Here is a 57,671-nt window from a genome sequence, read left to right on the forward strand (position 1 = left end):
CACGCTCGCCATCCGCATGTTGACCATCGGCACCACCTTCAGCACCTACCGGCGCCTGGTGCGCGACCTCTCCACGGAGATGGGCAAGGAGATCGACCTCGTCACCAACGGCGAGGAGACCGAGCTGGACAAGACCGTCCTGGATCATCTGGGGGACGCCTTGATCCACTTGCTGCGAAACAGCATCGACCACGGAGTGGAATCCCCGGCCGAGCGCGAGGCGGCGGGCAAGTCCAGGCGCGGGACCATCCGCCTGAGCGCGGAGCATTCCGGCGGCGACGTGGTCATCCGCGTGGAGGACGACGGCAAGGGCATCGACCCTGACAAAGTGCGCAAGCGGGCCGTGGAAAGAGGCCTCATCAACCCGGCCGACGAATTGGGCCTGAGCGAAACCCTCGAACTCATATTCCTGCCCGGTTTTTCCACGGCCCAGACCGTTTCCAGCGTTTCCGGGCGGGGCGTGGGCATGGACGTGGTCAAGCGCGTGGTGAACACCATGCGCGGGAGCATCGAGGTCGACTCCGATCTCGGCCGGGGCTCCACCATCACCATCCGGCTGCCCCTGACGCTTGCGATCATCGACGGCCTGCAGGTCAAGGTCGGCGGGCAGAGCTTCGTCATGCCGCTGGACGCCGTGGAGGAATGCGTCGAGCTCGACCGCGCCCTCATGGGGGCCGACTCCAAGGGGCGCATCATCAACCTGCGCGGCGATGTGGTCCCCTTCATCTCCATGCGCGAGTGGTTCAGCCTGCCCGGGAAGGGGCCGGAGATCGAACAGGTGGTGGTGCTGCGCATCGAGGGAGCGCGCGTGGGCATGGTCGTGGATCACGTGGTGGGCGAGCACCAGACCGTGATCAAGAGCCTCGGCCCGGCGTTTCGAAAGCTGGAGGGATTTTCCGGGGCAACCATCCAGGGGGATGGGACCATGTCGCTTATCCTGGACGTCAAACGCATCGTCCGGATGGTGCTGGATAAGCACAGATAAACTGTGTTAGCTTGTTCTTCATGGCCATGAACAACGTGTCCTCAAGCCGTGCCCAGTCGCTGCCGGACCGCGACTTCAGGCGCCTGTCCGAGTTCATCTACGCCGAGTGCGGCATCAAGCTTCCCCCAGCCAAGAAGACCATGCTCGAAGCCAGGCTCCACAAGAGGCTGCGCCAGCTGGACATGGACTCGTACTCCACCTACTGCGAATACCTTTTCAGCCCAAGCGGCCTGGAAGCGGAGCTCGTAAGCCTCATAGACACCGTGACCACCAACACCACGGAGTTCTTCCGCGAACCCAAGCACTTCGAAATCCTCACCCAGAAGGTGCTGCCGGATTTCATCGACCGCAAGGGGTTCTCCACGCCCTTGCGCTTGTGGAGCGCCGGCTGCTCCTCGGGCGAGGAGCCCTATACGCTGGCCATGGTGCTCTCCGAGTTCACGCGCGTGAATTCCGGTTTCCGCTTCGGCATCCTGGCCACGGACATATCCACCCAGGTGCTCAAAAGGGCCATGAACGCCACCTATCCCGAGGAAAAGCTCCAGCACGTGTCCATGGACTACAAGAAACGCTACATGCTGAAGGGCAAGAACCGCTGCCAGGGACTGATCCGGTTCAACCAGGAGGTGCGGGGGCGCATAGATTTTCAACGGCTCAACTTCATGGAGGAATTCTCCTTCGACAAACCCAAGCACATCATCTTCTGCCGCAACGTCATCATCTATTTCGACCGCAAGACCCAGGAGAACCTCCTGGGGCGGTTCTGCAACTGCCTGGAGCCGGGCGGGCACCTCTTCATAGGCCATTCCGAGAGCATCACCGGCATGGACCTGCCGCTTGCACCCATTGCTCCCACCGTCTACCGCAGAACCTGAGGAGCGACTTCCGGTGAATAAAGGCAAGATACGAGTCCTGGTGGTCGACGATTCGGCCCTGGTCCGCCAGGCTCTCATCGACGTACTCTCCTCGGATCCGGATATCGAAGTCATGGCCACGGCGTCCGACCCGTACCAGGCCGCCGAACGTATCGCCGACGAAGTCCCCGATGTCATCACCCTGGACATCGAGATGCCCCGCATGGACGGGCTCACCTTCCTCAGGAAGATCATGAGCCAGCATCCCATCCCGGTCATCATTTGCTCGACGCTGACCGAGTCCGGCTCGGAAACGACGCTCAAGGCCCTGGAATACGGCGCCGTCGAGATCATCACCAAACCCAAGATCGGGACCAAGCAGTTCCTGGACGAGTCGCGCATCCGCATCTGCGACGCCGTCAAGGCCGCCGCGCGCGCCAAGCTGCGGGGGGGCCTGCGCCTTCCGGCCATGACGGTGGCGCCCAAGCTCTCGGCGGACGCCGTCCTGCCCGGCCCAACGGGGAAAGCCATGTTCGGCACCACGGAAAAAGTCGTGCTGGTGGGAGCGTCAACCGGTGGAACCGAAGCCCTGCGGGTGTTCCTGGAGGCGCTGCCAAGCGACTGCCCCGGTATCGCCATCGTCCAGCACATGCCCGAGAAGTTCACCGCCGCCTTCGCCAAACGCCTGGACTCCATCTGCCGGGTCACGGTCAAGGAAGCCCAGGACAACGACACCATGCTGCGCGGCCAGGCTCTCATCGCGCCCGGCAACAAGCACATGCTCCTCAAACGCTCGGGGGCGCGTTACTACGTGGAGGTCAAGGACGGGCCCTTGGTCAGGCGGCACCGCCCGAGCGTGGATGTCCTGTTCCGGTCCGGGGCGCGCTACGCCGGCAAGAACGCCGTGGGGGTCATCATGACCGGCATGGGTGACGACGGAGCGGAGGGAATGAAGGAAATGAAGGAGTCCGGGGCCTACACCATCGCCCAGGACGAGGCCAGCTGCGTGGTGTTCGGCATGCCGCAGGAGGCAATCAAGCTGGGCGGCGTGGACAAGGTGATGGACCTGGACGCCATCGCCAGGGAGGTCCTGCGCTTCTGCGCGGGATAACGCCATGCCCAGAGAACTTGAAGCCAAATTCGCGGTGGAGTCACTGTCCGCCGTTCGGACCGCCCTGCAAGGCCAGGGCGCGGTCTTGCGCAAGGAATGCCGGTTCGAACGCAACGCGGTGTTCGACACGCCGGGTCGCGACCTCAAGGCGCGCGGCGACCTCTTGCGCCTGCGCCAGACGGACAAGACCGTGCTCACCTGGAAGCGGCCGTCCGACAAGCCCGTTCCGGCCGGGGTCAAGGCCATGGACGAGGTGGAGACCGTCGTGGGAGATTTCGAGGCCATGCGCGAGGTGCTGCACGGCCTGGGCTACGAGGAGGCCCTCTGGTACGAGAAGTGCCGTGAGCAGTGGGTTCTCGGTCAGGCCCTGGTGTGCCTGGACCTTTTGCCCTTCGGCGAATTCGTGGAGATCGAGGGCGACCCGGCCATGATCGCCAGGGCGGCGGACTGTCTGGGGCTGGATATGGCCAAGGCCTGCGCCCTGACCTACCACGACCTCTTCCGGGCGCACCTGGCGGAGCTGGGGCTGCCGCCCCAGGACAGCTTCATCTTCACGGAGAAGCAGAAGGCGGCGCTTCAGAACGCCTGCCCGATCCCGGACTAGCGCCGCCTACTCATCCCGCTCGGCGCCGCAGGCCTGCCTGAAGGCGCACCACGCGCAGGTCCGCGAGGGCTCCGGCGCGAACGTTTCCGTCTCGAGCATCATCTTCAGGATGAATCCGGCCAGCCGGGGGGTCTTCTCCCCGATGCGCTCCTCGCGCTCGTCCGCATCCGCCTCCGCTCCGAACAGGGGCGACTCCTCGCCGTCCTTGCCCAGGCAGACGAACACCGCGTCCGATGCCTCGCGCCCCTCGCTCTGAGCGAAGGCGTGCAGGTACAGGGGCATCTGGATCGAACCCAGCTTTTCCGACAGGTACGGCAGCATGGAAAGCCCGGCCGCGGTGTCGGATGCGTCCACCACGTCCCAGATGTCGGGATCGTCCCAGAACTTCTTGGCCGGTTTCTTGGGCTGGCCGGTCTTGTAGTCCAGGATGACCAGCTCGCCCCCGCGCTGGTCCAGGCGGTCGATGATGCCCCCCAGGTCGTAGCGTTCGCCGTCCACCGTAAGCTTGGCCCGCAGGCGCTTCTCCAGTTCCAGGGGGGTGCACTGCGGGGTGTTGCGGACCAGTCCCGCCAGGCGGCGCTGGGCGGTGCGCTCGAGCATCCGCCTGGCGTGGGCGGGCATCTGCCTGAAGAACTGGGCCTCGGCGAGCCTGCGCGTGAACATCTGCGTGAGCTTCGCGCCGTCCAGTCCGCCGGCCTCCACGGGCTTGCCCAGAAGCGGCCTGAAGAAGTCCTGCAGCGTCTCGTGGACCAGCTCTCCGAGCGCCGGCGGATCGCCTTCCTCGGCCACCTCCTCCAGCGGCTCGAGAGGAGTGAGGTACTTGTAGAAGAAGGCCAGGGGGCAGCGCAGGAAGCTGTCCAGCAGTGTGGGGGAGACGCCCTTGTAGCGCAGGTGCGTGGCCAGCTTCATGCGGCAGGCGCGGGTGTTCTCGACGGCGGGCGAGGCCGGGTGCACGCCGCGCATGGGCATGGTGATGAGGCGGCGGGGCTCCTCGCCGGGCTTGATGAGCCGCCCCCGGCGCTTCTCCTCCTCCCAGATGAGCTGCTCCACGTAGCGGCTGGGAAGGCTCTTGCCGTCCAGAACCCCGGGCTGGATGCCCGAGGAATAGAGGATGCCCACCTCGCGGGCGCCCTGGATGAGCCGGTAGAACGTGTGGGCGGCGGTGAGGTCGCGCTCGCGCTGGCCGGGCAGGCCCAGGGCTTGGCGCAGAGGGTCGGGCAGGAGCGGATCCGGGCGCGGGGTGCCGGGCAGGGCCTCCTCGGTGGCTCCCAGGATGAACACGCGTTCGAAGGTGAGGAGCCTGGTTTCGAGCATGCCGAGCACCTGGAGGCCGGACAGCGGGTCGGCCTCGAATGGCACTCGCTGGCGTTTCAGCATCTCCCGGGCCATGGAGCGCACGGCCTCGGGGGGGAACTCCTCCTGGCTGACGGCGCTGTCGTAGAGTTCCGGGATCACCTGGTCGATGAGCCCGGAGAGGCAGGCCGCGTCTATGACGAAGCGCTCCCAGCGTCCTCCCGAGTGCTCGGGGTCCAGGAGCAGCTCGGCCAGCCCCATGAGGGCCCTGGCCATGGCCCGGGGCGTGGTGGCGTTCTCGAAGCGGGTGAAGCAGGCGCGCACCACCTTGAGACGCAGTTCCTCGGCCGCCGGGTCGGCCTCGTTGGGCGACCAGGCCGCGGGGTCCACGTACTTCTCGCCCCGGCGGATGGCCGCCTCCCAGTCGTGGAAGAGCGTGCGCAGCGGTGTTTCCTCGCCGATGCGCAGGAGCTTCACCAGCGGATGGCGCAAGAGAGCGATGACCTCGCGCCAGTGGTAACCTCCGGGCATGCGCCCGTCCTGCAGGCGCAGGATGGTGTCGATGAGCTTGAAAAGCGGCGAGCGCCACATGGGAAAGCCCATGGACACGTTGACGTCGCGCCGGGGCAAATGGTGCAGCACGGGCATGAGCATGCTGGTGTCCGGCAGCACCACTGCGTACCCGGCCGTGTCCGCGCTTGCGTCCAGCTCACGGCGCAGGGCCATGAGCTGGGAGTGCAGGTCGAAGCCCTGGTGGAAGGTGATCTTGGCGCGCCGGGGCGGCTCGGGGGCCTGGGCCGCAGTGAACAGGCTGAACTGGTCCGTGCGGGTGCGCCAGGAGGGCAGGGGCGAGCGTTTTTCGTCCGAGGCCAGCTGGGCCTTGGCCTTCCAGCTTTTCAGCCAGCGCAGGTGCTCCTCGCAGGACCAGTGGGGCGTCTCGCCCGGAGTGGCCACGGCCGGGTCGGTGTGCCAGAGGATTTCCACCAGGTTCTTGCGCCACAGGGGCTTGAAAAGCGCCTCCTCGCCGCCTGTGAGGGCGTGGAAGCCGCAGGCAAGCACCTGCCGGTCCCCGAGAAGCTCCACCGCGCGGGCGGCGTCGGCGGCCACCAGGGAACGCGTAAGCCCGGGCGTGCTCGCTCCCGTGGCCAGAAGCTCCTCGCGGTAGGCCTTCTGGATGGCCTTGAGGCTGCCCAGGAGCGCGGCGGCCGTGGGCATGACCATGTCCTGCACGTGGTCCAGGTTGGAGGCGGTGACGTCCTGCTGGAAGAGTTCCTCGAGAAGCGCCGAGAGCTTGAGCCCCCAGGGGAAGAAGTCCTTCACCTCGGCGGGGAAGGGGTTGCCCGGCCCGCGCAGCCCCGCGCCGATGCGTTTCACCACCGCGTGCAGCATCCCCACGCGGTCCAGTTCCGACAGGGGACGCAAGGGCGAATCCGTGAGGCGTCCGGCCAGCTCCGCGAAAAGCTCGTCGATGGAGAGGATGCGCGGCAGGATGCAGGGCTTGGCCAAGCGCTCGTCCGAGGCCAGCTTGTCCAGGAGGTAGCGCCGGGGCCTTCTGTGCGGGAACAGGACGATGAGGCGCTCGAAACGGCCCTGGAAGCGTTCCAGGAGCTGCGTGGCCAGGCCCGTGAGGAAGTCTCGGTCCCAGGGGATGACGGTGATGGGGTTCACAGGGCGGCTCCATAAGAAACTTCGCGTACCGTCTGGAGGTCCACGTAGGCGATGAGGCCGCGCAGGGGCTGTCCGGCCGCCTGGGGCAGCTGGCTGGCCAGGTCCAGGTAGCGGCGCAGCTGGTCGTGGTGGGCCGGGTCCTCGCGGCCCGTCTTGTAGTCCAGCACCAAGGTCTGGGTGGGGGTGAAGGCCAGCAGGTCGGGGCGGTGCACCCGGCCGTCGGCGTCCAGCAGCTCCACCTCGCGGAGTCCCAGGTGCTGGCACTGGGGGAAGAACTCCTGGGCGGCCAGCCATTCCAGGCCAGAGGCAAGTTCCAGGGCCACGGCGTCCGCGTCGGTTCCGCAGCCGGCTGCGCAGGCGGCCATGGCCCGGCGCACCGCGTCCGGGACGGACCCGCCCGGCTCGAGTATCTCCAGGGCCTTGTGCAGCACGATGCCCCGTTTGCGTTCGTTCATGCGCAGGCGCTCAGACGGATCGTTAAGCTCCCGGCGGGCGATCTTGAGCCCAGGCAGCCATTCCAAGGGGGCGCTGGCGCTCAAGGGGGCGGCCTGCTCCGGGGCCTCGGCGCCCTCGGGCCGGGCCGGGGGAGGGGACACCAACTCCGCCTGGCTGGGCGGGCGGCGGCCGAAGGTCGCGCCGGACTCGTCCAGGGTGATGCCCGCGCCCTGGAACATGAGTTCGGCGGCCCGGGCCAGGGGGAAGCGGTTCGCCAGCTTGGAGTGCGCGGGCAAGAAGAGGTGCAGTTCCTCCTCGGGGCGCGTCCAGGCCACATAGAGCAGGTTGACCTGCTCGAAGAAGTCCTTGGCCATCTGCCGGTGGTAGACCTCGCCCAGTTCCTTGCACATGGGCGCGGTGAGGCCCGTGCCGTCCGGCGAGTCCATCCGGGCCAGCCCCGAGGGCCTGCGCGGCGGGAAAAGATGGAAGGGGGCAACGGCCACCGGGAACTCGAGCCCCTTGGCCTTGTGGATGGTGAGCACCCGCACGGCCCTGGAGTCTTCCGGCTGGGGAATCTTTTCCTCCCGGCCCTTGTCGCGCCAGAATTCCAGGAACGACGACAGCGAGCCGAAGCCCTGGGTTTCGGCGTTGTGGATGAGCTCCAGGAAACGGCGCAGGAAAACCTCGTCGTCGGGATACGCCTCGAACACCCGGCAGGAGCCGAAGAGCTCCTGTACCAGGTCGTAAGGTCCGGCTGGTCCGGCTCCCTTGAGGAATGGCTCGATCAGGCGCTGCCACGCGTCGGGAAAGTCCCGCTGAAACTTGCGGTAGAGCGGTCCCTTGGACTGCGCCGCCAGCCAGTCCGACAGGGCCTGCATGGACACGCCCTGGGAGCGGCAGAACAGTTCCCGGCAGGACAGAAAGCCCCACAGGGCCATGTTGTCCGGGGGATAGTCCAGGAAAGCCAGGAACGAGACCGCCCCCCGGACGACCGGATGGTCGGCCAGGCGCAGGCTGTTTTCCGTGACCACGGGGATGTCCAGGTCCACCAGCCATTCGGCGGCCATGGCCGCCTCCCGGTTGGTGCGGGTGAGAACGGCGATCTCGGAAGGGTCGCGGCGCTTGAGCAGGTCCTTCTGGAAGAGTTCGGCCAGGGCGGCGCGGGCGTTGTCGAAGTAGTCAGCCGGGTTGTCCCCGGCGAGGCGGCTTACGCTCACGAAACCGCCGGAGCTTTCGCGTCCGGGGGGAAGTTCCTGGGCCGCCCCGGCAAAGGACCGTCGTAGGTTTTCGCCCAGGGCCTCGCGCACGGCCTCCGGGGCGTCGGGCATGAGGGTTTCCGAGACGAGGCGGCTTGTCCCGGGCGATTCCAGGGTGGAGAAGAAGCGGTTGTTGAAATCCACGATCTCGGGGGCGCTTCGCCAGTTCCGGCTCAAGGTGTCCACCTGGGGATCGGGACAGATGGCGGCAAGCTCCGGTTCGCGGGCCGCGGCCCGGAACAGTTCGGCCTCGCCGCCGCGCCAGCCGTATATGGCCTGCTTCACGTCGCCCACGTAGAAGAGCGAACCCGCCTTGGAGAGGCATTCCTGGGCTAGTTGGGAGAGCACCGCCCACTGGCTCAGGCTGGTGTCCTGGAATTCGTCGATGAGCAGGTGGTTGAGGCGCGAGCCCAGGCGGCAGAACGCCTCGGACACGCCGCCCGTCTCGGCCAGCAGCCGGGCCACATCGCCCGGCAACTGAGAGAGCAGGGCCACGGCCTTGTCCCCGCGGTAGGCATCGAAGGCCTTCATGAGAAGCGACCCGAACTCCAGGAACGGAAGCCAGGAGAGGGCTCGGGCGATGAGCGGCCCGCGCGACCTGGCCCGGGCGTAATCCTCGCGCAGCGCCTGGTAGAGGGCTTCCAGGCCGGGGCTTGAATGGTGGCGGGAATCCTTGGTCAGACATTCGTCGATGCCGGCTTTGCGGGCGTAGACCGACTCCGGGATCGCTTTGAGGCTCAGCGGCTGGCAGAGCGTCTCCAGCAGGGAAGCGAAATTGGCCACCGGACGCGCGCCGCAGGCCGCGACGCCGTCTCGCACGGCCCGGGCCGAGGCCGTCAGGGCGGAGCCAAGCACCTGAGCCTCGGCGTGCAGCGCGGCCTCGTCGCAGGGGGCGGCCGGGCCGCTCTCCAGCAGGTGGGCGAAGACTTCCCTGAGCCGCGATTCCACGCGTACGGCCAGCCAGAACCCGTCGGCCCCATCGATGAGCGTGAGCGCGTCGGTCATGCGGTCAACCAGCGGGGAAAGCCCCTGCTCCTGGCCGGGAACCTCGGCGGTCACGGCGTCGAACAGGGCCTCGAAGACCATGTCTTCGTCCAGGCTGGTCTCGAAATCCGGGGGCAGGCCCAGTTCCAGCGCGAACAGACGGGCCAGCTGGTTGAGCAGGCTGTCGATGGTGCGGATGTTCAGCGTCTGGAAATGCTTGAGCGTGCGCTCCAGCCAGGCCCGGGCGGTGTCGCGGTCGGCGCGGCCGGAGAAGTCCGGGTCGGGCAGGCCCAGGGCCAGGGATTTGAGCGACGTGAGCACGCGCTCCTTCATCTCGGCGGCGGCCTTGTTGGTGAAAGTGATGGCCAGGATGCTCTCCGGGCCGTACCCCTGGCCGGGAACCGGCCCGCAGGCGGGAGCGGGGCTGCCGCTTAGCATGAGCAGATTCAGGAAGCGCCGGGTGAGGCGGTAGGTTTTGCCCGATCCGGCGGAGGCGTGGAGTTGTTCGATCATCGTGGCTTTGTTTGGAAGGATGTGGTAAAGGGGTTGTAAACCCTTCCCGGCGCTTGGGCAATCATCGGCGGGGAGTACGAAATGGTAACTGTTCGTGACATAATTGTAGCATTGGAGGGGGGAAACCCAGATAGAATGAGCACGGCATGGGATTTGCTGATCGAACTCAGAATCGTTCGCAAGGAGGCGGATCATGCACGGCAGGCAGCACGCACAGCCCCAGTCCCTTGCCCGTCCCGAGCTGGCCCGGCGAGTAGCCAAGGGTCTGGGCATCGGGGAAATGTCATTGAACGAGGTGGATTTCGACGATCTTTTTGTCTCCGAGACGGTGGTCAACACCATGCACGAGCTGGCCATGAACATCCTCAAGCAGGCCGCGAGCCCGGAGGAGGAGCCGAAGATCAGCGCCTACTGGGTTGAGGCATCCGGGGAGCTGGTGCTCTGCGCCGATTCCGGCAAGGGGCTGCACCTGGTGCGCGTTCCCGGAGAGCACTGGACCATCAAGCCGCACATCTATCATTAAAGTATCGGTTGAGAAAATTCCGATCGATGTCACGCATGACGACAAAAAGGGGGGGCCCGTGCCCCCCTTTTTCGTTGCGTCGCGGGACCTATTTCTTGGAGCCGCCGAGGATGTTGCCCACCGCGTCCAGGGCGCCCTTGCCCACGCTTCCGGGCACGCTGAGCACCCCCTGGGGCGTCTTCACCACGGTGTCCACCACGCCCTTTGCCACTCCCGTGGCCACGGCCGCCGCGTCAACGGAGACGTTGGGCGAGGCGAGGTTCCCCGTCAGGTGCACCGGGATGGGCGGCAGCTTCACGAAGCTGGCCTGCACCTTGTAATCGAGCGTCTCGGAGGCCAGGTTCACCCAGCCCTGTCCCGTGATCCTGTGCGGAGGAATCACGACCAGCAGGTCGTTGCCGCCAGCGACGCCGTTGGCGATGGAAAAGCTGCCGCTGGCTACCTCGAAGGGCGTGCGGGCCTGCCCCTTGCCCTGGGCCATGAGTTTCTCCGGAGATGAGAACACGTCAGGCGAGAAGTCGAAGCCGAGCAACGCTCCGTTACGCACCGCGAAGGACGCCTTGCCGTTCAACGTGGAGAGCACCTGCTTGACCTCCTGGCCCTTGCCCGTCACCGAGGCGTTCAGGGTGGCCCGCCCGGAAAGCTTGGCCTTGCCCTGCATGTCGGTGAGCAGCGGCTCCACCTGGATGCCGTCGGCGTTGACCGTGGCGGCAAGAGGCGCGCCTGCGCCGCCGCGCAGGTCGGTGCGCAGGGTGGCCTTGAGCGCCCCCTGGTACAGAGCCAGCTGGGCCGGGTTCACGTCCAGGATGTTGTCCTTCACGGCGAGCTTCGCGCTGACGTTCTGCATGTGCAGCTTGGCGGCCTTGAGCTTGCCGATCTCCACCGTTCCGGTCACGTCGGCCGGGATGTCCACTGGCTTTTGCTGCTTGGTGTCCTTGGGCCCGGCGTGGGCCGCCTTGGATTCCCCCTGCGTGGGCGTGTAGCGGTCCGCGTCCAGGGTGTCGGCCTTGAAGGCGAAGTTCACCTTGGGCTTGGGGGCGTTCTCCACGGTGGCCGTGAGGCTCATGGAGGTGTCGTCGAGCTTGAGCACGGAGGTGTGCAGTGCGAAGCGCTCGCCATGGCCTTCGAAGTCGTAGGCCATCTGGAAGCGGGTCAGGGCCGCCGGGTCGGCGGAGGCGGGCAGGGGCTGGCCCAGCTTGGCCATGATCTGGCGGGGATTGCACTGGGCCAGGGACACCTTGCCCTTCACGTCCGGGACGCCGGTGATGTTCGTGGCGTGGACTTCGCTCGTGATGTCCACTCCCAGGGCCTGCACGGAGACGTCCGTGAGGTCGGCCACCCCCGCGCCCATATCCGCGGCGGCCTTGAAACGCGCCTTGGCCGTGCCCGCGTCCTGGATGTTCACACCGAACTTCTCCAGCACCTGTTTGGGGTTGAACTCGTTGGTGGCCATGGCGGCGGTCACCTTGGCCGCCTGGTTCTGGTTGAGGTTCGTGGCGTGGACCTCGCCCGTGAGGCCAAAGCCCATTACGTCCAGAGTGAGCCCGGTCAGGTCGGCCTTGCCCGCGGTTAAGTCGGCGGCGGCGTCAAGGGCCAGGGAGAAACCGGCTCCCGCGTCGGGCAGCACGCCGCCCTTGCCCGTGGCGGAGAGTTTGATCCCTTTGGCCTGGAACGTCTTGGCCGTTCCGTCCACGGTGATGGAACCGGTATACGAGGCCTGGGCGGAATTCACCGGCAGGCCCTTGCCGGCCACGCTGCTGGTTATGCTGGCGTTCTCGAAGGAGAAGCGCAGGGCCTCGGGGATGGCCATGGCCTGGCCCGAGAGCTCCACCCGCCCGGACGCGTCCGGGGAGGCCGCCTGGTAGTTGAAGGCCAGCTTCACCGGAAAGCTCTTGCCCCGGATCACGCTGCCCGTGGACAGGTTCAGATCCGTGACCGCGAAGGTGTTCTTGGTCATTCGGTCGTCGAAACTGAAACGGGAATTGGTGATCTTCACGTCCTGGACCTGGTAGTCGATGGCGTAGCGTTCGTCGGACTGGGTGATGACGACCACCTTCTCGCCTTCGAGCTTAACCTCCTTCACCGGAGGCGTGGGCAGGTTGAGCCGGCCCTTTTCGTCGCGCGTGACCGAGACGTCCAGGGCGTCGAAGGTCATCTCGCCCGCCTCGATCCTGCCGGAGATGAGCGGCATGAGCTTCACCGAAACCTCGGCCCGGCCGAGCTTGAGGAGGCGCGCGCCGCCGGACTCCTTGGGTGCGTTCACCGTCACCTGGTTGAGTTGAACGCCCACGGAGGGGAAGTAGGTCACCTTGATGGGGCCGTCGAAGGAGGTCTCGAGCCCGGTGGTGGCCTTGAGGGTCTTCACGATCTGGCCCTTGAACATGTTGGGGTCCAGGGACAGGCCCAGCGCGAAGAGTCCTGCCATCACCGCGACCAGGCCCCCGGCGATGAAAAGGACTAATTTCAGGGGACGGTTCATGCATTCGCTCCTTGGAATGGTTCAGATTGTCCTATAAACCTCGGGCGTGGTCATGACAAACAAAAAAGCCTTTCCCGTGGGGGACGACAACGCGGGGGCGCGCCTGGACCGGTTCGTGTCAGAGTCCGCCGGGGTGAGCCTGCGCGCGGCCCGGCGGCTGGTCGAGCGCGGGGCCGCCACCGTGGGCGGATCGGCGCGGACGGGCGGATACAAGCTCCGGCCCGGCCAGACCGTCGAAGTGATGGAGGAAGAGTGGAGCGCCCCCGGGGAGATGCCGCGCCTGCTCGCTGCCTGCCGTGACTATGCCGCCTTCTTCAAGCCGCCGGGGCTGCACACCGCCGCGGTCTGCGGCTCCTTCGAGCCGAGCCTGGAGGCCCTTCTGCCGGACATCGCGCCGGATCTGTCCGTCAGGCTGGTCAACCGCCTGGACCGCGACACCTCGGGCATCGTGCTGGGGGCCGTAGGCGACGAGGCGGCCATGCGTTTTCGCGAGATGGAGGACGCAGGGCAGGTGGACAAGCGTTATCTGGCACTGGTCCTGGGCCGGGTCGCGGGAGAGCTGACGCTTTCCTGGGCGCTTGATACCGAGGGCGGATCCACTGTGCGCGTTCCGGGCAATGAAACCCCCGACCGCCTGCGCTGGACCCTGGTCCGGCCCGTGGCGGAACAGGGGGGGCTGACCCTGGTGGAAGCCCGTATATCCAAGGGGGCGCGCCACCAGATACGCGCCCATCTGGCCCACGCCGGGCACCCCATCGCCGGGGACGCGCTCTACGGAGGGCCGCAGGCGGCCTCGCTTCGGCTGCACCACTGGAGGGTCTCGTTGCCGGGCTTTAGCGTCACGGCCCCTCCGGCCTGGGAAGAAGTTCAAGTTTTGGTTGAGAAAATAACGGAGGAAAACACATGCGGATGACCCCGATCCCTGCCGTCCTGGCGGTGCTGGCCCTGTCGCTGGCCCTCGGCGGCTGTTCCATGTTTGGCGGTTCCGGCAAGAAGGAGCCTTCAGGCAAAGAGCTCCAGGTCATGGAGTTCCTGGATGCGGGCAAGCCCAAGGCGGCGCTGGTGGCGGCCGACGAGCTGGTGGCCCAGTCGCCGGACGACTATCAGAGCTATCTCACCCGCAACGCGGTGTACCTGGTGCTGCGCGACTACGCTTCGGCCCGGGCCGACAACGACAAGGCCCTTGAGGTCTATCAGGCGAACCCGTCCCGCTATCCGGAGAAGGAGCGCAACTACCGGCTGGCCAAGGTTTACGAGAGCTTCGCCCTGACCGCGCTCATCGCCTCGCGCCGGGCCTCGGACCAGGCCGAGCGCGAGCGGTTGGAAGGGGACTTCAAGACGTATTCGGACAAGGTCAAGGAGCTCGACGAGGAGACCTGGAAGAACCTGCGCGGCCTCATGGGAGAGCGTGTGGGAGAGTGAGAGGCTTTCCATTTGGCCGGATATGGTCTACATGGTCAAATAATCGGAATCCCACGCACATCGGACGCATACCCGAATGAACGACTCACCCGCCAGCCACCGTCCCTTCGAGACCCTGGGCGACGCGACCAGCGCGGCTTCCGGCCGCTTGGCCCGGCAGGTAGTGCTGCCGTTCGGCAAATCATTCGAGATCAGCGTCAAAAGCCTCAGGGTGCGCTTCTTCCGCTCGCTCATCACCGTCATGAGCCTGGTGCTGGCCGTGGCCTTCCTGGCCTTCACCCTGCTCGGGCACGACGTGGCCATGGGGCTTCTGGCCTCGGGGGATCCGTCGCTGCAGACCGACCTGGTCAAGGCCGGGTTCGACCTGGCTCCAGGGCGCTATCCCGGCAGCTACGAGGTTGCCTCCAGCGCCAAGGACCGCTGGATCGTCATCCTGTCGCTCCTGGTGTGCGCGGTGGGCATCGTCAACGCCCAGCTCATGGCGGTGACTGAACGCTTCCGCGAGATCGGCACCATGAAGTGCCTGGGCGCGCTGGACAGCTTCGTGCTGCGCTTGTTCCTCCTGGAGGCGGGCATGCAGGGGCTGGCCGGGGCCCTGGCCGGGGCGGTGATCGGCGGCCTTGTGGGGCTTCTGGCCGGGGTTCTGCGCTTCGGCCTGCCGGCGCTCTATCATCTGCACCTGGCCGACGCCGCGTCGAGCGTGGGCTGGTCGGTCCTGGTGGGCTTCGTCCTGAGCCTGATCGGGGTATCCTATCCGGCGCTGGTGGCCTCCCGGATGCCTCCGGTGGCGGCCATGCGGGCCGAGGAATGAACCATGGCTGAGAAGCACAGCATAGTCCGCGTATCGGGCGTCACCAAGTCATTCGAGCTTGGCAGGCTCACGGTCCAGGCCCTCAAGGGAGTGGACCTGTCCATCCACTCGGGGGAGTACCTGTCCATCATGGGGCCGTCGGGCTCGGGCAAGTCCACGCTGTTCAACATGATCGGCGGCCTGGACAAGCCCACCACGGGCAAGGTGTTCATCGACGAGGTGGACATCGCCCAGTTGGACGCCTACGAGCTGGCCTGGCTCCGGAACCGCAAGATCGGCTACATTTTCCAGACGTTCAACCTCATCCAGGTGATGACCGCCCTGGAAAACGTCACCCTGCCCATGACCTTCGCGGGCGTGCCCGAGGACGAGGCCGCCGAGCGCGGCCTTGGCCTGCTCGGTCTCGTAGGGCTTCGCGAGCGCCACGCCCACAGGCCCATGGAACTCTCCGGCGGGCAGCAGCAACGCGTGGCCATCGCCCGCTCCCTGGCCAACAATCCGGCCATCGTGCTGGCCGACGAACCCACCGGCAACCTGGACCTGACCACCGGCGAGGAGATCATCACCCTGCTCAAAAGCCTGAGCCGCGACCGGGGCGTGACCATCATCTCGGCCACTCACGATTACAAGATGCTCAACGTCTCCGACCGGGTGGTGTGGATACGCGACGGCCGCATCGACAAGATCGAGGAGCGCGACCAGCTCAAGATCACCCTGGGCGACATCGGGGCCAAGGAATACTGATGTCCTCCGCCCCAGAGCCATGCTGTAATAATTATGGGGGATTCCAAAGGGACCAGTCTCTAAGGCCTGGTGAGGCCTCCCCTGTCCAGGCCCCGTCGCGTGTACCAACTTATTTAAAGCGATACATGAGGAAAATGTTCTCAGGCGGTTCCTCTTTCAGGCAAGCAGCCCGAGCCAGCGCTTGTTTGCGCACCATGACCCCGCGCGCGGGCATCATGCCCGCCGGTTGCGACTCCGGGCCAGGGCGGGCCTGCCCGTGAAGCGCCTGGCCGCCCTGGCGTGGCTCCTGGCCCTTTCGGTGCTGTGCGCGTCTCCGTGCATGGCCAAGAAGGACAAGAACGCCGCGCCCAAGGCTGACCCCGCGCTCGTGGAGGCTTTCGGGCGGGATCCCGTAACCGTCCTGGCTTCCCTGGGCGACCGCTCAACGGGTTCGGAAGGGGCTGCCACGGCAGCCGGCGTCATCCAGGCGTGGTTCGAGAGCCTGGACCTGGGCACGGCGGGCCGCCAGCGGTTCGTGGTCCCAACCAAGCAGTACGGCCGTTGTTCGCTCACCGTGGGCTCCAAGTGCGCGGCCCTGCGCCCGGCCGATCTGAACGTGCTCACCCCTGCCGCCGCCGACGACATCGAAGGCGTGCTCATCGACGCGGGGCCCGGCGAGGTCTCCGACTTCAACGGCAAGGACGTGGCCGGGGCCATCGTGCTCATGGACCTGGATTCCGGCAAGAACTGGATGAACGCGGCCCTCCTGGGCGCGCGCGCCGTGGTCTACGTGGACCGGCGCATCGGCGGCAAGCCGGCCAGCCGCGCCATGTTCCAGGACAAGCAGGAGCTCACCCCGGCCCTGTTCCCCAGGTACTACCTGGACGCCCAGACGGCGGCGCGGGAACTCTCGGGGCTCATTGGCTCCACGGCGCGGCTTTCGGCCGAGGCCGTCTGGAAGCCCAAGCTGGCCGACAACGTTTATCTGTTCGTGGAGGGCTCGGACCCGGCCCTGTCCAAGCAGATCCTCCTGGTGGAAGCCTTCTACGACAGCCAGGCGTACATTCCGGGCCTTTCTCCCGGCGCGGACGAAGCCTCGTCCATGGCGGTGCTGGCTCGGCTTGCGACGAAACTCCAGGCCGAGCGTCCCAAGCGCTCCGTGCTGCTTGCGGCCACTGCCGGGCATGCCCAGTCCCTGGCCGGGTGGCGCGATTTCCTGGCGGCCTTCCGGGCCAAGGGCAAGGAGCTGCGCACCATCCGCAAGGAGTACGCCGACAGGGCCGAGAACGCCTCCGCCGTGCTGGCCGCCCTGGGCAAGCCGGATGCAGCCCTGGACGACCCGCTGCTGGGCCCGGCCCTGGAGACGGCCCTCAAAGATGAAGTGGACTCCGTGACCACCCGGCTCATGCGTCTGCGCCTGGGCGGGGAGGGCAGCCAAGAACAGGAACTGGCCGCGCTCACGGCGCGCCGCGCGGTGCTCCGGGGTTTGAGTTGGCGCGGCAATTTCACAGGTCTTAGCGAGGAAGAGGCGACGCTCATGCGCGGGCTGTTGCCCGGCGTGCGCGAACGCTACGAGGACATGGAAGCCGACGCCAAGCGCCAACTGGCCGCGGTGGAATCCTCCCGCGACCTGCGCCAGCTCGCCGGCGACGCGGACATCGCGGTGGCGGTCTCCCTGCACATCTCCAGCCACGGCGACGGGGTAGGGGCGGTAAGCGACGGATGGCTCTACGCGCTTAAGCCAGAGGTCAACCGGGTGCAGTCCTATTCCGGGCTTTCGGGTTTTCTGACCGACAAGGCCCGCGCCCTGGGCTACCCCAAGGACGACCTGCGCTTCGTCAACGGCCTGCGGACGGACCGCACCCGACCCTGGCGCAGTTATTTCCTGGATAATCCCCAACTGGGCGGCGAGGTGTCGGCGCTGGCCGGCTTTCTGGGCGTCAGCCTGGCCACGGTCAACGACGGGCGCTTCTTGTGGGGCACGCCCAGCGACATCCCCGAGCTGGTGGACCGCGAGAACCTTGCCCGCCAGGGCGAGCTGGCCTGCGGGCTGGTGTCGGCCCTGGCCGGTAGCGGTTTCGAGGCCCCGGACAATCCCCCGCGAAACGGTTTCGCCACGCTGACAGGGCGGGCCAAGTTCATCCGCCAGGGAGAACTCTTCCCGGACAGGGCCGCCTCGGGCACGGTGATGCTCGTCTACCAGGGCGACAGCCGCTACCTGGCCATGGCCGGTTCCGACGGCACGTTCCGGGTGGCCGGACTGGCCGATTCCCGGAACGTGCTGGACAAGGCCATCATCGAGGGCTACCGCTTCGCGCGCAAAAACGGCGAGGCCATCTGGGCCGTGGACAAGAAGCAGACCGGCAAGGATGCCTACCGCGTGCGCCTGCGCCGCCTGGCCTCGGAGACCGACCTGGTCATGTTCTCCTGCCGCCAGAGCACGCTGTTCTCCATGTTCGACCCGCGCACCTTCCGGTATTTCACCAAGGTGGAGCTTCTCGACGGCAGGCGCGAGGCCGAGCCCGCGCGCTACTGGTTCTCCCGGCTGGACACCCTCAACTCCACCATGTTCAGCCTCTTCCTGGAGCCTTCCGCCACCTACAAGCTCATCCTCTCGGACACGGTACTGGCCCGGAAGATGATCCTGTTGGACTCCACCCCCGAGCACCCGGACGGCACCGGCTATTCCGTGGAGAAATGGCCCCTCCTGCCCTGGACCGAATACCACGCGGCCAGCGACATGTGGGACCTGTTGACCCCGAGGGTGAAGAATCTCGAGGACCACGGCATCTACAACGAACGCCTGCGGGAGATGCTTGAGACCGGCAAGGGAATGCTGGCCAAGGCGTCCGAACTCAAGGGAGAAAAACGTTACGACGAGGCCCTGTCCCAGGCGCGGGCCTCCTGGGCCTTCGCCGCGCGGGTCTACAACGACGTGGAGAAGACCCAGAAGGACGTGCTCATGGGCGTGCTCTTCTACATCGCCCTGTTCATCCCCTTCGCCTACTGCCTGGAGCGCCTGGTCTTCGCCTTCACCGACATCCACAAACGGATCCTGGGATTCCTGGGCATCCTGACCACGGTCATCGCGATCATCTACAACGTCCACCCGGCCTTCAAGCTCACCTACAGCCCCATGGTGGTCATCCTGGCCTTCTTCATCATCGGGCTGGCCGTAATCGTGGGCTTCATCATCATCATGCGCTTCGAGCAGGAGATGGAGGAGCTGCAGCGCCGGGCCAAGCACGTCAAGGCTTCGGAGATCGGCAAGCTCAAGGCGTTCGCCGCCTCCTTCGCCATCGGCGTCACCAACCTGCGCCGCCGCAAGATCAGGACCTCGCTCACCTGCGCCACTCTGGTCATCCTCACCTTCACCATCATGAGCTTCACCTCCGTGCGCAGCGCCCGGGTGGACCACGCGGTGAAGTTCTCGCCGACAAGCAACTACCAGGGCGTGCTGCTGAAAAACATTGGCTGGAAGACCCTGCCGGTTGAGGCGGAGAACGTCCTCTCGGACCAGGCCGGGCAAGGGCAGGCCGCGCCCCGCGCCGTGATCGAATCCAGGGACCGGGTGAGCCCCTTCGTCACCCAGGTGATTGGGCCCGCCAAACACGAAACCGTGCAGGGCGTCATGGGCCTGTCCTTCGCCGAACCGAAGGTCAGCGGCATGAACCGCATCCTCACCGCCGGACGCTGGTTCGCGGAGGGGGAGCGCAGGGCGGTGATCCTCCCCGAAGCAATGGCCAAGCGTCTCGGCGCGGGCCCCGGATCCAAGGTGACCATCTGGGGCGAGCCCTACGAGGTCGTGGGGCTCTTCGCGGGCAAGGAGCTCGACCAGTTCACCGACCTGGACGGCGAAACGCTGACCCCCGTGACCTTCCCCAGCGAGACCGCCGTGGAAGTCACGGACACGGAAAAGGAGGCCATGGAGTCCGGCGAGGATGTCGTCAGCTACCAGGGCCGCTACCAGCACGTGCAGGGCGAGCAGGTGGCCATCCTGCCCTACGAGACGGTGATGAGCCTGGGGGGGCAGCTGAAAAGCCTGGCCGTGACGGCCAACGCCGCCCAGGACCTGGCCGACAAGCTGGCCGACCGCTTCGGCCTGACCATCTACGCCGGGCTGCCGGGCGGCACCTTCGTGCTCCAGTCGTCCGACACCATCAACTACGCCGGGGTGCCGAACATCATCGTGCCCCTGGCCATAGCCATGCTCATCGTGCTCTCCACCATGATCGGCGCGGTCTACGAGCGCAAACGCGAGATAGCCGTCTACACCGCCGTGGGCCTGGCCCCCACCCACGTCTCCTTCCTGTTCATCGCCGAGGCCCTGGCGTTTGCCGTGCTTTCGGCGGTGATGGGCTACCTTCTGGCCCAGACCGCCGCCGGGGTCCTTTCCGGCACGGCCATCTGGAAGGGCATGACCGCCAACTACAGCTCGCTTTCCGGCGTGGCCGCCATGGGGCTGGTCATCCTGGTGGTGCTGGTGTCAGTGATCTATCCCTCGCGCGTGGCGGCCAACATCGCCATCCCGGACGTGAACCGCTCCTGGACCTTGCCTGAGCCCCAGGGAAACACCATCAAGGCCACCTTGCCCTTCCTCATGCATATCCGCGAGCAGGACTGTGCGGGCGGTTTTTTGCTGGAGTATTACAAGGCGCATCATGATGTGTCGCACGGACTGTTTTCCACGGCCGAGGTCCGGCAGGATTTCGTCTGCCCCTGGAAGGCCCCGGGCGCCGGGCCGCATCCGGGCGAGCTGCACGGCGAGTTCTGTTCGCTGGACTCGTGCCTGCGCATCATGGCCAAGGTGTGGCTGGCGCCCTTCGATTTCGGCATCAACCAGCAGGTGACCATTACCTTTTCGCCCGCCATGTGGCATCCGGGATACCTGGAGATCAATGTGGAGCTGACCCGCGAGGCGGGCGAGGCGGGCATGTGGAAGCGCCTCAACAAGGGCTTCCTGGACGACTTGCGCAAGCAGATGCTGGTGTGGCGCTCCCTGGACGAGGAGCGGCGCACCTCCTACGAGGCCAGCGTGGACACCAGCATGAAAAACCCCGAAGCCGCGGGGCCGCCCTGATGACGGTCGGGCGATCGGCGGCCGCCGCCCCCGGTGGGCGCGGCATTGGCGGCCCGGCTGACGGGCGGCGATAAGACAGAAGGCGCGAGACGAGCATGGAACACAGTCCGATACGGCCACGCGCGATCATTCTGGGGGTGCTCTCCGGTGCGCTCCTGTGTTTGGCCACGCCCTACAACAACATGTACCTGGCGGCCACGCCGCTGGGGGGCGGGCATTTCCCCCTGGCCCCCTTCATCCTGCTTACGTGCCTCACCGTGCTTGTGGCCCTCATCGCGCGCATCACCCGGTCCGGCCCGCTGCTCAGCGGCGCGGAGCTCCTGACCACCTGGATGCTGGCCGTGGTGGTCTCGGGCATCGCCTACACCGGGCTCATGCGCACGCTCCTCATCAACCTCACCGCTGTGGAGCACTTCGCCTCCTCGGGCAACCGCTGGTCCGAAACCCTGGCCCCGCTCATCCCCGGGGGGTGGACCGTCACCGACTCCAAGGCCGTGGATCTTCTCTACAACGGCCTGCCTGGCGGGCGCAGGCTCTCCTGGCTGGAGATACTTCAGAACATCCCCTGGAGCGCCTGGGCCGGTCCCATGGCCGCATGGGGCGTATTCATCCTTTTGTGCTTCCTGGTGATGATCTGCCTGGTGAACCTCTTCAGCAGGCAGTGGATCGTAAACGAGCGCATGAACTTCCCGCTCCTGCGCCTGCCCTACATCATGGAGGAGTCCTTCCAGGGGGGCCGAGTGGGGGGATTCTTTTCCGACCGCTTCCTGCTGGCCGGGCTGCTGGTCCCCGTGGCGCTGCACCTGGTCAACGGGCTTTCGGTGTACATCCCCACCATCCCCCAGGTGCCAACGGTGCTGCTGGCCGGGCCGTATTTCGCCAAGACCGGCCTGTTTTCCGGCTTCACCAAGCTGAAGCTCTATTTCATCCCGGCCTACATCGGCTTCGCCTTCCTGACCTCGCGCCAGATATCGCTGTCCTTCTGGGCCTTCTTCATCATGGGCGGATTCTTGACGGGCATCCTGTCCATGGTTGGCTACCAGGTGCCCCCGTCGGCCCTGGGCGTCACTTTCGGCCCCACCCTGACCATGGCCGAGGAGACCCAGATGGTCGGGGCCTATGGCGTGTTCTTCCTGTTCATCGTCTGGCTCTCCAGGGACCACCTCAAGGACGTGCTGCGTTCGGCCTTCAGCACCCGGCCCGCTCCGGCCCGGGAGTCGGAATGGTTCTCCTCCCGCCTGGCTTTCTGGGGGCTGGTGCTGGGCGGACTCGGGCTCACGGCCTGGTGCCGGATGTTCGGCATGCCGCTTCTGGTGTCCATGCTGCTTCTGGGAGTGTTCTTCGTCGTGCTGCTGGTTGCCACCCGGGTTATCTGCCAGGGCGGCATCGCCTACTTCACCCTGACCGCCGCGCCTACCGACGGCCTGCTGTCCCTGTTCGGTTCGGGTTTCTTCACCAACGCCGGGCTGATCATGGGCGTGATCATGCAGAAGGTGCAGTTCCTGGACCTGCGCGAGTCGCTCATGCCCTCGCTTCTGCACGCGGCCAAGGTGGGCGAGCCGGTGTCCCGCAAGAGGCTCTATTTCTTCGGGATCTGCCTGGCGTTGGGCGTTGGCGTGGTGGCTTCCTTCGTGGCCATGCTGGCCTTGTGCCACAAGGTTGGCGTGCGCGACTTGCAGGCCGAGTGGGAGGTATCCTCGGTGCTGCGGATATACGAGGAGTCGAGCAAGCTCCTGGACGCACCCTCGGGGCCCAACACCTGGATCGTTATCTTCGCCTCGGTGGGCGCGGCGGTGATGCTCGCCCTGGTGCTGTGCTTCCAGCGTTTCTACTGGTGGCCGCTGCATCCGGTGGGCTACCTGACCATGTACAGCTCGGCCATGCGCATCCTGTGGTTCAGCTTCTTTTTGGGCTGGCTGTGCAACCACGTGACCCTGCGCTACGGCGGCATCGAACTGTTCCGCAGGGTGCGGATGTTCTTCATCGGCCTCATACTGGGGGATTTCCTCATGGGCGGCGCGTTCGCCGTGGTGGGCCTTTACATGGGCCAGAGCTACCAGGTGCTGCCCTCGTGACGGGCGTCGCAGGCGGGTGACATGTACGACGACAAGGAACTCAAGGAATACCGCGATCTTCTGGAAGCCCCGGCCCATTTCGAGGAGGGGTTCGACTGGAAGACCATCGCCGGAGCCATCTTCATCGGCTTTTTGATGATGCCGGGCTCCATGTACCTGAACCTGGTGATCGGCGCTGGGATCGGCCCGGCCGCGCGCTGGGTGACCATCATCCTCTTCGCCGAAATCGCCAAGCGCGCCTACACCGACCTCAAGCAGCAGGAGGTCTTCCTGCTCTATTACATGGCCGGAGCGGCCATGCACTCGCCCTTCCAGGGGCTTTTGTGGAACCAGTACCTCGTCCAGTCCGACGCGGCCAAGATGCTCGGGCTCACGGAGTACATCCCCTCCTGGGTGGCCCCGGCCATGGGGTCGCAGTCGTTCGTGGAGAGGACCTTCCTGCACCGCGACTGGCTCATGCCCATCCTGCTGCTCGTCGGCTCGCAGATCGTGCAGCGGGTGGACCATTTCGGGCTGGGCTACGCCCTGTACCGCATCACCTCCGACGTGGAGAAGCTGCCGTTCCCCATGGCCCCGGTGGGGGCGCTGGGCACCATGGCCCTGGCCGAATCGGCCGAGGAGCGCAAGACCGGCTGGAAATGGCGGGTATTCTCCATCGGCGGGGTGATCGGCATCCTGTTCGGATCGGTTTACGTGCTCTTTCCGGTGCTCTCGGGGCTCATCTTCACGGAACCGGTGCGCCTGATCCCCATTCCCTGGATCGATCTCACCCGGCATACCGAGGATGTGATGCCCGCCGTGGCCACGGGCCTGCAGCTGGACCTGGGGCTGGTGTTCACGGGCATGGTGCTGCCGTTCTGGGCGGTGATCGGCGGGCTCATCGGGCAGATCATCACCTTCATCGCCAACCCCATCCTCTACGAGCACGGCGTCCTGCACCGCTGGCACAAGGGCATGGGCACCGTGGACACGGTGTTCGCCAACAACTTCGACTTCTACCTGAGTTTCGGCCTGGGCCTGGGCCTGGCCATCGGCGTCATCGGCATCTGGCAGGTGGCGAAGAGCCTGCGCAAGGGCGCGGGCGGGGTGGACTACCGCGAGGTGTTCAGGAGCCACCCCAGCCGGGGCGACATCAATTTCTGGGTGTCCATAGCCATCTACGTGGTCTCCACGCTGTCCTACGTGCTTTTCTGCCTGTGGCTGGTGCCGGACTTCCCGTGGATATTCTTCGTGCTCTACGGCTTCGTGTACACGCCGGTGATCTCCTACATCACCGCACGCATGGAGGGCATCGCGGGCCAGTTCGTGAGCCTGCCGCTGGTACGCGAGGCGAGCTTCATCGCGGGGGCGAAATTCTTCGGCTACCATGGCATCGAGATCTGGTACGCGCCCATCCCCATCCACAACTACGGCAAGGCCACCGTGGACTTCCGCGAGATCGAGCTCACCGGAACCAGCCTGCGCGGGGTCATCAAGGCCGAATTCGTGGTGTTCCCCGTGGTGATGATCGCAAGCCTGCTCTTCTCGCAGTTCATCTGGCAGCTGGCCCCGCTGCCCTCGGCCGCCTATCCCTACGCCCAGCAGTTGTGGCACCTCCAGGCGCTCAACAGCCTGCTCATGCAGACATCCACCCTTGAGGGCAACTCGCTCTTCTTCCAGGCCCTGAACGGGAGCTACCTTGGGGCGGGCCTGGGGCTCGGGCTCGTCACCTACGCGGCGCTCAACGCCTTCGGCCTGCCGGTGCTTCTGGTGTACGGCATCGTGCGGGGCCTGGGCCAGCACATCCCCCATGGGCTGGTGCTCGAGGTGATCGGCGCGTTTCTGGGGCGTTATTATTTCCACAAGAAATACGGGAAGATGTGGCGTCAGTACGCGCCGGTGCTGTTGGCCGGGTTCTCCTGCGGCATGGGGCTCACGGGCATGTTCGCCATGGGCTGCACGCTTATATTGAAGAGCCTGGGGAAACTGGCGTATTGACGAGATTCAAACTGCGCGTAACATTGACCTCAAATGATGAGGATAGAACCATGCAGCAAGACCCCAAAGAACTTGTCCGGAGCATTCTCCGAGAACATCCGACGTTAAGCCGTATGGAAATCCAGGCCAAGGCCTTCATCACCTCCAAAGAACTTGACGATCTGCTGGAGGAATTGAAGGCAGAAGGGCTCATATCCCTCGAGGGCGGGCGCAATCCCGATTTCGGCGGCACCGTCTCCGCTACGTTCAAAGGGCTTAAAAGCCTGTAATTCGCAATGCCATGAACTTCACCTACGAGCACTATATCGTCGCTTGCGGTGTGACCACTGTGTTGGCTATGGTCGATATCCTTTCCGCGTTCCCTGTCCCCAGGGACTTTGTAATGAAGTTGGTTCGGGAGTTTTGGTACTGGATTTATGTTGCCTTTTACGTCGCGGTGACTTTTTGTGTATCGGTCATCCTGAATGAACAGGGCGTGATCAGCCAGCATCCTTGGTCATGGGCTTTCGGGCTAGGTCTGGGGATTCCCTTGGCCCTACAAGCCGGCATCAAGTTCAATACCCCATGGCTGCAAGCTAATTCCGCGTTTTCCGTCGGCTTGCAGAACGTAGCCGACAGGGTCCGGGCTTTTTGCTATCTGCATATCACCACGGGCCTCAATGAACGCCATCTCGCTCTCAAGAGGAGTTATCTCGCAAAAAGCGCGGAGGAGCTTGAAAAGCTCTTGTGTGACTATCTTTCCCCGGATGAGATGGGGAAACTCGAGTCCATGCTAAAAGAGGCCAAGGATAAGTCCGAGGATGAGCTCAAGGCGCTTCTTGTGACACTTCTTTTTGAAAAGAATCCCGAGCTTCTGAAAAAGTTGGATAATCCCGCAGGGTGAGCATGGCCCTCGCTGGAGCTACCTAGATGAGAGTGATTGGGCTTGCCATCACGCTGAAACGACCCAAGCGAGGCTCCAAACCATACATTTGGTCGTCACCTCGAAACCATCATCAACGCCTGACTGAGACGGCGCGCACGCCTTGACCCTTTGCCCCGCATCGACTAAAAAGTTCTGTTCCGTCTTCGCGGGTGAGTCGAAAATTCGCCCCTTGACGCAGCGCGATACCTGATTATTCATCAAATCGAGCCGGTTGGCGATCACACGCCCCGGCGTTTTTCAAGAGGACACCATGGCCCGCATAACCGTCGAAGATTGCCTCGAGCGCATCAACAACCGTTTCATGATCGTTCAGATGGCCATCAAGAGGGTCCACCAGTTCCGCGAGGGCTACGACCCCCTGGTGGAGTGCCGCAACAAGGAAATCGTCACCTCCCTGCGCGAAATCGCCGGGGGCAAGGTGCTGCCCGCAGAATCCATTGAGGAAGCGGGCATTTACGCTCCCGACAAACAGTAATTCTTCATGACCAAAGCCGATTATTACGAAGTTCTGGGCGTGGCCCGGGACGCGGGCGAGGACGAGATCAAGAAGGCCTATCGCCAGATGGCCTTCAAGTACCATCCTGACCGCAACCCCGGCGACGCCGAATCCGAGTCCAAGTTCAAGGACGCGGCCGAAGCCTACGAGGTGCTGCGCGACCCCCAGAAGCGCGCCCGATATGACCGCTTCGGCCACCAGGGCCTGGGCGACACCGGGTTCGGCGGGTTCTCCAACGCCGAAGACATCTTCAGCACCTTCTCCGACATCTTCGGGGAATTCTTCGGATTCGGCGCAGCGCGCGGCCGCGGCCCCAGGCCCCAGGCCGGCAACGACCTGCGCTACGACCTGCGCGTCGCCTTCCGCGACGCCGCCATGGGCGCCGAGACCACGCTCAAGATTCCCAAGCCAGTCGCCTGCCCCGAGTGCGACGGAAGCGGCGCGGCCCCGGGCTCCAAGCCCGAGACCTGCCGCCAGTGCGGCGGCGCGGGCCAGGTGCACCAGAACCAGGGCTTCTTCCGCATCGCCGTCACCTGTCCGGTCTGCCGGGGAGAGGGCACCGTCATCCCCAACCCGTGCCCGCGCTGCAAGGGCCGGGGCCAGATTCCCGACGTGCGCGAACTCAAGGTGCGCATCCCCGCCGGAGTCGACGACGGATCGCGCTTGCGCCTGCGCGGCGAGGGCGAGCCGGGCTTGCACGGCGGGCCTCCGGGCGACCTCTACGTGATCATCCACGTGGAGGAGGACAAGACCTTCCGCCGCCAGGGACAGGATCTCGTCTACTCCATGGAAATCAGCATGGTGCAGGCCGCTCTGGGCGACAAGGTCAAGGTGCCCACCCTGGAGGGCGAGGAAACCATGGAAATCCCCAAGGGCACCCAGTCCGGCGAGGTGTTTTCACTGCGCGGCATGGGCCTGCCCCATCCGGGCCGCACCCAGCGGGGCGACCTCCTGGTGGAGGTCATCGTGGTGACGCCCAAGAGCCTGTCCAAGAAGCAGGAGGAACTCCTGCGCGAGTTCGCCAAGCTTGAGGAGGACAAGCCCCTCAAGAAGGTGAAGAACTTCTTCAAGAAGGCCAAAGACGCGGCCATGGGCTCCTGATGCCCGCAAACGAAGGCTTCACCCACCTGGACGACAAGGGCCAGGCGCGCATGGTGGACGTGGGCGCAAAGGCCCCCTCCACCCGTGTGGCCGTGGCCGAAGCCGTGGTGCGCCTTTCCGAGAAGACCTACCGGCTGCTCACGGGCGAGGGCATGCCCAAGGGCGACGCCTTCGCCTGCGCCCGCATCGCCGGGATCATGGCCGCCAAGAAGACCTCCGATTTGATCCCCCTGTGCCATCCCCTGGGGCTGGACTCCGTGGACGTGCGCTTCGAGCTGGACGAAGCCGCGCACAGTGTGCGCATCGAGGCCGAAGCGCGCCTCACGGCCAAGACCGGCGTGGAGATGGAAGCCATGACCGCGGCCAGCGTGGCCGCGCTCACTTTATACGACATGTGCAAGGCCGTTCAGAAGGACATCGTCATCGAGCGCGTGCGGCTCACGTACAAGTCCGGCGGCAAGAGCGGGGAGTTTCGCGCCGGCTGATCCCCAGATTCCCGGAGGTGACGCCGTGTCGCCCAGTTCTCCTTCCCCCGTACTGTTTCAGTGGCCCGGGCCCGCTCCCGCCGATTCCTCAATTCCCTGGCTGCGCGGCCATACCGACACCCTGCCCGACATCGTGGGACGCATCGGGCCGGATGCCGATCTGACGATTTTCACCGAGGGCAACCATTACATGGTGCTGGTTCCGGCGGCCTTGGAAGAGTTCAGGGCGTGGTGCACAACAAAACCGGAATACACAAACCTCCGCCTGGAGAACATCGTGCTCGTCACGCTTCCCCAACCCATGATTGTGGAGGCCATCGTTGCCGGCGGGTTGGGGGTTGGTTCGGCAGTCATACCGGTGGCTCCGGGGCGGGGCATCTACCCGGATATCGTCATGGGCGGGCCGCTCCCCTTGAGCAAACTCCGGGCTGCGGGGAAGGTGGAGGCCACGGCGCATCTTTTCGCCAGAAACAAGGGATTGGCGATTCTGGTGAGGGCCGGAAATCATCTTGGAATCGCCAGCCTCCAGGATTTGAGCGGCAAGGGATGTCGCGTCATCCTGGCCACGCCGGGCGAGCCCGGAGCGCGCAACAGCTATCTGGACGCTGTCCGGGAACTGGGCGGGACCGAAACAGTGGAGGGCATCCTAGGAGGAGAAGTGTCGGCGTTTCCCGGCAGGCTCGGCATTCAGCACCGCGACGTGCCTTTTGCCCTGTCGCAGAACCTGGCCGACGCTGGGATCATCTTCAGGCACCTCGCCGAGCACTACCAGAGGACTTACCCGGATATCTTCGAGTCGATCCCCGTGGACGGTGCAGAGCGATTCGGAGGGGGCATCGCCGCGACCTTGACGCCCGAAGGAGCCCCTCGTCCGGCGGCAAGGGCTTTCCTGGAATTCTATCAGGCCCGTGCCCGGGAAATCTATCCTCCTGCCGGTTTCGCGCGCCTGGAATATCCCGACTTCTGGCGGGAGCTCGATCTGGACGCGCCGCAATGAACCTGGACCGGGCCGGACGTCTCGCTCTTATGCCTCGCCTTTCTCTTCCGGCATGCTTGCCCACACGTCGCGCAACGTCTGGGTCGACCCTTCCAGGCATGAGGCGCTCAGGCGCTTCTTGACATCCTTAAGCGTCGGGTAACGCTCGGCGAGATCCTCCACGGGCGTCTCCCCGCGCAGTCCCTCCCAGGCCACGACCAGCTCCCCCACGGTGATCTTGTCCGGCGCGGCGGCCAGCACGTAGCGCTCGCCGTTCTCGTCGCTGTCGGCGTGCACGGCCACACCCATCCTCACGAGCTTTCGCATCTCCTGCGCCACCAGCTTGACCGGCACGCCAAGGGGCTCGGCGGCCTCCATGTCCGAGAGGGGCGACTGCCTGTTCTCGGCCCGTTCGGTGAGCATGAGCGCGAGCAGCAGGGCCAGGTCGCGCCTGTCCGAGAACGAGTAGTGCCTGACGGTGTCCTCGTGGACCACGCGGGTGAAGTTCTGCACGGCGTTGGCGATCTCGGCCCCGGCCAGCACGATGAGCCAGCTGATGTAGAGCCAGACGAGAAGGAGCGGAATCTGGGCGAAGCTGCCGTAGATGGCGTTGTAGCCGGAAACGCCGATCTGGTACTTGATGTAGACGGCCTGGGTGCTCTGCCAGGCGAATCCGGCGCAGGCCGCTCCCGTGGTGGCGGCGGTGGCGGAAACCTTCACGTTGGGCAGGAATTTGTAGAGGATGAAGAGCGAGATGGCCACCATCAGCATGGGGACGGCCTTCACGGCCAGGGTGATGGCTTGGTTGAACAGTTCGATCTCGCGCAGCCATTGGATTACGGAAGCGTTCTGGAAGGTGGCCGTGACGCTGAAGGCGGCCAGGATGAAAACGGGGCAGACCAGAACCACGGTGAGGTAGTTGGAGAACCGGCTCCAGAGGCCGCGTTTCGACTTGGCGTGCCAGATGATGTTGAAAGCCTCCTCCATGGTTGAGAGCAGGCCCATGGAGGTGACGAAGAGCGTTGCCACGCCGATGAATCCCAGGGCCTTCACGTTGGTGTTCTGGATGTAGCCCAGAACGGCGTCCACCACGTCGGACTTTTCGGCGGTGAGGCGCATGAGCACGTCGCGCAGGAAGGGGGCTTCGTATATGCCGAAGCCCTTGGACACGGAAAAGGCCACGGCCAGGAGCGGCACCAGGGAGAGCACCGTCGTGTAGCTGAGCGACGAGGCCAGCAGGAAGCCCCGGTTGCCCAGGAAGGACGCCGTGACGAACCGCAGCCAGGAGAAGATGAAGGGCGCTTTGGTCATGGTATGGTGCCGGGTGTTTTCGGCATCCATACCAGGGGAGGGCGCGGCTGACGACGAATAATTTCAGCGGCAAAGCGTCGGCGGGCTCATCTTGACAGCGGCAAGGGGCGGCGGATAGCTCAGGCGAGCAACATGGATGTCGGAGTACCAAGCCGAAAACTGCAGCAAACGCGAGGAGTTTCGATGGAGTCCAAGATCATCCTGCCGGAAAGGGAAATGCCCCGCGAGTGGTACAACGCCTTGCCGGACCTGCCCACGCCCCTGGCCCCGCCGCTCGATCCCGGTTCCGGGCAGCCCATTTCTCCAGACATGCTGGCCCCCATCTTTCCCATGGGAATCATCGAGCAGGAAGTCAGCCCCAAGCGCTTCATCGACATCCCCGAGCCGGTGCTGGACATCTACCGTCTGTACCGTCCGACGCCCCTGGTGCGCGCCCGCAGGCTGGAAGATGCGCTCGGCGTCAAGTGCAAGATCTACTACAAGGACGAATCGCGCTCCCCGGCCGGGTCGCACAAGCCCAACACCGCCGTACCCCAGGCGTACTACAACAAACTCGAGGGCGTGAAGCGCCTGGCCACCGAGACTGGCGCGGGCCAGTGGGGCACGGCCCTTTCGTTTGCCTGCAAGATGTTCGGGCTGGACTGCACGGTGTACATGGTGAAGGTCAGTTACAATCAGAAGCCGTACCGGCGCATCCTGATCCAGTCCTACGGGGCGGAGATATTCCCCTCGCCTTCGGACAAGACTGGAGTGGGGCGGGCCGTGCTGGCAAAGGATCCGGACTGCCAGGGCAGCCTGGGGCTGGCCATATCCGAGGCCGTGGAGGACGCGGCCACACACGCCGACACCAAGTACGCCCTGGGGAGCGTCCTCAACCACGTGGTGCTGCACCAAACCATCATCGGCCAGGAGACCGAGAAGCAGCTGGTCATGGCCGGTGAGAAGCCGGACTATCTGGTTGGCTGCGTGGGTGGCGGGAGCAACTTCGGCGGCCTGGTGCTGCCGTTTCTGCCGCGCAAGCTCGCCGGGGAGAGGATCACCTTCGTGGCCGCCGAGCCCAAGGCCTGCCCGACGCTCACGCGCGGGCAGTTCCGCTACGACTACGGCGACGTGGCCCGGCTCACGCCGCTTCTGAAGATGCACACCCTGGGGCACAACTACATGCCCGCGCCCATCCACGCGGGCGGCCTGCGCTACCACGGCGACGCGCCCATCATCTGCAACTTGGCCGCCGAGGGGCTTATCGACGCCCGGGCCTATTTCCAGAACGACTGCTTCGAAGCGGCCAAGCTCTTCCAGGCCACGGAGGGGTTCCTGCCCGCGCCAGAGACCTCCCACGCCATCAAGGCGGCCATCGACGTTGCCCGCGAGGCAGAGCCCGGGCAGGTGGTGGTGTTTCTGTTCTCGGGGCACGGGCTTCTGGACCTGGCCTCCTACGACGCCTACATGCAGGGCAATCTGGTGGACTTCGAGCACTCCGAGGAGGACATCCGGGAATCGCTCAAGGCCTGCCCGGAGATCGAAGTCTAGCGGCGTCGCGAGGTTCAGCGGGTCGCTGGGACACCTTGCGGCCAAGAAAACGAACGAGGCCGCCGGATCGCTCCGGCGGCCTCTGCTGTTTCAGGGATGACCGTGTGGGCGGCGGCAGGTGCGCACTCGGTAACCCGCCCCACAGCCCGTAGGAGCTACTGCACCTTCTGCTTGTCGTGCTTCTCGCGGTAGATTTTCTTGCTCTCCACGTCGAGCTGGTGGTTGAGTTGCTTGCGTTCGTTGGGGGTGAGCCGCCCGTCGGACTTCATGCGCGCCTCGCGGGACTGGATGCGGGCTTCGCCCTTCTCCAGCTTGGAAGCCTCTTTCGGAGTCAGCTGGCCGCTTTTCACGCCCTGCTGGATGCGCAGCTCCTGGTCGGCCTCGCGCTGGTCTATGTTGTAAGACGTGCTGCCCTTCTTGGCGAAGGCGGCTCCGGAAAACGAGAGGGCCAGAAGCCCGACCATGATGGGGCAAGCGGTACGTTTGAACACTGCGATCCTCCTGGGGAGAAAGGTATGGGACACTTCGTGTCTGCTGCGGCTTCTACGCCTCGCGAAGAACCGCGCGCAAGTTACACTCGCGTCATGAACATCCTGTAAGAAAAGAAGAAAGCCCGGACGGCGATGCCGTCCGGGCTAAACCATTCGAAGGCCTTGGGCGCCTCGCTCCCTAGAGGATCTGCTCCAGGAACTTCTGGGCCCGGGGGTGCTTGGCGCTCTCGAAGAACTCCACGGGCGGCCCCTGGTCGATGATCTGGCCCTGGTCCATGAAGATGATGCGGTCGGCGGCCTGGCGTGCGAAGCCCATCTCGTGGGTCACCACCACCATGGTCATGCCCTCGCGGGCCAGGTCCAGCATGACCGCGAGCACCTCGCCGATCATTTCCGGGTCCAGTGCGGAGGTGGGCTCGTCGAAGAGCATGATCTTGGGGTTCATGGCCAGGGCGCGGGCGATGGCCACGCGCTGCTGCTGGCCGCCGGAGAGCATGGCCGGGAACACGGCGGCCTTCTCCTTGATGCCCACCTTGTCCAGGAGCACCATGGCCTTGGCCTCGGCCTCGCTGCGGGATTCGCCGCGGAGCTTGATCGGGGCCAGGGTCACGTTGTCGAGCACCGTGTAGTGCGGGAAGAGGTTGAAGGACTGGAACACCATCCCCACCTCCATGCGCACCTGGTTGATGTCCACCTTGGTGTCGGAGATGTCGAAGCCGTCCACCACGATGCGCCCGGCGTCGATGGTCTCCAGGCGGTTGATGGTGCGAAGCAGCGTGGACTTGCCCGAGCCCGAGGGGCCGATGATGACCACCTTCTCGCCGGGGCGAACGTCCATGCTCACGCCCGAGAGGGCGCGCAGCTTGCCGAAGAACTTGCCCACTCCGGAAATGGTGATGATGGGCTCCATGGCGCTATTTGCGGACATAGTAGGAGAGCCTCTCTTCGAGCTTGGAGACCATCTTGGACAGGAGCAGGGTGATGATCAAATAGACCAGTGCCACCACGGTGTAGGTCTCGAAATACAGGAACGTTTCCGATGCGAACTCGCGGCCCCGGCGCAAGAGGTCGGCCACGGCGAGGATGGACACCAGGGAGGTGTCCTTGAGCAGCATGATGAACTCGTTGCCCACCGGCGGCAGGATGATGCGCATGGCCTGGGGCAGGATGACGTAGCGCATGGTCTGGGCGCGGCTGAAGCCGAGCGAGCGGGCGGCTTCGGTCTGGCCTTTGTCGATGGCCAGGATGCCCGCGCGGAAGATTTCGCCCAGGTACGCGCCGTAGCACACGGCCATGGCGATGACCGCGGCGACCATGTCCGGCACGCGCACGAACCGGCCCAGGGCGTAGTAGATGTAAAAGAGCTGCACCAGAAGCGGGATGCCCCGGATGATTTCCACGTAGGTGGAGGCCACCAGGTTGATCCAGCGGTTGCGCGACACGCGCCCCAGGCCCGTGAGCAGGCCCAGGAGCAGGGCCAGGCCGATGGAGCTGATCGTCACCTGGAAGGTGACGACGATGCCGTCCGGGATGAACTTGACGAGCCTGAGGTACGCGCCTTGCTCCACCAGGACGAGGTAGAGAAGCGTGCCGACGGCTGCGAGCAGGGAGAGCCACCAGGCCGAGACCAGTCCCTTGTCCGACTTGCGGGGGATGGCCGGGCCGTCGTGCTGCTCGATGACGGGTGCGGGTGGTTTGGTCTGCATGTTGGTGTAAAAAAAGAGGGGGAGGGCCGATGATGCCCTCCCCCTCTGGAGTTAGATGTCTACTGGCCGATCCACTTCTTCATGAGTTCCTTCTCGATACCCTTGGCCTTCACGGCCTCGATGCCCTTGTTGATCAGGGCCAGGGTCTCCTTGTCGCCTTTCTTCACGGCGATGCCGTAGAACTCGTCCTCGCCGGTCTCGATGATGAAGGCGATCTTCAGCTTGCCCTTGTACTTCTCGGTCTGCAGGGCGTACTGGGCGGCGACGGGATCGTCGCAGACCACGCCGTCGATGCGGCCGTTGTACAGGTCTTCGATGGCCAAGCCCACTTCGTCATAGGACTTGTCCTTGACGCCTTCCATCTTCTTCACGGCGAAGTGGCCGGTGGTGGAGATCTGCGCGCCCAGGGTCTTGCCCTTCATCTCGGCGACGGTCTTCACCTTGGAATCCATGGGGACCACCAGGGCCTGGCGCACCTTGAAGTAGGGGGTGGAGAAGTCCATGGTGTTCTTGCGCTCTTCGGTGATGGACACGGAGGAGCAGATGGCGTCGTACTTGTTGGCGGCCAGTCCGGCAAAGATGCCGTCCCAGGCGGTGGCCTTGAACTCGGGGGTGAAGCCCGCTTCCTTGCCGGCGGCCTTCATGTACTCGATGGCGAAGCCGGTGAGTTCCTTGTCGGGGCCCACGAACTCCATGGGCGGCCAGGTGGCGTCGGAAGCGAAGACAATGGTTTTGGCCCAGGCGGACTGAGAGAGCAAGGTAAGCATCAAGGCTGCCAAGACGACGATTCTGCGCATGTTTTCCTCCGTGGTTAGGACGTTTCAGGGACGGCCTCGGCCTTGGTGGGCCTGTGCCGGAACCGCAGCGGCGTGATCGTCACGCGACCGGATACAATTGCGAAAATTCGGCAAAATTTCAAGATAATTCAAACGGAAGGGGCTTCCTCCTCGCGGATGCTTAACCCTTCGCCATTGCAGGAAAAGCATCTCCGGTGCCCGGGAAATCCGGAACCAGGGAGGGCGTATTTCTCACCAGGCAATCCGTCCTGCGTCCAGGCAAGCCTCGAGCGCGGCCAGTCCGTTCCTGAAACCGGAACGCCCAAATCCCATCCGGAAATGGTGCTTCCATGCCTCGCCGTAGAGGCGGCCGGGAAGCAGCAGCACCCCGGACTGCCTGAGCACCTCGGCGCAAAAGGGTTCGGCGTCGCGGCCCGAGGCTAGGCGCGGGAAGGCGATCGGGCCACCCGTTGGCTCGGCCCAGGCCAAGCGGCCTTGCTGCGCGGCCATGAACCGGCGCAAAATCTCCAGGTTGCCGGCGGTGATGGAGCGTAGGCGCGCAAGGATCGCCTCCCTGCCGCGCAGGGCCAGGGCGGCCAGGAATTCACTCGGCGCGCTGCCGCAGATGGTGGTGTAATCCTTGATCTGGGCCATTGCCGCAAGCACGGATTTGTCCCGGCAGGCAACCCAGCCCACGCGAAGCCCGGCCAACCCCAACGACTTGGACATCACCCCGAGCGACACGGCCCGCTCGTAAAGATCGCAGGCGGGCCTGGGGGCTTCGTCCGGCCCATATTCCATGAACCGGTACACCTCGTCGGAGAAGAGCAGGCAGCCGTGGCGCGAGACGACCTTCGCCACGCGTTCCATGCCGGTGCGGTTCAGGCTCGCGCCCGTGGGATTGTGGGGAGAGTTCAGGAACACGGCCTTGGTTTGTGGCCCGACGAGCCGGGCCAGTTCGTCGGGGTCGGGTGCCCAGCCGTTCTCCTCGCGCGCCGTCCAGGGCACCACCGTGCAGCCGCGCGAGGCGGCCACCTGATGGAGCGACTGGTAACAGGGCATGTGGACCACCACCTCGTCTCCCGGCTCCAGGCAGGCGGTGGCGAAGGTGAAGATGGCCTCCTGCGCGCCCACGTGGCCCAGTACGTCCTTGGCGACAACGCTTTCGTAGAGACCGGCGATCTCGGCGCGGAGCTCTTCGCCGCCCGGGGCCTCGGTGTAGCCCAGGGAGAGGGCCTCGAAGCGCTCGCGGGAGCCGGGCTCCATGTCCAGCAGCTGTCCCACGGTCATGCTTTCGCAGTCGGAGACGCACAGCAGGTGGGGGACGGTGAATTCGTGCTGCGCGAAATAGCGCTCGAGTTCGAACGGAGGAAGCTTCACGGCGGCTCCAGGATGTTGCGGGTTTCAGATGTTCTTCCGGTGCAGGCCGTGTCCCTTCGGGGATGCCCCTGATTGCGGGGAGGTCGGGACCGGGGCACGCCGGAAGCAGTGTGATAGCCGTCAGGGCCTCCCGGAGCAACATTCTTGCGGCGCTTCGCAGGCCGCGATGACGGCCTGTTTTCCCTGCCTGACTTCGTCGAACGCCTTGCCACCGCCATGCGGCGGGCGTATTTTCCCTTCTGGAGACATTATGCGCCGCAATCCTTATTTTTCCTGCCTGCTTTTCGCCCTGGTCCTTTATGCCGCAATGCCCGCCGGCGCTGGGGCCGCCAGCCTCTGGACCCCGGCCGAACTGGCCGGACGCCCGGAAGAGCCCCACCCGGGCCGCCTTGGTGCGCCGGACCTCTCGGCGCCGGAGCGGACCACGCCTCTTGCCGTGGCGGCCGCGCTGCCTCCGGAGCTTCGCGGCTCCATCCGCCGGGTGGACACGGGCGGGGAAAAGCTCGTCGCCTTGACCTTCGACCTCTGCGAACTCTCGGACCAGCGGGCGGGCTACGACGGGGCCATCGTGGACTACCTGCGGGCCGAAGGCGTGGCCGCCACATTTTTCGCGGGTGGCAAGTGGATGCGCAGCCACCCCGAGCGGGCCACGCAGTTGGCGGGTGACCCCAATTTCGAGGTGGGCAGCCACGCCTGGACCCACGGCAATTTCGGCGTGCTGGACGCCTCGCGCATGCGCCAGCAGATCGCCTGGACCCAGGCCCAGTACGAGCTCATCCGGGAGAATCTGGACCGGCTCGCCCGGGAACGCTCCTGCCCCGCGTGCGCCGATGCGGCCCCCCGGACCATCCGCGTGTTCCGCTTTCCCTATGGGCGCTGCCGGGCCGAAGCCCTGGACATGCTGGCCTCCATGGGCATTGCCGCCGTGCAGTGGGACGTGAACATGATGGACGCGGCCAAGACCCGTGACGCCTCGGCCGTGACCCGAGACGTCCTGAAGAACGTGAAGCCCGGCTCCATCGTGCTGGGGCATGCCAACGGCTTCGGCCACGCCACGGCCGAAGCCCTGCGGAGCATCGTTCCCGCGCTTCGGGCCAAGGGCTACCGCTTCGTCACGGTGAGCGCCTTGCTGGCTGCCGGACGCCCGGTGGCCTCGCCCGAATGTTTCGATTCCCGCCCCGGCGACACCGCCGTGTACGATGCCCAGTTCGGGGACGGCACCGTGCACCCCAGGCGGAAGTGAGGAGGGCATGGGGCGGGCGTTTCTCATCCTGGGCGCGGTGTTTCTCGCGGTGGGGCTCGTGCTCACGTTCCGGGAGCGCCTTGGTCCATTGTGGGACTTCCTGTCGCGCCTTCCATTCGGCCGTTTGCCCGGCGACGTGGTCATCGAGAAAGAGAATTTCCGGTTCTCCTTCCCTTGGGTCACGTGCCTGGTGGTCAGCGCGATTCTGAGCCTTCTTTTCTGGCTGTTCAGGAAATAGCGGTCCATTCAGGACATTACCGGGCTGAAGTTGAGATTGGTTATTGATTTTGAAAATCAATCTCGATATTACGCCGCGACAACATCCTGGAGTCACCCCATGAAGCTTCTTCGCGCGTTGGATGATTGTCTCGGCGCATACCGTTGCGGCCAGTTGGCCGCTACGGTCCACCAGATAGCCGACACCCTGGGCCGGGCCGTGGACGCCAAGGACAAGCGCCTGTTCGAGCATTCGTCCCTCACGGCGGAGCTGGCCACCGTTCTGGCCCTGGCTCACGGCCTGCCGCACAGGCAGGCGGACGTGGTGCATATTGCGGGGCACCTGCACGACATCGGCAAGATCGGCATTCCCGACAGCATCCTGCTCAAGCCAGGCGGGCTGGACCCGGCTGAATGGCTGCTCATGAAGGAGCATCCCCGCATCGGCGCGCAGATACTCGGGCCCATCGAACTTTTCTCGGCCAAGAACAGCGTGGCGGACATGGTGCTCTCACACCATGAAAGCTATGATGGCGGAGGATATCCCCAGGGCTTGGCCGGTCGGGACATCCCCCTGGGCGGGCGCATTCTCGCCGTGGCCGACAGCCTGGCGGCCATGCTCGAATGCCGCGCCTACCGTCCCTCCATGACCCTGTCCGAGGCGCTGGCCGAGATCGAGCGCTGTTCGGGCGTGCGCTACGATCCGGACCTGTGCCGCGACCTGTTCCTGCACGTGGACGAGGTCGCCGTGGTCGTGTCCAGGCATTGCGGCGTTTCCGAAGAATATCCGAGACAGGCGGAGACGGCCCTGGGATTGTCCGGTTGAACGCCTGCATGTAACGCCGGATGCGATGGCAGGGACTTGAGTATTTGAATGCGGTTGATTAAGGCGCGTGCAATGGCTCGAAAAAACAGCGCACGGCTCGTCTCGGTGGACTTCCTGCGGGGTGTGACGGTGGCGTTCATGGTGATCGCCAACAACCCCGGGGACACCATGTACGTCTACCGGGAGCTGGTCCATTCCCACTGGCACGGCTGGACCGCCGTGGATTTCATTTTCCCCCTGTTCCTGTTCCTGGTTGGGGTTTCCGTTGCGCTGGCCGTGCGGCGCGACGTCCCGGAGGCCACCCTCTGGTCCCCCGCCTTGAGGCGCGCCGGGATCATCTTCCTGCTTGGCCTTTTCGTGAACGGGTTCCCCTTCTACCATCTGGATACCTTGCGGATTCCAGGCGTACTGCAGCGCATCGCCGTAGTCTACTTGGCCGCGCTGTGGCTGCATCTGAAGCTCGGCCGCCAAGGTATCCTGGCCACGGCGCTCGGCATCCTCGTGGGATACTGGCTGCTCTGGACGTTCGTCCCGGTGCCGGGCCTGGGCTATCCCACCCTGGACAAGGAATACAACCTGGAGGGTTGGCTGGACCAGATGCTTCTGCGCGGGCACATCTGGGAATATGACACCTCCTGGGACCCGGAGGGGCTCCTCAGCACGGTGCCGTGCGTGGCCCTGGCCCTGTTCGGCGTGCTCGCCGGACGATGGCTCAAGAGGGGCGGAAACCCCGACTGGCGCAACGTCTTCCTGCTAGGGCTCGGACTGCACCTGGCCGGGCTGGCCTGGGACGAATGGTTCCCCATCAACAAGACCATCACCACCAGTTCGTTCGTGCTGTTCGTGGGGGGCTTCGGGGTCATGCTGACGGCCGTGGCCCACCGCCTCCTGGATGGGAAGAACCACGGCCCCTGGATAACCCCGTTTCTGGCGCTGGGGAAACGCGCCCTGTTCGTGTATGTAGTGTCGCAGCTGCTGGCGGAGGTGCTCTACGTCACCAAGCTTCCCCTGGCGATATGCCAGGGGAAGAGCCTGCACTTCTGGTTGTTCGACGGCTTCCTCGGATTCGTGGGGGACAGGTACGTGGCGTCCATCGCCTGGGCGGTGGGGCTTCTGGTGGTGCTGACGGTCATGGTCATGCTCATGAACCGCGCGGCCCGCGCTCTCAGGATGTGACGCAGGGCGGATCGACAGATCCGAGAAGAGATGATCGCGTCCTGCGGGGCGTCCCCAGGCGTTGCCGGGCGATCAGGCCGTGACCAGGCGGCCCCTGCCGGTTTCTTTGGCCTTGTAGAGCGCCTTGTCGGCCTGGGCGAACAGCGCGAAGCCCGACTCTCCGCTGGCCGGGATGCCTCCGGACAGGCCGATGGACGCCGACAGGTTCACCATTGTTCCGTCGCCCAGCCTCACGTCGGCCCCGCGCAGCCCCGACAACACCCTGCCGGCCACGTCGGCCGCCTCCTTGGTGCCGGTCTCCGGCAGAATCACCGCGAACTCCTCGCCGCCGATCCGGGCGGCCACGTCGGACGCCCTTATGGACGAGCGGATAACGGACGCGGCCGTCTTCAGGGCCAGGTCACCCGCCTGGTGGCCGTGGCTGTCGTTGATGTCCTTGAAGCGGTCCATGTCCACCAGGAGCAGGCTGAGCGGGCGGCCGCTGCGGCGGCTGGCGACCAGGCATTCCTCCAGGCGCGCGCCGAACAGGCGGTTGTTGGCAAGGCCCGTGAGTTCGTCCAGCATGGCCAGACGCGAGAGGCGCTCCTCCTCGCGGCCGAGCAGCCAGCCGAAGACGCCGAACGCAGCCATGGTCCCCAGGAGCATGTAGGCCATGAGCCCCGGGTGGGCGCGCGCCACGTCCGCGGGGGAGACTCCCTGGAGCGCCTGGAGCGCAAGCCATCCCACGGGAGCGAAGACGGCCAGGAAAACGCCCTGCAGCGCCCTGGCCCGCCTGTGCCCCCGCCGGGGGCGGGAGAAAAACGGCACGCGGTCGAACATCGTGAATCACCGCCAGTAAATTGGATGCAAGGCTATCTAGGCATTCCCCTGGAAATGGCAAGGAAAAAACGGACTCATTCGGTAGCCTATTGCTGTTTCGATGTTTCGGTTTCAATTCTCTTTAAATATTCGGCAATCCTGGGTTCCGGCGCTGCACGAAAAAGGCCGCTCCACTGCGTGGAGCGGCCTTATCCGAATTTGCAACGGATGCCCTGTTCCAGCGTTGCGCCCAGGCATGTCATCCGGGGCACGTGTGCCTGCAACCAGCGGAGACCATTGGCAGAACGTGCGAAAACACGTTCCTCATTCTCTAAAAACCCCCGCTAGAGGACGAAGCCCAGCCCCTCGCCGGACGCATCCACCGTGACGTCCTGTCCGTCGGCCACGTCGCCCGCGATGATCCTGCGGGCCAGCGGCGTCTCGATGTGGGCCTGGATATAACGCCTGAGCGGCCGCGCGCCGTATACCGGATCGTAGGCGGCGTCGGCGATGAAGCTCTTGGCCGCGTCGGTGAGCGTGAGCGTGACCTTGCGCTCCACGAGCCTGGCCCTGAGCCCGGTGAGCATCAGTTCGATGATGGCGCCGATCTGCTCCTTCAGCAGGGGCTTGAACAGCACGATCTCGTCCACGCGGTTCAGGAACTCAGGCCTGAAGTGGGAGCGCAGGGTGTCCATGACCTTGTCCGAGGTGCCGGGCTTGAATTCGCCGTCGGCCTGGATGCCGTCCAGCATGAACTGCGAGCCCAGGTTGGAGGTCATGATGACGATGGTGTTCTTGAAGTCCACCGTCTTGCCGTGGCTGTCCGTGAGGCGGCCGTCGTCGAGAATCTGGAGCAGCACGTTGAACACGTCGTGGTGGGCCTTCTCGATCTCGTCGAAGAGCACCACGGAGTAGGGCTTGCGCCTGACCGCCTCGGTGAGCTGGCCGCCCTCGTCGTAGCCCACGTAGCCCGGAGGCGCGCCGATGAGCCGGGAGACCGTGTGCTTTTCCATGTATTCGCTCATGTCCAGGCGCACGATGTTCTCCTCAGTGTCGAAGAGGGCCTCGGCCAGGGTTTTGCACAGCTCTGTCTTGCCCACGCCCGTGGGCCCAAGGAAGATGAACGAGCCGATGGGGCGTTTGGGGTCCTTGAGTCCGGCCCGGGCGCGCAGCACCGCGTCGGCCACGGCGGTGACGGCCTCGTCCTGGCCCACCACGCGCTGGTGCAACTCCTCGGGCAGGCGCAGGAGCTTCTCGCGCTCGGTCTCCAGGAGCTTGGTCACGGGGATGCCGGTCCAGCGGGCGATCACCTGGGCCACGTCGTCAGGGCCGACCTCTTCGCGCAGGAGCCTCTGGCCGCCCGAGGCCGCCTCGATCTGGGCCTCCTGCTTGTGCAGCTCGCTCTCCAACTGGTTCAGCTTGCCGTACTTGAGCTCGGCGGCCTTGTTCATGTCGTATTCGCGCTCGGCCTTCTCCATCTCGAGCCTGGTGCGCTCGATCTCTCCCTTGATGCTGCGCAGCCCCTCGATGGACTGCTTCTCGCGGTCCCACTGGGTCAGGAGCACCGTCTGCTCCTCCTTGAGTCCGGCCAGCTCTTCGCGCAGCTTTTCCAGGCGTTCCTTGGAGGCCTTGTCGGTCTCGCGGGTCAGCGCCGCCTGCTCGATCTCCAGCTGCATGATGCGCCGGTTGATGGTGTCGAGCTCGGTGGGCAACGAGTCGATCTCGGTGCGGATCATGGCCGCGGCCTCGTCGATCAGGTCGATGGCCTTGTCCGGCAGCTGGCGGTCCGGCAGGTAACGGGTGGAGAGCACGGCCGACTCCACCAGGGCCGCGTCCGCGATGCGCACGCCGTGGTGCACCTCGAAGCGCTCGCGCAGGCCGCGCAGGATGGAGACGGTGTCCTCAAGCGTGGGCTCGTCAACCAGCACGGGCTGGAAGCGGCGCTCCAGGGCCGGGTCTTTCTCGATATATTTGCGGTACTCGTCGATGGTGGTGGCGCCGATGCAGTGCAGCTCGCCGCGCGCCAGCATGGGCTTCAGGAGGTTGCCCGCGTCCATGGCCCCCTCGGCCTTGCCCGCGCCAACGATGGTGTGCAATTCATCAATGAACAGGATGATGCGCCCCTCGGAGGACTGTACCTCCTTGAGCACGGCCTTGAGGCGCTCCTCGAACTCGCCGCGGTACTTGGCGCCCGCGATGAGCGCGCCCATGTCCAGGGCGAAGAGGGTCTTCTCTTTCAGCCCCTCGGGCACGTCCTTCTTCACGATGCGCTGGGCCAGGCCCTCCACGATGGCCGTCTTGCCCACGCCGGCCTCGCCGATGAGCACCGGGTTGTTCTTGGTGCGCCTGGAGAGAATGCGCACGCAGCGCCTGATCTCCTCGTCGCGGCCGATCACCGGGTCGAGCTTTCCCTTCTGCGCCTCGTCCACCAGGTCGCGGCCGTACTTCTTCAGGGCCTCGTAGGTTTCCTCGGGGTTGGCCGAGGTCACGCGCTGGGAGCCGCGCACGTCGGTGAGCACGGCCAGAATCTTTTCCTTGGTCAGGCCGAACTGCTTGTTGGCCTTGCCCAGGGCGGAGGAGGGCGGCTCGTCCAGAAGCGACAGGAACAGGTGCTCCACCGAGACGTAGTCGTCCTTCATAGACTTGGCCAATTCGCTCGCCGCCACCAGCACCTCGTTCACCCGGGGGGTGACATACACCTGCCCCGGCTGCGAGCCCGGGCCGGACACGCGCGGCTGCTTGGAAAGTTCGTCCTCGAGGGCGCGCTGGTAGGCGCGCACGTCGTATCCGGCGCGCTCCAGCAGGCGTGGTACAAGACCCTGCTCCTGCTGGGCCAGGGAGAGCATGAGGTGTCCGGCGTCTATCTGCTGATGTCCCAGGCGCACGGCCACGGCCTGGGCCTGGCTGATGGCTTCCTGGGATTTCTGCGTGAACTTGTTGAGGTCCATGGTATCTCCTTGGGGAGTGAGTATGTCGTCGGATCAGTAGGTGGTGTCGATCAGATCAATCTCTCCAGGTCGCGCACGCGTTTCTCGAGCAGCTCTATGCGCTCCACTAGGTCCACGATGATGGACCCTCCCACGGGGTTGATCTCCAGATCATGGCACAGCCTGGAGAGCTTCTTCACCCGGTAGACGTCGCGGTGGCGAAACAGCAGCTCGCTGCCCTGGGTGCGCTGCGGCGCGAGCCAGCCAAGTTCGATGAGCTCCCCCACGAAGGAGGGGTGCAGCCCGGTCAGTTCCATGAACTGCGCCCAGGCGATCAGCTCGGATTTCACCGGCAGGCCCGCTCCGGCGACGATGGTGATGCCTCCCATACGGTCCTCCCGGTGTTAGTGGTGTTCGCGGGGATTGAAATCGGAGGCCTTGGCCAGTTCCTCCCACAGGGCGCGTTCCTTGTCCGTGGCGGTCCTGGGCACCTGGATCATGACCCGCACCAGTTGATCGCCGCGTCCGGCCTTGCCCTGAAGCCCCTTGCCCCGGATACGCAGCTTGCGCCCGGAGCCGATGCCCGGGGGGATGTTCAGGTCTATCTCGCCGTCCAGGGTGGGCACGCGCACGCTGGCGCCCAGGGCGGCCTCCCAGGGGGCCACCGGAACGTCCACCACCACGTTGACGTCCTCGAGCTTGAAGCGTGAGTGGGGGCGGATGGTGATCTTGAGGTAGAGATCGCCCGCCGGTCCGCCGCCAAACCCTTGTGAACCTTGCCCGGCCAGGCGGATCTTGCCGCCGTCGCGCATGCCCGCCGGGATGTTCACCGAGAGGGTCTTGGGTTTCAGGTAAGGGCGACCGTCGGGGGTGACGGCTTCCTCCTGCAGGGTGATGGCCTTGGAGCCGCCCAGGTAGGCTTCCTCCAGGGTGAGCTCCAGTGCGGCCTCCACGTCCTGTCCGCGCGCGGGGCGGCGCTGGCCGCCGAAGCCCTGGCCGAAGCCGGACCCTCCGAAGCCGCCCATGCCGCCGGATCCGCCGAATATGGTCTGGAAGAAGTCCGAGAAGCCGCCCGCGTCGAACTGCTGGCCGCCCTGACCGCCGAAGTGGAAGCGGACGTTCTCGTAGCCCGGCGGGGGCTGGAAGTTTTGCCCGTGCTGCCAGTTGGGGCCGAGCTGGTCGTAGAGCTTGCGCTTCTCGGGGTCGCGCAGCACCTCGTAGGCTTCGTTGATCTCCTTGAACTTGCCCTCTGCCTTGCAGTCGCCGGGATTCAGGTCCGGGTGGCACTGCCGGGCCAGCTTCTTGAAAGCCTTGGAGATGTCGTCCTGCGAGGCGTCCCGCTTGACGCCCAGGAGCTTGTAGTAGTCTTTGTAATCCACGTGGTTATCCTTTGTCGGACGTCTTCGTCCCGTGGCAAGTTTACATAATAATCCGGTTGGTGAAACCGTCAAGCGCCACGGGGCAATAGAGCATGTCTTTTTCGCATTATACACGTTTGGAGGCGGGACGAAACCGGGATTTCACGCTTTCCGTCCTGGCAGGGAAAGGGCTTCTGGGGCTGTCGACCGGCGATCACTTGACAAGTATTTGTCGATAGGACAAGTGAATAAATATTGGGCAAGTCGAATTGTGACGTGTTGTTTCGGACCGCCGCGGGGGCATAAACGCCACCGGGCAAGCGAGGAATCCGTGGAAGACCCCAACTTGCCGGATAACGGGCAACCCGGGATGAATGGAGAAGCCCGTCGCGTCGCCGCAGCGGACCGGCTTCCCGGCATCCGCCGGATGTCCATCTGGCTGATGCTTTTGTGGTCGCTGCTGTCCCTGGGGTTCTATCCTTACTTCTGGCTCGGGCTGCGGGCGAAGCATTTCAACAGGTTGCATTCGAACGCGAAAGTGAAGGTCACCCCCATCGTTTTCGCGGCCGTGGCTTCGACCGTCACGCCCTTTTTCATGGAACCTCTCCCGGACGTGCCCCCGACCCTCGGCTTCGCGATATGCGTGGCGGCCCAGCTCATCTTCTGGGGCAGCCTCGCGTGGTTCTATCTCCAGTTCTTCAATGCCAGGCGGGCCATGATGGATCATCTGGCCGCTTTCGACACCCCGGAAGAGAATTATTCCCGGATAAGCGCCCTGTGGACGTTCCTGTTCGTCAATCTTTACCTCCAGTTCCGCATCAACTGGGCCGTGACCGGGGACGAACAGGAGCCTGCGGGAAAGGCGTAAGTCCCCGCTCCTCCCGGAGAAGGGCCGGAGCCTTCCAGGCGGCCGGGCGGCGTTGCAATCCGGACCGAGTCAGGCTAGCACCGCCGCATGTCCAAGAAAGACGACTTCAACAATCCCTTCGACCAGCTCAAAGGCTTGAAGCTCAAGAAGCTGAAGCCCGCCGCCCCGGCCCCTGCGCCCAAACCAGCCAAGGCCGCCGAACAGGCCCCGGCCGACGAGGAGGACCTGTTCGCCAGGGCCATGTCCGGCGTCGACCGCATGGGCAAGGCCGCAACCGGCAGGCAGGTGGCCGCCCAGGTGCGGCCGGCGCAGCCGGTGGCGTCCGATCCGGATGCCGAGGCCCGGGCCATGCTGCAGGACCTGGTGTCCGGCAAGGTGGAGTTCGAGTTGGAGTACACGGACGAATACGTGCAGGGATTCGTCAAGGGAACGGACCAGAAGATTTTTCGCCAGCTCAAGGCCGGGCAGTATAGCCCGGAGGCGCACCTGGACCTGCACGGCCTCAACGCCGAGCAGGCTTACGAGTCGCTGCTCGTGTTCACGCGGGAGAAATACATGCAGGGCAAGCGCTGCCTGCTGCTTATCCCCGGCCGGGGCATCAACTCGCCGGGCGGCATGCCGGTGCTGAAGGAAGAGCTGAAAAGCTGGCTCACGCGCGATCCCCTGAAAAGGGTGGTGCTGGCCTTCTGCACTGCCCAGCCGCGCCACGGCGGGGCCGGAGCGCTCTACGTGCTGCTTAGGCAGCGCAAGAAGACCGAAGGCAAGATCAAGTGGGAGAACCTGTGGGGGGACGATTGAGTGAGTAAAGCTGCAACTGGCTATATCCGTTATGGTTAGTAGCTAAAAGTAGGGTGCCCCTACTTGTGGTTGCAATAAATATTTGTAAAAATATATTTTTTGGAGACTGGGTGATCATTTCAGTCACGTGTAGCATAAGGATGACTTTATGTTTACTGGAAGCATGACGTATTATCATGGCACGACAACATATGCATGGGATAGCATTCGAAGTGATAGAGTATTTCGCCCTGATAAACAGAAGGCAGACGGTGAATATTGGACAGCAAAGGGCGTGTATTTTTCTTGCAGCAATCCATATGTTGCGTTATGGTATGCACATTTTAGGTGTTTTTTGCTTGGGAAGGACGGTATTGAAAGTAGCCCTGTAGTAATAACATTTGAGAAGGCGATTGATGATGAATCAGATGTGGTTAACCTGCTGACATCTGATGGTCAAAGGGTTTTGTTTAAAATGCACAACAGGTTAAAGCCAGTTCATTCTGCTACTAAAAATGCGGTTACGATTAATACAAACTTAGATGCTCTGGCTTTGAAGCATTTGCCAGATATGGAAGATGTTGAAAATATATGCGTTTTTTCTGCATTTCAAGAGGGTGAAAGCTTTCAAAAGATTGTTCATGGCCATGATTTTGTCAATGAATATATAAATGATAGAGTAGGATTTTGTGTAGGTGACAACGTGTCTGTTTGCTTTCTAGATGATGTTCCTCTTTTGAGTCTTGGAGATTATAAGGTTCTAACATCTGACCACATTCTTGATGAAGATATGGCGCATGGTGAGAATGCTTTGTTTCCTGTTATTTGCCAGGGATTGAATAACAAACTACTGGCAGGTAAGTTTGCAAAAAGTTCAAAAGCAGTTGGTCTCCACGATTATTTTTTGGAGGTTTGTCATGCGAAGAACTAAAAATTTACTGAGTAAGATTGATGATTATTTCGAAAATAATTATCAAGATACAATTTTTCTAAATCACTTGTATGCAATCAGAACTGTTCAGCGTATTAATACGAACTACAAATTTATAATTAATAAGTTGATAAAGACTGAGGATGACTTGGTTTTTAAGCGGTATCTTTCTCGTAATCAATTAAAGACTTTTGTTGACAAGATATCTGTTGCTACAAAAGGCGTGAAGAAAATTTTAACTAATAGACTGATTAGTTCTATTGAAAAGTGTGACGTCGATGATCTTTCTTGTAGGGTCAACGTTTTTCAATTGATTGGAGCAAATGGAAGGGCAGAGAGTTTTGATTTTCTTGGGGCGTTGGAGCATGATATCAAGTCTCAACATGCTACATTAAAATTTTCTTATTTGAATATTTCTGTTTACAAATCTAAAGCTCCATATGAGACTGTTGAACAAATTTTTTGCGAACTAGATAATAATGACAAGCTTAGGCGGTTTTATTTTAGTTATTTGCGTTATTATTATAAAGGTGTGGATAATATTTTCAAGCGATTTAGTGAGAGTGTTCAGGATAACCATAAGAAACAAATTGCAGTTCTTTTTCCGGCTCTCGATACTGTTTTAAGGCAGCATCGTTATAAATCAGAAATTCAAGGAAATTTACTCAGGCATCACGATTTCTTTGCCAAAGCATTGGGTGCTGCGCCATCAGAAGTTGCTGTAAGATTTGAAAATTCTTTTGATAATATTCACGACAAAGGCGTTGCATAACTCTTCTGCCTTATTGCGATTTATAAGAACGGTCAGAGAGTGACTTTTATCCCTGGATTTTGTTTTTTTATTTTTTTGTTTAGAATTTAACGATCATGCCGTAGTGGGACCTGATTTTTAAAGCTCCCCTCTTTAGGTTTGCATCTCGGGCTCCCATTTCTCTCTGTCCTTAAGGAACACCGGGATAGCCTTGGGGCCGTCAAGAATGAAAAAAGGACGCCCTGTTGCAGAAACGTCCCTGAATCTTACTCAATCATCTACTGTCTTTCACGCAGCCGCTTCCTTCTTTTCCAGGCCCGCCGGCCCCATCACCCCGTCCATCTCCTTCACCTTGTTAAGCGCGCGCTTGAGGATGTCGCGGTACTCCTTCATGTCCGTTGGCGCATACTTGGCGCGGCAGTGCACCATGGACGCCATGTCCATGACCTCGTTGTAGAGGTAGGGCAGGTAGAGCGGGTCCTGCTTGAGGAACTGCAGCACCCTGTTCAGCAGGTTCTTGATGTCGAGCTGGTGCTTGCCGGGCTTTTTCATGAACTTCTCGAAATGCTTGGTGGCCTGGCGCAGCGACTGGTTCCAGGTGTTGTGGCGCGCCTGGTACACCGGCCGCGTGCGGGGCTGGTTCACCCGGCGGATGGCGTCCAGGAAGCGCTCCTTGGCCCCGGGCTGGGAGGCCAGCAGGCCGCGCTGGTGGCATTCCTCGACGTCCACCACCGTGCTGCCCTCGATCTCCGCGCCGCCGCCGTAGATGTTGTAGATGGGCACCTGGGCCTTGCGGAGGTCCTTTTCCAGGTCGCGCTTGGCCGAGAGGTAGCCCACGTTGGAATAGATGGTCTGTCCCCAGAGGTTGGTGAACTGCACGTCCCGGTTGGGATCGAAGCTCTGCACGTTCTGGTGGGCGTGGTGGCCGGGGGCGTGGGTTCTGTCGCCGGGCCAGGAGAAGTCCTGCCCCGCCAGCACGATGCGGCTCACGCCGCACCAGGAGAGGAACCTCGCCAGGGTGACGCCCACGTTGCCGCCCGCGTCCAGCACCAGTTCGTGCTCCTGGAACACGTAGGTGCCGAGTCCGCCCATGGTCCAGAGCGGGATCTTGGGGCCAGGATAGCGCCTGACCACACCCGGGTCCATCTTGGTGGAATAGATCAGCGGCAGGTTTTCAAGCCAGGACATGTCCTGGATGTTGTCGTAGAGGCGCATCATCTCGTCACGGAAGTCGATGGCCAGGCAGAAGTCGGGCTTGAGCCCCACGCGCTCCATGGCGGGCAGGGTCTGCAGGGCCGAGGCGTAGAGGGCGTGTCCCGGACGCTTGGCCAAAAGCGGCCCGTTGTCGGCCAAGGACGGCCCCGCGCCGAGGATCACCGCCGTGACGCCCTGGGCCGTGCCCTTGAGCGGCAGGAGGCTGCCGTGATTCATGGCGTCGGAGTAGTTTTGCAATTCGTTGCCGACCATGACCTCCTGCTTGAGGCGCAGGGTGGCCAACTCCACGGAAAAGTTTTCCAGCTTGCCCCGGGTGAGGTGGGTCATCTGGGCGTATTCGGGCCCGATCTGCTGTGAGGGCAGGTCGTTTCGCAGGTGGATGCTGCCGTAGACGAGGTTCAGGTCCAGGCGCTGGACGGCCGCTTCCACCTGGTCGTGGCTTGGCACCACGAAACGGAGCTTTCCGGCCTGGATGAAGGGGCGGTAGTCGGTCTGGCCGAGGCAGGCCAGAAGCACGTCGGGCCTGGGCTCGATGACCAGCACCTTGTGGGAGTCGGGCGTGCCGGTGAGCACGTGGTTGAGCCCGTAGCCCAGGTTCACGCCCACGATGACCGTGGCGTCGCGCTCAGGGGTGTCGATCTTGCGCCACTCGTCGTAGAGCACCGGCAGGATCGGGCTTTTCTCGATGACGCCGGAACCGTCATCCATGCGCCAGTCGAGAAGTCCCATGGCATTGACGAAGACGCGCTCGAGTGCGCCTTCGATGTCCGCGACGCCGGATGCCAGCCAGGAGGCCACGGGTTCCTTGGCGGCAGCCAGGGCTTCCAGGTTGGCGGTGAGGAATTGGTGCAGGTTCATGCGCCCCATGCAAGCAAGTTCCTTGCCAGCGCTGAGTCTTTCCCCTAAATCCCTGGGGCATGGCACATCCGGACATTCTCTCCCTGGTGGGGTCGACGCCCCTGGTGGCGATCACGCGCTTGAACCCGAATCCGGGCGTAGCGCTCTACGCCAAGCTGGAAGCCAAGAACGTCGGCGGTTCCATCAAGGACAGGGTCGCCCTGGCCATGATCGACGCGGCCGTGGAATCCGGCGAGCTCACCCCGGACAAGACCGTCATCGAGGCGACGTCGGGCAACACCGGCATAGGCTTGGCCATGGTCTGCGCCGTCAAGGGCTACAAACTGACGCTCATCATGCCCGCCTCGGCCTCCGAGGAGCGCAAGCGCATCATGCGCGCCTACGGTGCCGAACTTCTGCTTACGCCGGGCCACATGGGCACGGACGGGGCCATCGAGGAGGCCTACCGCCTGGCCCGCGAGCACCCAAGCCGCTACGTGCTCATGGATCAGTTCAACAATCCCGCGAGCATAGCCGCCCACTATAAGGGCACCGGCCAGGAAATCTGGGACCAGACCGAGGGCCGCGTGACCCACGTGGTGGCCACGCTCGGCACATCGGGTACGGCCATGGGCATCGCCAAGAGGCTCAAGGAATTGAATCCCGCCGTCAAAGTCGTGGCGGTGGAGCCCAGGCCCGGGCACCGCATCCAGGGCCTCAAGAACATGCAGGAGTCCTACCCGCCGGGCATCTACGACAAGCGCGAGCTGGGCGAGGTGGTACGCGTCGAGGACGAGGACGCCTTCGACATGGCCCGCACTCTGGCCCGCCAGGAGGGCATCCTGGCCGGGATGAGCGGCGGCGCGGCCATGGCCGCGGCGGTGCGGCTGGCCTCGGAGATCGAATCCGGCGTGATCGTGACCATCCTGCCTGACGGCGGGGAGCGCTACCTCTCCACGGAGCTCTTCGCCACGCCCGAGGCCAAGGGCGTGCGCCTGCGCTGTCTCTCCACCGGCAAGCCGGTCCACTTGAGGCCCGGCCCGGCCGGATTCTACACCTTCGGGCCGAGCCTGGACGCCACGGGCGACGCCGAATCCTGGCGGCGCATCGTACTCCTGGACGTGCTGGCCCGGCACATCCGCTCGCGCGGCGGCGAGGCCTCCGTGTCGGCCGGACTGGCCGACCTGGACGACCGCGCCCTGGCCGGAGCCCGCGCCGCCAAATCGAGCCGCGAAATTTTCGCCGAAAAGGCCCTGCAGGATCTCTCCGCCCTGGCCGGAAGGCTCGGGGCCACGGTGTCCTTCCCGGCGGCCTCCTCGGGCCTTGAGCGCATCCTGGAGATGACCCGGGCGCTCATGCGCAAGGGCCTGTGCTACGAGAAGCTGCGCTCGGTCTATTTCGACATCGCCCGCGACAAGGGCTACGGCGTCCTCTCCCACGCCAACCTGGGCAAGCTGGCTCTGGGCAAGACCGTGGACCTGGCCGCCTATCTCAAGGACCATCCCCAGGACTTCACCCTGCTCAAGCGCGTGAGCCTGCAGGACCTCAAGCTCGGCCAGGTGGTGCAGACCGAATGGGGAGCCGTGCGCCCCAGCTGGTTCATGCAGATGGCCGTGTGCGCCCTGTCCGGGCTGCCCGCGCTCTCGGCGGTGCTGGGCGGGGAGGGGCACGTCTTCCCGCACCTGGAGAACCTGCGCTCCATCTGGAGCCTGGCCGCCGGGACCCGCCCCGAGGCGTGGCTGGTCAGCGGCTCCGTGCGAGGCGTGGACGCCGAGCCGGACATCACGGACGTGGCCCGGGCCGTGGGAGGCTTCCGGGCCGCTCGCCTGTGGCTCCTGTCCGTGCACTACCGCAGGCCCCTGGACGCCTCGGACAAGACACTGGCCATGTGGGCGGCCAACTGGCGCAAGATGCGCGAGGCTGCGGCCAACCTCTCTCACGGGGCGTCAGGAGCGGAACAGGCTTCGCCCGAGGCCCTCGCCGCCGTGGAGGAACTGCGCCGCGAGCTGGACTCCACCCTGGAGGACGACCTGAGCCTGCACCACTTCTGGCCCAAGCTTTTCGCCTTCTGCCGCCGGGCCAACACCAGCGCCGTGGGCAAGCGCGCCGTCCCGGCGGACGCCGGGGCGTATCTGGAAGGGCTCAAGGCCGTGGACACGGTGCTGGGAGTCCTGGACGAGTCGCTTCTGCCCTTGGCCCGGGCCAACTGGCCCGTGGAGGCGGAGAGGCTAGCCGGGAAGCGCGAGAAAGCCCGCGCCGCCAAGGATTTCAACCAGGCCGACACGTTGCGCGCAGAGATCGAGGCGTTGGGGCTGAGGCTTGAGGACACACCGGCCGGGACACGGCTGTACGCGGCGGAAAGATAAGAGCCGGGCTCCGCCGGACCCGTCAGGGCGCTGCCCTGCACCCGGCAAAGGGCTTCGCCCTCTGGACACCGTTTCACTTCGCGGGATTCGCGCGCTGGTGAGTGCCTGTTGCGCGGCCGTGCCCGGTTCATTCCCTGGGCGTGAACCGGGAAATGTCGTAAATCCCCAGTTCCTTTTCAAGGCCCGCGATATCCGCCAGGGTGCTCTCGAAACCGCCGGCGCCCAGGGTCTCGTGTTCCATATCCTCGAAGCGGTCGCCCATCTTGTCGAATTCCTTTTCGGACATCGACGCGTGGTAGGCCGGGAAGAGAATAGTGTCCTCCCAGGCCAGGTGCGGGTAATACATGCGTTCGAAGGACGCGATCAGCTGGGCTGCTTCCGTGCGCCCGTCCGCGCCGAGGTCCGTTTTAACCAACGCCAGGATGCGGTCGGTCACCTTGCGTCCCATGTCGTGCTGAACCTTGAGCACCCGGACCAACTCCCCCAGGTCCGGCGACTTTTCGAAGCGGGGAAAGACGAACCGCTCCTCGATTTTCTCGTGATAGCCCTCCACGAACCGGCGGATGATCCCGGCCGCCTGTTCCAGGGCCTTCACGCGTAAATCCCCCCCTGCCTTGAGCCGGTTTGCCGATTCCCGGTAGATGAGCAGGAGCCTGACAAGCGCTCCGTGTTCGCGCATCAAGTCCTCGGTGGCCGAAACCTCCTCGTTTTTCTTCCCGGGCTTTTTCGCGGCCCGGGCATTCGCGGCAACCCCCAGGGGGAGGAGCCCCGCCCCGGCGCAAAGCCCCAGGCGCAACGCGCTTCTTCTGTCGATCCATCTGTTTTCCATGATGTTTCCTCCCGTGCGGAAATATGGGGCTTAGACCATACCATGAGGGTGGAAGAAGGGCAGCACGAAAAAGGCCCGGACATGCCGGGCCTTTCGTTCTTCTCTTCGCTTTCTCGCCGCGTCTACCAGACTGTGCGCATCTTCACGCCGCCGTCGCTCAGGTACTTCTTGAGGTCTGCAATGGTGTACTCGCCGTAGTGCACGATGGAGGCGATGAGCGCCGCGCTGGCCTTGCCTTCGGTGAGGGCGTCCAGCATGTGCCTGGGCGATCCCGCGCCGCCCGAGGCGATCACCGGGATGGTCACGGCCTCGCTGATCATGCGGGTCAGCGTCAGCTCGTAGCCGGCCTTGGTGCCGTCGGCGTCGATGGAGTTCACGCAGAGTTCGCCTGCTCCCAGAGCCTCGGCGGTCTTGGCCCATTCGATGGCGTCCAGGCCCATCTTCTTGCGCCCGCCGTGGATGACGATCTCGTAGCCCGAGGGAATCTGCTCGCTCACGCCCACCTTGAGCACGTCCATGCCCACCACCACGCACTGCGCGCCGAACGCGGCCGCGCCTTGGCTAATGATGTCCGGGTTCTTGACTGCGGCGGAGTTCACCGAGACTTTCTCGGCCCCGGCCAGGAGCACCGCGCGCATGTCGTCCACGGTGGAGATGCCCCCGCCCACGGAGAAGGGGATGAATATCTGGGAAGCGACCTTCTCCACCACCTTGAGCATGATGCCCCGGCCCTCGGAGGAGGCGGTGATGTCGTAGAAGACGATCTCGTCCGCACCTTGCTCGTAGTAGGCCTTGGCAGTCTCGACGGGGTCGCCGATGTCCACGTTTTCGAGGAATTTCACGCCTTTGGTCAGGCGGCCGTCGCGGACGTCCAGGCAGGGGATGACGCGCTTACTGAGCATTGGAGGCCTCCCCGCAGTATTTGGCGAAGTTGGCGAGCAGCGTAAGTCCCGGGCGGCCGGACTTCTCCGGGTGGAACTGCACGGCCCAGAGGCCGGGCCTTCCGTGCACGGAGCAGAACTCCATGCCGTAGAAGGTGGTGCCCAGCACGAACTCGGCCTTGGGCACGGGATAGTAGCTGTGCACGAAATAGAATTCGGAGTCGGCGTCCACGCCCTCGAAGAGCTCGCAGGGCTTGGCCAGCTTGATCTTGTTCCAGCCCATGTGCGGCACGCGGATGGGCTCGCCGTCCTCTTCGGTCAGCGCCCGGTTGAACATGGCGCATGCGCCGGGGACGATGCCCAGGGCCTGGGTGTCGTTCTCCTCGGAGTAGTCCAGCAGGATCTGGCAGCCCACGCAGATGCCCAAGAGCGGCTTTCCGGAATCGACGATCTTGCGCAGCACGTTGTCCAGGCCGGTGCTGGTGAGTTCGTCCATGGCCTGGCCGGCTGCGCCCACGCCGGGGAAGATCACGCCGGAAGCCTTGAGCAGGACGCCGGGGTCGGCGGTGATCTGGCAGGGGATGCCGAGGTTGTCCAGGGCGCGGCGGACGGACGTCTGGTTGCCGGCCTTATAGTCGAGAATGGCGAGCATGGTTTTCCTCCCGTGCCGGGGTGCTAGTAGAAATTCACGGCTGAGGCAAGAGGACGGGCGTCTTGAGTTTTGCGGTGAGCGGGCCTAGTGTCGCGCGGTTTTGCGGGAGGGGAGAGTGCAGAAGGGGGATGAAGAGGCCTCCGGCGGCCAAAGGGACGGGGTCCCTTTGGAATCCCCTACAGCTTCGCGCCGGTTGATGGGCGTGCGGCAGGGAAAATGAGAAAATCTGGAAAATTTGAGGTTTGGTCATGAAGAAATGGATTCTGGCGGCGATGATCGTCGCCTGCACGGCGGGGCAGGCCCCGGCCCAGTCTGGCAGCTACATGGAATGCACGGCCTGCCAGCTCGTTCTCGGGCTGGTGGACGCTTCCGCCGGGGACGGGCAGAACATCGCGGTGGACGCGAGCAAGCAGTGCGCCCTTCTGCCCCCCGGGGACAGGGCGGCCTGCGAAAAGTTCTACGCCGAGATGGGCCCCAAGTTCATCAAGGCTCTCAAGGCCCGCCGGGCCAAGGGCGAAAGCCTGGAGAGCATCTGCCGGGCCATGGCCTACTGCCAATAGAGGCGGGGTGATCCGCCGCAGGGAGACCGGGAGGCGCGCGTGAAATATCGCGCCGCCATGGCAGGTCCGGATACGGCGCCCGCTAGGGGCGAACGAACGCATAAACGACCGGGGAGGGCCTCTTCCCGGTCGTTTCGCTTTTGGTGGGCCGCGACAGTCAGCGTTTGCCCTGCTTGTGGTGGAATATCTTGGCCTGGGTCTTCTCGGGGTGCTTGTCCAGGTGGTGGTAGCGGTTCACCGCGCCGCGCGCCAGGGTGGCCATGATCCGGGGCAGGTCGGAGCCCTCCCAGGTATCCTTGAAGGACGGGGCTTGGAGCAGGGACGGGACCAGGGCGTACCCGTCCGGCTCGCCGGGCGACAGGGACACGTCCTCGTAGCGTACGGATCCGGGCTGTCCCAGCGCGTCCGAGAGAAGCATGGAGGCTGCCTCCGCGAATATCTTGCGCACGTCCTCCGTGGATTCGGCCTTGTCGATGCGGTCGCGCAGCCCGGGGGCCGCCGCCTGCTCCAGCCTGGTGAAGGAAATCTGCCGTGTCATCAATGCCTCCTTCCGCCGTGGACTTGCACCGGCGGGATTTTCACCATGCTCCTTTCTAGCAGAAAACGGCCGGGGGTCAAACTGTTGTGGAAGAGCCCGGGCGGGATTGCCGGTGGAAATTTTCGCACGGACCGTGCTATGCGTCAGTCCTATTCCGGCGACAAGGAGCGGACATGAAAATACTCATGGTGATCACATCCAACGGCGAGTTGGGGGATACGGGCCGCAGGACCGGGGTCTGGCTGGAGGAGCTGGCCGCGCCCTACTACGTGTTCAGGGACGCCGGGGCGAGCGTGACTCTGGCCTCGCCCAAGGGCGGGCGGCCTCCCGTGGACCCGGGCAGCGAGACCCTCGAGACGCTCACGGATGCGTGCAGGCGGTTCCAACTGGACGCGTTGGCCCTGGCGGCCTTGTCCGGCACAGTGAGGCTCGCGGACGTGTCCGCGGCTGACTTCGACGCGGTGTTCTATCCCGGCGGGCACGGCCCCCTGTGGGACTTGGCCGAGGACGACGATTCCATCTCGATCATCGAGACCATGTTCGCGGCTGGCAAGCCAGTTGGAGCTGTGTGCCACGGCCCGGCCGTGCTGCGCCACGCCAGGAAATACGACGGCACGCCCCTGGTGTTGGGGATTTCCGTGACGGGCTTCACCAACGCCGAGGAAAAGGCCGTGGGGCTGGACGGCGTGGTGCCGTTCTCCCTGGAGGACGAGCTGCGGGCCAAGGGAGGCCGCTTCGAGAACGCCGGGCTTTTCCAGCCGCACGCCGTTGCGGACAGGAACCTGGTCACGGGGCAGAATCCGGCCTCGTCCGAGGCGGCTGCCCGCAAGCTGCTGGCGCTCCTCGGAAAGCCTTCCTGAGCGGATGCCTTAAGGCGGGGGCTGCGTCCGCACGGACGGCCGGACTCCCGGAAGAACGCGTCAGAAACGGCGATGGCTTGCGGGCACCTGCGGGCGAAGCCCGCCGAAAACGATGATCCCCACAAACAGGAAAGCCCCGGCCGCGCGTGAGCGCGGCCGGGGCTTTTTCATCGTCGTGACGAGGTCCTAGCGCTTCTTGCCCGGCGTGAACCGCTTGGGGTCGATGGAGTGCTTCTTCACCTTGTAGTTGATGATGCGGTAGCTCTCGCGCAGGTCCTTGGCGGCCTGGAACATGTTGCCCTTGGCCTTTTTCAGGGCCTCGATGAGCAGTTCCTTCTCGAACTGGTCCACGGCCTCGCCGAAGGACAGGGTGGCCTCGGTGTTGGAGCTCTCGGCGGTCTGGAGGGTGGGGGGCAGGTGGTAGGCCCGGATGACCCCGTCCTCGGACTGCTCGAAGGCCCGCTCCATGCAGGAGTAAAGCTCGCGCACGTTGTCGGGCCAGTGGTACTGACTGATGAGGTCGATGGCCGGAGTGGAGATGCGCTTGAACTCCCGGCCTTCCAGCTTGGCGAACTCCTCCAGGAAGTATTCGGCCAGGGGCAGCACGTCGCCCGCGCGGTCGCGCAGGGGCGGCACGTAGATGGGGATCACCGAGAGGGCGTAGTAGAGGTCCTCCAGGAAGTCGCCGCTGCTGACCAGGTCTTCCAGGTTGGCCCGGCTGGAGGCGATGATCCGCACGTCCAGGGCCATGGGCTGGTCCGAGCCGTAGCGGTGTGCGGTGCCGTCCTGCAGGAAGCGCAGAAGCTCCTGCTGGGCCTCCATGGTCATTTCCTCAACGTCTTCCACGTAGAGGGTGCCGCCCTGGGCCAGCTCCAGCGCGCCGCGCTTGGACTGGGTGGACTTGGAGGCGTCGCCCTTCTGGATGCCGAACAGGGCGCGGTAGATGCCCTCCGGCGCCTCGGCCGAACAGACCAGGCGCTGGAAGGCGCGCTTGCGCCGGGAGCTCTGGGCGTGCAGGGTCTTGGCCAGGAATTCCTTGCCCGTGCCTTCCTCGCCGCGCAAAAGCACCGCCGAGTCGTTCTGGGCGGCCTG

The 57,671-nt window shown here is 64.4% G+C and carries 49 protein-coding genes (2 of these 49 cut by a window edge); 30 read left to right on the forward strand and 19 right to left on the reverse strand.

Annotation, left to right across the window (positions count from 1 at the left end; translation table 11 throughout):
* The 4 genes in view from ML540_RS16530 to ML540_RS16545 are tightly spaced (at most 20 nt apart) and all read left to right on the forward strand, a layout consistent with a single transcriptional unit that may run on beyond the window.
* Positions 1–985, forward strand: the 3' end of a protein-coding gene (locus tag ML540_RS16530) for a chemotaxis protein CheA (protein ID WP_243363921.1). The gene continues 1,106 nt to the left of window position 1, outside the view; only the last 985 of its 2,091 coding nucleotides appear in the window; its start codon lies beyond the left edge, outside the window; its stop codon occupies positions 983–985.
* A 20-nt stretch (positions 986–1,005) separates the two neighbouring features.
* The gene (locus ML540_RS16535; protein ID WP_243363923.1) at positions 1,006–1,860 is read left to right on the forward strand and encodes a CheR family methyltransferase; all 855 of its coding nucleotides are present in this window, start codon (positions 1,006–1,008) and stop codon (positions 1,858–1,860) included.
* A 13-nt stretch (positions 1,861–1,873) separates the two neighbouring features.
* Complete coding sequence (locus tag ML540_RS16540; RefSeq protein ID WP_243363926.1) at positions 1,874–2,950, forward strand: protein-glutamate methylesterase/protein-glutamine glutaminase; 1,077 nt, start codon at positions 1,874–1,876, stop codon at positions 2,948–2,950.
* Positions 2,951–2,954: 4 nt separating this feature from the next.
* On the forward strand, positions 2,955–3,554 hold the full coding sequence (locus ML540_RS16545) for a class IV adenylate cyclase (protein WP_243363928.1): 600 nt from the start codon (positions 2,955–2,957) through the stop codon (positions 3,552–3,554).
* 6 nt (positions 3,555–3,560) lie between these two features.
* On the opposite strand, the gene ML540_RS17985 is transcribed toward ML540_RS16545, so the two are convergent.
* Entirely contained in the window at positions 3,561–6,515 is a 2,955-nt protein-coding gene (locus ML540_RS17985; protein WP_243363939.1) for a PD-(D/E)XK nuclease family protein, read from the reverse strand.
* Positions 6,512–9,703, reverse strand: a complete 3,192-nt coding sequence (locus ML540_RS16555) for a UvrD-helicase domain-containing protein (RefSeq protein ID WP_243363941.1) — start codon at positions 9,701–9,703, stop codon at positions 6,512–6,514. Before ML540_RS16555 ends, ML540_RS17985 begins: the two co-directional genes overlap by 4 nt.
* Before the next feature lie 193 nt (positions 9,704–9,896).
* Between ML540_RS16555 and ML540_RS16560 the strand changes: the two genes are divergently transcribed.
* Entirely contained in the window at positions 9,897–10,226 is a 330-nt protein-coding gene (locus tag ML540_RS16560; RefSeq protein ID WP_243363943.1) for a hypothetical protein, read from the forward strand.
* An 88-nt stretch (positions 10,227–10,314) separates the two neighbouring features.
* Here ML540_RS16560 and ML540_RS16565 read toward each other — a convergent pair whose 3' ends face one another.
* Entirely contained in the window at positions 10,315–12,705 is a 2,391-nt protein-coding gene (locus ML540_RS16565) for an AsmA family protein (protein ID WP_243363946.1), read from the reverse strand.
* Between the two features lie 52 nt (positions 12,706–12,757).
* On the opposite strand from ML540_RS16565, the gene ML540_RS16570 reads away from it, so the two are divergent.
* From ML540_RS16570 to ML540_RS16630, 13 genes are all read left to right on the forward strand, one after another.
* Positions 12,758–13,618: an RluA family pseudouridine synthase gene (locus ML540_RS16570; protein WP_243363948.1), complete on the forward strand. Its 861-nt coding sequence runs from the start codon at positions 12,758–12,760 to the stop codon at positions 13,616–13,618.
* Complete coding sequence (locus ML540_RS16575) at positions 13,609–14,127, forward strand: hypothetical protein (RefSeq protein ID WP_243363950.1); 519 nt, start codon at positions 13,609–13,611, stop codon at positions 14,125–14,127. The genes ML540_RS16570 and ML540_RS16575 overlap by 10 nt, the downstream gene beginning before the upstream one ends.
* Before the next feature lie 76 nt (positions 14,128–14,203).
* Complete coding sequence (locus tag ML540_RS16580) at positions 14,204–14,938, forward strand: ABC transporter permease (protein ID WP_243363952.1); 735 nt, start codon at positions 14,204–14,206, stop codon at positions 14,936–14,938.
* 3 nt (positions 14,939–14,941) lie between these two features.
* Positions 14,942–15,682 carry an ABC transporter ATP-binding protein gene (locus tag ML540_RS16585; protein WP_243363955.1) on the forward strand — a complete coding sequence of 247 codons (741 nt, stop codon included), beginning with the start codon at positions 14,942–14,944 and terminating at the stop codon, positions 15,680–15,682.
* Positions 15,683–15,938: 256 nt separating this feature from the next.
* Positions 15,939–20,741, forward strand: coding sequence for an FtsX-like permease family protein (locus tag ML540_RS16590; protein ID WP_243363957.1), 4,803 nt, complete (start codon positions 15,939–15,941; stop codon positions 20,739–20,741).
* 95 nt (positions 20,742–20,836) lie between these two features.
* Positions 20,837–22,816 (forward strand): DUF6785 family protein, encoded by a 1,980-nt coding sequence (locus ML540_RS16595; protein WP_243363959.1) that lies wholly within the window; start codon positions 20,837–20,839, stop codon positions 22,814–22,816.
* Between the two features lie 21 nt (positions 22,817–22,837).
* Complete coding sequence (locus ML540_RS16600; RefSeq protein ID WP_243363961.1) at positions 22,838–24,793, forward strand: OPT/YSL family transporter; 1,956 nt, start codon at positions 22,838–22,840, stop codon at positions 24,791–24,793.
* A gap of 50 nt (positions 24,794–24,843) precedes the next feature.
* The gene (locus ML540_RS16605; RefSeq protein WP_243363963.1) at positions 24,844–25,062 is read left to right on the forward strand and encodes a hypothetical protein; all 219 of its coding nucleotides are present in this window, start codon (positions 24,844–24,846) and stop codon (positions 25,060–25,062) included.
* Between the two features lie 11 nt (positions 25,063–25,073).
* Positions 25,074–25,676, forward strand: coding sequence for a hypothetical protein (locus ML540_RS16610; RefSeq protein ID WP_243363965.1), 603 nt, complete (start codon positions 25,074–25,076; stop codon positions 25,674–25,676).
* A gap of 292 nt (positions 25,677–25,968) precedes the next feature.
* Positions 25,969–26,193, forward strand: a complete 225-nt coding sequence (gene rpoZ, locus ML540_RS16615; RefSeq protein ID WP_243363975.1) for a DNA-directed RNA polymerase subunit omega — start codon at positions 25,969–25,971, stop codon at positions 26,191–26,193.
* Between the two features lie 6 nt (positions 26,194–26,199).
* Positions 26,200–27,315, forward strand: coding sequence for a molecular chaperone DnaJ (gene dnaJ / locus ML540_RS16620; protein WP_243363977.1), 1,116 nt, complete (start codon positions 26,200–26,202; stop codon positions 27,313–27,315).
* Positions 27,315–27,800 (forward strand): cyclic pyranopterin monophosphate synthase MoaC, encoded by a 486-nt coding sequence (gene moaC / locus ML540_RS16625; RefSeq protein WP_243363979.1) that lies wholly within the window; start codon positions 27,315–27,317, stop codon positions 27,798–27,800. Before dnaJ ends, moaC begins: the two co-directional genes overlap by 1 nt.
* Before the next feature lie 25 nt (positions 27,801–27,825).
* Entirely contained in the window at positions 27,826–28,797 is a 972-nt protein-coding gene (locus ML540_RS16630; protein WP_243363995.1) for a substrate-binding domain-containing protein, read from the forward strand.
* Between the two features lie 27 nt (positions 28,798–28,824).
* Here the strand turns inward: ML540_RS16630 and ML540_RS16635 are convergent, their stop codons facing one another.
* Positions 28,825–30,087 carry a YhjD/YihY/BrkB family envelope integrity protein gene (locus tag ML540_RS16635; protein WP_243363997.1) on the reverse strand — a complete coding sequence of 421 codons (1,263 nt, stop codon included), beginning with the start codon at positions 30,085–30,087 and terminating at the stop codon, positions 28,825–28,827.
* A 183-nt stretch (positions 30,088–30,270) separates the two neighbouring features.
* Between ML540_RS16635 and ML540_RS16640 the strand changes: the two genes are divergently transcribed.
* Positions 30,271–31,617, forward strand: a complete 1,347-nt coding sequence (locus tag ML540_RS16640; protein WP_243364000.1) for a TrpB-like pyridoxal phosphate-dependent enzyme — start codon at positions 30,271–30,273, stop codon at positions 31,615–31,617.
* Between the two features lie 155 nt (positions 31,618–31,772).
* Here the strand turns inward: ML540_RS16640 and ML540_RS16645 are convergent, their stop codons facing one another.
* The 5 genes from ML540_RS16645 to ML540_RS16665 form a co-directional block, all read right to left on the reverse strand.
* Entirely contained in the window at positions 31,773–32,108 is a 336-nt protein-coding gene (locus tag ML540_RS16645) for a hypothetical protein (RefSeq protein ID WP_243364005.1), read from the reverse strand.
* A gap of 178 nt (positions 32,109–32,286) precedes the next feature.
* On the reverse strand, positions 32,287–33,036 hold the full coding sequence (locus ML540_RS16650; protein ID WP_279343510.1) for an amino acid ABC transporter ATP-binding protein: 750 nt from the start codon (positions 33,034–33,036) through the stop codon (positions 32,287–32,289).
* A complete protein-coding gene (locus ML540_RS16655) occupies positions 33,023–33,814 on the reverse strand; it encodes an amino acid ABC transporter permease (protein WP_243364008.1) in 792 nt (263 codons plus the stop codon). The genes ML540_RS16650 and ML540_RS16655 overlap by 14 nt, the downstream gene beginning before the upstream one ends.
* Before the next feature lie 59 nt (positions 33,815–33,873).
* Positions 33,874–34,611 (reverse strand): basic amino acid ABC transporter substrate-binding protein, encoded by a 738-nt coding sequence (locus tag ML540_RS16660; protein WP_243364018.1) that lies wholly within the window; start codon positions 34,609–34,611, stop codon positions 33,874–33,876.
* A gap of 231 nt (positions 34,612–34,842) precedes the next feature.
* Complete coding sequence (locus tag ML540_RS16665) at positions 34,843–35,970, reverse strand: aminotransferase class I/II-fold pyridoxal phosphate-dependent enzyme (RefSeq protein WP_243364030.1); 1,128 nt, start codon at positions 35,968–35,970, stop codon at positions 34,843–34,845.
* 250 nt (positions 35,971–36,220) lie between these two features.
* Here ML540_RS16665 and ML540_RS16670 point away from each other — a divergent pair, with 250 nt between their 5' ends.
* From ML540_RS16670 to ML540_RS16685, 4 genes are all read left to right on the forward strand, one after another.
* A complete protein-coding gene (locus ML540_RS16670) occupies positions 36,221–37,213 on the forward strand; it encodes a polysaccharide deacetylase family protein (protein ID WP_243364032.1) in 993 nt (330 codons plus the stop codon).
* A 7-nt stretch (positions 37,214–37,220) separates the two neighbouring features.
* Positions 37,221–37,451 carry a DUF2905 domain-containing protein gene (locus tag ML540_RS16675; RefSeq protein ID WP_243364035.1) on the forward strand — a complete coding sequence of 77 codons (231 nt, stop codon included), beginning with the start codon at positions 37,221–37,223 and terminating at the stop codon, positions 37,449–37,451.
* 99 nt (positions 37,452–37,550) lie between these two features.
* Positions 37,551–38,255: an HD-GYP domain-containing protein gene (locus ML540_RS16680; RefSeq protein WP_243364037.1), complete on the forward strand. Its 705-nt coding sequence runs from the start codon at positions 37,551–37,553 to the stop codon at positions 38,253–38,255.
* 72 nt (positions 38,256–38,327) lie between these two features.
* Entirely contained in the window at positions 38,328–39,431 is a 1,104-nt protein-coding gene (locus ML540_RS16685; protein ID WP_243364039.1) for an acyltransferase family protein, read from the forward strand.
* 72 nt (positions 39,432–39,503) lie between these two features.
* Here the strand turns inward: ML540_RS16685 and ML540_RS16690 are convergent, their stop codons facing one another.
* From ML540_RS16690 to ML540_RS16705, 4 genes are all read right to left on the reverse strand, one after another.
* Complete coding sequence (locus ML540_RS16690; RefSeq protein ID WP_243364041.1) at positions 39,504–40,250, reverse strand: GGDEF domain-containing protein; 747 nt, start codon at positions 40,248–40,250, stop codon at positions 39,504–39,506.
* A gap of 323 nt (positions 40,251–40,573) precedes the next feature.
* Positions 40,574–43,177, reverse strand: a complete 2,604-nt coding sequence (gene clpB / locus ML540_RS16695) for an ATP-dependent chaperone ClpB (RefSeq protein ID WP_243364043.1) — start codon at positions 43,175–43,177, stop codon at positions 40,574–40,576.
* A 50-nt stretch (positions 43,178–43,227) separates the two neighbouring features.
* Positions 43,228–43,545 carry a chaperone modulator CbpM gene (locus ML540_RS16700; RefSeq protein ID WP_243364045.1) on the reverse strand — a complete coding sequence of 106 codons (318 nt, stop codon included), beginning with the start codon at positions 43,543–43,545 and terminating at the stop codon, positions 43,228–43,230.
* Positions 43,546–43,560: 15 nt separating this feature from the next.
* Positions 43,561–44,535, reverse strand: coding sequence for a DnaJ C-terminal domain-containing protein (locus tag ML540_RS16705; protein WP_243364053.1), 975 nt, complete (start codon positions 44,533–44,535; stop codon positions 43,561–43,563).
* 349 nt (positions 44,536–44,884) lie between these two features.
* Between ML540_RS16705 and ML540_RS16710 the strand changes: the two genes are divergently transcribed.
* From ML540_RS16710 to ML540_RS16725, 4 genes are all read left to right on the forward strand, one after another.
* Complete coding sequence (locus ML540_RS16710) at positions 44,885–45,382, forward strand: hypothetical protein (protein ID WP_243364055.1); 498 nt, start codon at positions 44,885–44,887, stop codon at positions 45,380–45,382.
* Between the two features lie 87 nt (positions 45,383–45,469).
* Complete coding sequence (locus ML540_RS16715) at positions 45,470–46,180, forward strand: Smr/MutS family protein (RefSeq protein ID WP_243364057.1); 711 nt, start codon at positions 45,470–45,472, stop codon at positions 46,178–46,180.
* 148 nt (positions 46,181–46,328) lie between these two features.
* Positions 46,329–47,090: a hypothetical protein gene (locus tag ML540_RS16720; protein WP_243364059.1), complete on the forward strand. Its 762-nt coding sequence runs from the start codon at positions 46,329–46,331 to the stop codon at positions 47,088–47,090.
* Positions 47,077–47,862 (forward strand): hypothetical protein, encoded by a 786-nt coding sequence (locus ML540_RS16725; RefSeq protein ID WP_243364062.1) that lies wholly within the window; start codon positions 47,077–47,079, stop codon positions 47,860–47,862. Before ML540_RS16720 ends, ML540_RS16725 begins: the two co-directional genes overlap by 14 nt.
* Before the next feature lie 267 nt (positions 47,863–48,129).
* Here the strand turns inward: ML540_RS16725 and ML540_RS16730 are convergent, their stop codons facing one another.
* On the reverse strand, positions 48,130–49,923 hold the full coding sequence (locus ML540_RS16730; protein ID WP_243364064.1) for a motility associated factor glycosyltransferase family protein: 1,794 nt from the start codon (positions 49,921–49,923) through the stop codon (positions 48,130–48,132).
* A 50-nt stretch (positions 49,924–49,973) separates the two neighbouring features.
* Between ML540_RS16730 and ML540_RS16735 the strand changes: the two genes are divergently transcribed.
* Positions 49,974–52,259 carry a cysteine synthase gene (locus ML540_RS16735; RefSeq protein ID WP_243364066.1) on the forward strand — a complete coding sequence of 762 codons (2,286 nt, stop codon included), beginning with the start codon at positions 49,974–49,976 and terminating at the stop codon, positions 52,257–52,259.
* 127 nt (positions 52,260–52,386) lie between these two features.
* On the opposite strand, the gene ML540_RS16740 is transcribed toward ML540_RS16735, so the two are convergent.
* From ML540_RS16740 to hisH, 3 genes are all read right to left on the reverse strand, one after another.
* The gene (locus tag ML540_RS16740) at positions 52,387–53,088 is read right to left on the reverse strand and encodes a hemerythrin domain-containing protein (protein WP_243364070.1); all 702 of its coding nucleotides are present in this window, start codon (positions 53,086–53,088) and stop codon (positions 52,387–52,389) included.
* Between the two features lie 122 nt (positions 53,089–53,210).
* Complete coding sequence (gene hisF / locus ML540_RS16745; RefSeq protein WP_243364072.1) at positions 53,211–53,990, reverse strand: imidazole glycerol phosphate synthase subunit HisF; 780 nt, start codon at positions 53,988–53,990, stop codon at positions 53,211–53,213.
* Entirely contained in the window at positions 53,980–54,621 is a 642-nt protein-coding gene (hisH, locus tag ML540_RS16750; RefSeq protein ID WP_243364075.1) for an imidazole glycerol phosphate synthase subunit HisH, read from the reverse strand. The genes hisF and hisH overlap by 11 nt, the downstream gene beginning before the upstream one ends.
* Before the next feature lie 248 nt (positions 54,622–54,869).
* On the opposite strand from hisH, the gene ML540_RS16755 reads away from it, so the two are divergent.
* Positions 54,870–55,181, forward strand: a complete 312-nt coding sequence (locus tag ML540_RS16755; protein ID WP_243364085.1) for a saposin domain-containing protein — start codon at positions 54,870–54,872, stop codon at positions 55,179–55,181.
* A gap of 157 nt (positions 55,182–55,338) precedes the next feature.
* Here ML540_RS16755 and ML540_RS16760 read toward each other — a convergent pair whose 3' ends face one another.
* On the reverse strand, positions 55,339–55,719 hold the full coding sequence (locus ML540_RS16760) for a vWA domain-containing protein (protein ID WP_243364088.1): 381 nt from the start codon (positions 55,717–55,719) through the stop codon (positions 55,339–55,341).
* A gap of 173 nt (positions 55,720–55,892) precedes the next feature.
* Here ML540_RS16760 and ML540_RS16765 point away from each other — a divergent pair, with 173 nt between their 5' ends.
* Positions 55,893–56,579, forward strand: coding sequence for a type 1 glutamine amidotransferase domain-containing protein (locus ML540_RS16765; RefSeq protein WP_243364090.1), 687 nt, complete (start codon positions 55,893–55,895; stop codon positions 56,577–56,579).
* A 186-nt stretch (positions 56,580–56,765) separates the two neighbouring features.
* Here the strand turns inward: ML540_RS16765 and ML540_RS16770 are convergent, their stop codons facing one another.
* Positions 56,766–57,671, reverse strand: partial view of a sigma 54-interacting transcriptional regulator gene (locus ML540_RS16770; protein WP_243364105.1) — the 3' portion only. It continues 651 nt past the right edge of the window; only the last 906 of its 1,557 coding nucleotides appear in the window; its start codon lies off the right edge, out of view — the gene reads right to left on this strand; the stop codon is at positions 56,766–56,768.

Source organism: Fundidesulfovibrio terrae (assembly GCF_022808915.1).
GTDB lineage: Bacteria > Desulfobacterota > Desulfovibrionia > Desulfovibrionales > Desulfovibrionaceae > Fundidesulfovibrio > Fundidesulfovibrio terrae.

Coding starts and splice junctions, on each gene's coding strand:
- ML540_RS16535 (WP_243363923.1), top strand. CDS start 1,006: ATGGCCATGAACAACGTGTCCTCAAGCCGTGCCCAGTCGCTGCCGGAC.
- ML540_RS16545 (WP_243363928.1), top strand. CDS start 2,955: ATGCCCAGAGAACTTGAAGCCAAATTCGCGGTGGAGTCACTGTCCGCC.
- ML540_RS16555 (WP_243363941.1), bottom strand. CDS start 9,703: ATGATCGAACAACTCCACGCCTCCGCCGGATCGGGCAAAACCTACCGC.
- ML540_RS16560 (WP_243363943.1), top strand. CDS start 9,897: ATGCACGGCAGGCAGCACGCACAGCCCCAGTCCCTTGCCCGTCCCGAG.
- ML540_RS16565 (WP_243363946.1), bottom strand. CDS start 12,705: ATGAACCGTCCCCTGAAATTAGTCCTTTTCATCGCCGGGGGCCTGGTC.
- ML540_RS16570 (WP_243363948.1), top strand. CDS start 12,758: ATGACAAACAAAAAAGCCTTTCCCGTGGGGGACGACAACGCGGGGGCG.
- ML540_RS16575 (WP_243363950.1), top strand. CDS start 13,609: ATGCGGATGACCCCGATCCCTGCCGTCCTGGCGGTGCTGGCCCTGTCG.
- ML540_RS16580 (WP_243363952.1), top strand. CDS start 14,204: ATGAACGACTCACCCGCCAGCCACCGTCCCTTCGAGACCCTGGGCGAC.
- ML540_RS16585 (WP_243363955.1), top strand. CDS start 14,942: ATGGCTGAGAAGCACAGCATAGTCCGCGTATCGGGCGTCACCAAGTCA.
- ML540_RS16595 (WP_243363959.1), top strand. CDS start 20,837: ATGGAACACAGTCCGATACGGCCACGCGCGATCATTCTGGGGGTGCTC.
- ML540_RS16600 (WP_243363961.1), top strand. CDS start 22,838: ATGTACGACGACAAGGAACTCAAGGAATACCGCGATCTTCTGGAAGCC.
- ML540_RS16605 (WP_243363963.1), top strand. CDS start 24,844: ATGCAGCAAGACCCCAAAGAACTTGTCCGGAGCATTCTCCGAGAACAT.
- ML540_RS16610 (WP_243363965.1), top strand. CDS start 25,074: ATGAACTTCACCTACGAGCACTATATCGTCGCTTGCGGTGTGACCACT.
- rpoZ (WP_243363975.1), top strand. CDS start 25,969: ATGGCCCGCATAACCGTCGAAGATTGCCTCGAGCGCATCAACAACCGT.
- dnaJ (WP_243363977.1), top strand. CDS start 26,200: ATGACCAAAGCCGATTATTACGAAGTTCTGGGCGTGGCCCGGGACGCG.
- moaC (WP_243363979.1), top strand. CDS start 27,315: ATGCCCGCAAACGAAGGCTTCACCCACCTGGACGACAAGGGCCAGGCG.
- ML540_RS16635 (WP_243363997.1), bottom strand. CDS start 30,087: ATGACCAAAGCGCCCTTCATCTTCTCCTGGCTGCGGTTCGTCACGGCG.
- ML540_RS16640 (WP_243364000.1), top strand. CDS start 30,271: ATGGAGTCCAAGATCATCCTGCCGGAAAGGGAAATGCCCCGCGAGTGG.
- ML540_RS16650 (WP_279343510.1), bottom strand. CDS start 33,036: ATGTCCGCAAATAGCGCCATGGAGCCCATCATCACCATTTCCGGAGTG.
- ML540_RS16655 (WP_243364008.1), bottom strand. CDS start 33,814: ATGCAGACCAAACCACCCGCACCCGTCATCGAGCAGCACGACGGCCCG.
- ML540_RS16660 (WP_243364018.1), bottom strand. CDS start 34,611: ATGCGCAGAATCGTCGTCTTGGCAGCCTTGATGCTTACCTTGCTCTCT.
- ML540_RS16670 (WP_243364032.1), top strand. CDS start 36,221: ATGCGCCGCAATCCTTATTTTTCCTGCCTGCTTTTCGCCCTGGTCCTT.
- ML540_RS16675 (WP_243364035.1), top strand. CDS start 37,221: ATGGGGCGGGCGTTTCTCATCCTGGGCGCGGTGTTTCTCGCGGTGGGG.
- ML540_RS16680 (WP_243364037.1), top strand. CDS start 37,551: ATGAAGCTTCTTCGCGCGTTGGATGATTGTCTCGGCGCATACCGTTGC.
- ML540_RS16685 (WP_243364039.1), top strand. CDS start 38,328: ATGGCTCGAAAAAACAGCGCACGGCTCGTCTCGGTGGACTTCCTGCGG.
- ML540_RS16690 (WP_243364041.1), bottom strand. CDS start 40,250: ATGTTCGACCGCGTGCCGTTTTTCTCCCGCCCCCGGCGGGGGCACAGG.
- clpB (WP_243364043.1), bottom strand. CDS start 43,177: ATGGACCTCAACAAGTTCACGCAGAAATCCCAGGAAGCCATCAGCCAG.
- ML540_RS16700 (WP_243364045.1), bottom strand. CDS start 43,545: ATGGGAGGCATCACCATCGTCGCCGGAGCGGGCCTGCCGGTGAAATCC.
- ML540_RS16710 (WP_243364055.1), top strand. CDS start 44,885: ATGAATGGAGAAGCCCGTCGCGTCGCCGCAGCGGACCGGCTTCCCGGC.
- ML540_RS16715 (WP_243364057.1), top strand. CDS start 45,470: ATGTCCAAGAAAGACGACTTCAACAATCCCTTCGACCAGCTCAAAGGC.
- ML540_RS16720 (WP_243364059.1), top strand. CDS start 46,329: ATGTTTACTGGAAGCATGACGTATTATCATGGCACGACAACATATGCA.
- ML540_RS16725 (WP_243364062.1), top strand. CDS start 47,077: ATGCGAAGAACTAAAAATTTACTGAGTAAGATTGATGATTATTTCGAA.
- ML540_RS16730 (WP_243364064.1), bottom strand. CDS start 49,923: ATGGGGCGCATGAACCTGCACCAATTCCTCACCGCCAACCTGGAAGCC.
- ML540_RS16735 (WP_243364066.1), top strand. CDS start 49,974: ATGGCACATCCGGACATTCTCTCCCTGGTGGGGTCGACGCCCCTGGTG.
- ML540_RS16740 (WP_243364070.1), bottom strand. CDS start 53,088: ATGGAAAACAGATGGATCGACAGAAGAAGCGCGTTGCGCCTGGGGCTT.
- hisF (WP_243364072.1), bottom strand. CDS start 53,990: ATGCTCAGTAAGCGCGTCATCCCCTGCCTGGACGTCCGCGACGGCCGC.
- hisH (WP_243364075.1), bottom strand. CDS start 54,621: ATGCTCGCCATTCTCGACTATAAGGCCGGCAACCAGACGTCCGTCCGC.
- ML540_RS16755 (WP_243364085.1), top strand. CDS start 54,870: ATGAAGAAATGGATTCTGGCGGCGATGATCGTCGCCTGCACGGCGGGG.
- ML540_RS16760 (WP_243364088.1), bottom strand. CDS start 55,719: ATGACACGGCAGATTTCCTTCACCAGGCTGGAGCAGGCGGCGGCCCCC.
- ML540_RS16765 (WP_243364090.1), top strand. CDS start 55,893: ATGAAAATACTCATGGTGATCACATCCAACGGCGAGTTGGGGGATACG.